46 protein-coding genes and 1 pseudogene are annotated in these 57,671 nt (G+C 53.2%); 39 read left to right on the forward strand and 8 right to left on the reverse strand.

The window, feature by feature from the left end:
* On the forward strand, positions 1-282 hold a 282-nt coding region (locus C3432_RS25440), incomplete at its 5' end, for an integrase core domain-containing protein (protein ID WP_146050974.1).
* Between the two features lie 329 nt (positions 283-611).
* Here C3432_RS25440 and C3432_RS25445 read toward each other — a convergent pair.
* From C3432_RS25445 to repA, 7 genes and pseudogenes are all read right to left on the reverse strand, one after another.
* Positions 612-3,488 (reverse strand): RHS repeat-associated core domain-containing protein, encoded by a 2,877-nt coding sequence (locus C3432_RS25445; RefSeq protein ID WP_258041660.1) that lies wholly within the window; start codon positions 3,486-3,488, stop codon positions 612-614.
* Between the two features lie 74 nt (positions 3,489-3,562).
* On the reverse strand, positions 3,563-7,849 hold the full coding sequence (locus C3432_RS25450; RefSeq protein WP_103780157.1) for a SpvB/TcaC N-terminal domain-containing protein: 4,287 nt from the start codon (positions 7,847-7,849) through the stop codon (positions 3,563-3,565).
* 51 nt (positions 7,850-7,900) lie between these two features.
* A complete protein-coding gene (locus C3432_RS25455) occupies positions 7,901-15,490 on the reverse strand; it encodes a Tc toxin subunit A-related protein (protein WP_103780159.1) in 7,590 nt (2,529 codons plus the stop codon).
* A gap of 373 nt (positions 15,491-15,863) precedes the next feature.
* Entirely contained in the window at positions 15,864-16,289 is a 426-nt protein-coding gene (locus C3432_RS25460) for a lysozyme (RefSeq protein ID WP_103780161.1), read from the reverse strand.
* A gap of 252 nt (positions 16,290-16,541) precedes the next feature.
* Positions 16,542-16,856 (reverse strand): phage holin family protein, encoded by a 315-nt coding sequence (locus C3432_RS25465; RefSeq protein ID WP_103780163.1) that lies wholly within the window; start codon positions 16,854-16,856, stop codon positions 16,542-16,544.
* A 1,134-nt stretch (positions 16,857-17,990) separates the two neighbouring features.
* Positions 17,991-18,298 (reverse strand): annotated as a pseudogene (locus C3432_RS28170) (ATP-binding cassette domain-containing protein); the annotation flags it as partial.
* Positions 18,299-19,122: 824 nt separating this feature from the next.
* On the reverse strand, positions 19,123-19,992 hold the full coding sequence (repA, locus tag C3432_RS25490; RefSeq protein WP_103780169.1) for an incFII family plasmid replication initiator RepA: 870 nt from the start codon (positions 19,990-19,992) through the stop codon (positions 19,123-19,125).
* 934 nt (positions 19,993-20,926) lie between these two features.
* Here repA and C3432_RS25495 point away from each other — a divergent pair.
* The 31 genes from C3432_RS25495 to C3432_RS25650 all read left to right on the forward strand — a co-directional run bounded on the left by C3432_RS25495 (position 20,927) and on the right by C3432_RS25650 (position 47,751).
* Complete coding sequence (locus tag C3432_RS25495) at positions 20,927-21,472, forward strand: transcription termination/antitermination NusG family protein (RefSeq protein WP_103780171.1); 546 nt, start codon at positions 20,927-20,929, stop codon at positions 21,470-21,472.
* Positions 21,473-21,653: 181 nt separating this feature from the next.
* Entirely contained in the window at positions 21,654-22,310 is a 657-nt protein-coding gene (locus tag C3432_RS25500) for a hypothetical protein (RefSeq protein ID WP_258041661.1), read from the forward strand.
* Positions 22,311-22,377: 67 nt separating this feature from the next.
* Positions 22,378-22,587 carry a TraR/DksA C4-type zinc finger protein gene (locus C3432_RS25505; RefSeq protein WP_103780175.1) on the forward strand — a complete coding sequence of 70 codons (210 nt, stop codon included), beginning with the start codon at positions 22,378-22,380 and terminating at the stop codon, positions 22,585-22,587.
* Between the two features lie 11 nt (positions 22,588-22,598).
* Positions 22,599-22,793: a hypothetical protein gene (locus C3432_RS25510; RefSeq protein WP_103780177.1), complete on the forward strand. Its 195-nt coding sequence runs from the start codon at positions 22,599-22,601 to the stop codon at positions 22,791-22,793.
* Positions 22,794-22,918: 125 nt separating this feature from the next.
* Positions 22,919-23,296: a hypothetical protein gene (locus C3432_RS25515; RefSeq protein ID WP_146050975.1), complete on the forward strand. Its 378-nt coding sequence runs from the start codon at positions 22,919-22,921 to the stop codon at positions 23,294-23,296.
* Positions 23,297-23,373: 77 nt separating this feature from the next.
* Complete coding sequence (locus C3432_RS25520; protein WP_103780181.1) at positions 23,374-24,342, forward strand: toxin co-regulated pilus biosynthesis Q family protein; 969 nt, start codon at positions 23,374-23,376, stop codon at positions 24,340-24,342.
* Entirely contained in the window at positions 24,342-24,773 is a 432-nt protein-coding gene (gene pilM, locus C3432_RS25525; RefSeq protein ID WP_103780183.1) for a type IV pilus biogenesis protein PilM, read from the forward strand. Before C3432_RS25520 ends, pilM begins: the two co-directional genes overlap by 1 nt.
* 14 nt (positions 24,774-24,787) lie before the next feature.
* A complete protein-coding gene (gene pilN, locus C3432_RS25530; RefSeq protein ID WP_103780185.1) occupies positions 24,788-26,416 on the forward strand; it encodes a PilN family type IVB pilus formation outer membrane protein in 1,629 nt (542 codons plus the stop codon).
* Between the two features lie 4 nt (positions 26,417-26,420).
* The gene (gene pilO2, locus C3432_RS25535; protein WP_103780187.1) at positions 26,421-27,704 is read left to right on the forward strand and encodes a type 4b pilus protein PilO2; all 1,284 of its coding nucleotides are present in this window, start codon (positions 26,421-26,423) and stop codon (positions 27,702-27,704) included.
* Positions 27,691-28,227 (forward strand): type IV pilus biogenesis protein PilP, encoded by a 537-nt coding sequence (gene pilP / locus C3432_RS25540; protein ID WP_103780189.1) that lies wholly within the window; start codon positions 27,691-27,693, stop codon positions 28,225-28,227. The genes pilO2 and pilP overlap by 14 nt, the downstream gene beginning before the upstream one ends.
* A gap of 2 nt (positions 28,228-28,229) precedes the next feature.
* On the forward strand, positions 28,230-29,726 hold the full coding sequence (locus C3432_RS25545) for a GspE/PulE family protein (RefSeq protein WP_103780191.1): 1,497 nt from the start codon (positions 28,230-28,232) through the stop codon (positions 29,724-29,726).
* A complete protein-coding gene (locus C3432_RS25550; RefSeq protein ID WP_181012979.1) occupies positions 29,719-30,834 on the forward strand; it encodes a type II secretion system F family protein in 1,116 nt (371 codons plus the stop codon). The genes C3432_RS25545 and C3432_RS25550 overlap by 8 nt, the downstream gene beginning before the upstream one ends.
* A gap of 26 nt (positions 30,835-30,860) precedes the next feature.
* On the forward strand, positions 30,861-31,454 hold the full coding sequence (locus C3432_RS25555) for a type 4 pilus major pilin (RefSeq protein WP_103780194.1): 594 nt from the start codon (positions 30,861-30,863) through the stop codon (positions 31,452-31,454).
* Positions 31,455-31,467: 13 nt separating this feature from the next.
* The gene (locus C3432_RS25560; RefSeq protein ID WP_023208005.1) at positions 31,468-31,938 is read left to right on the forward strand and encodes a lytic transglycosylase domain-containing protein; all 471 of its coding nucleotides are present in this window, start codon (positions 31,468-31,470) and stop codon (positions 31,936-31,938) included.
* Positions 31,938-32,549 carry a prepilin peptidase gene (locus tag C3432_RS25565; RefSeq protein WP_103780196.1) on the forward strand — a complete coding sequence of 204 codons (612 nt, stop codon included), beginning with the start codon at positions 31,938-31,940 and terminating at the stop codon, positions 32,547-32,549. Before C3432_RS25560 ends, C3432_RS25565 begins: the two co-directional genes overlap by 1 nt.
* 98 nt (positions 32,550-32,647) lie before the next feature.
* Positions 32,648-33,946, forward strand: coding sequence for a shufflon system plasmid conjugative transfer pilus tip adhesin PilV (pilV, locus tag C3432_RS25570; RefSeq protein WP_103780198.1), 1,299 nt, complete (start codon positions 32,648-32,650; stop codon positions 33,944-33,946).
* Between the two features lie 410 nt (positions 33,947-34,356).
* The gene (locus C3432_RS25580; RefSeq protein WP_103780202.1) at positions 34,357-35,511 is read left to right on the forward strand and encodes a site-specific integrase; all 1,155 of its coding nucleotides are present in this window, start codon (positions 34,357-34,359) and stop codon (positions 35,509-35,511) included.
* 124 nt (positions 35,512-35,635) lie between these two features.
* Positions 35,636-36,091 (forward strand): DotD/TraH family lipoprotein, encoded by a 456-nt coding sequence (locus C3432_RS25585; protein WP_103780204.1) that lies wholly within the window; start codon positions 35,636-35,638, stop codon positions 36,089-36,091.
* Positions 36,088-36,909: a type IV secretory system conjugative DNA transfer family protein gene (locus C3432_RS25590; RefSeq protein ID WP_103780206.1), complete on the forward strand. Its 822-nt coding sequence runs from the start codon at positions 36,088-36,090 to the stop codon at positions 36,907-36,909. The genes C3432_RS25585 and C3432_RS25590 overlap by 4 nt, the downstream gene beginning before the upstream one ends.
* Positions 36,906-38,075, forward strand: a complete 1,170-nt coding sequence (traJ, locus tag C3432_RS25595) for a plasmid transfer ATPase TraJ (RefSeq protein ID WP_103780208.1) — start codon at positions 36,906-36,908, stop codon at positions 38,073-38,075. Before C3432_RS25590 ends, traJ begins: the two co-directional genes overlap by 4 nt.
* A complete protein-coding gene (gene icmT / locus C3432_RS25600) occupies positions 38,065-38,331 on the forward strand; it encodes an IcmT/TraK family protein (RefSeq protein ID WP_001627958.1) in 267 nt (88 codons plus the stop codon). The genes traJ and icmT overlap by 11 nt, the downstream gene beginning before the upstream one ends.
* An 11-nt stretch (positions 38,332-38,342) precedes the next feature.
* Positions 38,343-41,771 carry a DUF5710 domain-containing protein gene (locus C3432_RS25605; protein WP_103780210.1) on the forward strand — a complete coding sequence of 1,143 codons (3,429 nt, stop codon included), beginning with the start codon at positions 38,343-38,345 and terminating at the stop codon, positions 41,769-41,771.
* A gap of 15 nt (positions 41,772-41,786) precedes the next feature.
* Positions 41,787-42,257: a hypothetical protein gene (locus C3432_RS25610; protein WP_103780212.1), complete on the forward strand. Its 471-nt coding sequence runs from the start codon at positions 41,787-41,789 to the stop codon at positions 42,255-42,257.
* 62 nt (positions 42,258-42,319) lie between these two features.
* A complete protein-coding gene (locus tag C3432_RS25615; RefSeq protein ID WP_103780440.1) occupies positions 42,320-42,997 on the forward strand; it encodes a DotI/IcmL/TraM family protein in 678 nt (225 codons plus the stop codon).
* Positions 42,994-43,962 carry a DotH/IcmK family type IV secretion protein gene (locus C3432_RS25620; RefSeq protein ID WP_103780214.1) on the forward strand — a complete coding sequence of 323 codons (969 nt, stop codon included), beginning with the start codon at positions 42,994-42,996 and terminating at the stop codon, positions 43,960-43,962. The genes C3432_RS25615 and C3432_RS25620 overlap by 4 nt, the downstream gene beginning before the upstream one ends.
* Positions 43,962-45,164 (forward strand): conjugal transfer protein TraO, encoded by a 1,203-nt coding sequence (gene traO / locus C3432_RS25625; RefSeq protein WP_103780216.1) that lies wholly within the window; start codon positions 43,962-43,964, stop codon positions 45,162-45,164. Before C3432_RS25620 ends, traO begins: the two co-directional genes overlap by 1 nt.
* On the forward strand, positions 45,161-45,916 hold the full coding sequence (traP, locus tag C3432_RS25630; protein ID WP_103780218.1) for a conjugal transfer protein TraP: 756 nt from the start codon (positions 45,161-45,163) through the stop codon (positions 45,914-45,916). Before traO ends, traP begins: the two co-directional genes overlap by 4 nt.
* Positions 45,917-45,925: 9 nt before the next feature.
* Positions 45,926-46,456 carry a conjugal transfer protein TraQ gene (gene traQ / locus C3432_RS25635; RefSeq protein ID WP_000348307.1) on the forward strand — a complete coding sequence of 177 codons (531 nt, stop codon included), beginning with the start codon at positions 45,926-45,928 and terminating at the stop codon, positions 46,454-46,456.
* 15 nt (positions 46,457-46,471) lie between these two features.
* Positions 46,472-46,870, forward strand: coding sequence for a DUF6750 family protein (locus tag C3432_RS25640; protein WP_103780220.1), 399 nt, complete (start codon positions 46,472-46,474; stop codon positions 46,868-46,870).
* Between the two features lie 57 nt (positions 46,871-46,927).
* A complete protein-coding gene (locus C3432_RS25645) occupies positions 46,928-47,380 on the forward strand; it encodes a hypothetical protein (protein ID WP_103780222.1) in 453 nt (150 codons plus the stop codon).
* 104 nt (positions 47,381-47,484) lie between these two features.
* The gene (locus tag C3432_RS25650) at positions 47,485-47,751 is read left to right on the forward strand and encodes a hypothetical protein (RefSeq protein ID WP_103780224.1); all 267 of its coding nucleotides are present in this window, start codon (positions 47,485-47,487) and stop codon (positions 47,749-47,751) included.
* A gap of 15 nt (positions 47,752-47,766) precedes the next feature.
* Here the strand turns inward: C3432_RS25650 and C3432_RS25655 are convergent, their stop codons facing one another.
* Complete coding sequence (locus tag C3432_RS25655; RefSeq protein WP_181012980.1) at positions 47,767-48,351, reverse strand: YkgJ family cysteine cluster protein; 585 nt, start codon at positions 48,349-48,351, stop codon at positions 47,767-47,769.
* Positions 48,352-48,674: 323 nt separating this feature from the next.
* On the opposite strand from C3432_RS25655, the gene C3432_RS25660 reads away from it, so the two are divergent.
* From C3432_RS25660 to dqlB, 7 genes are all read left to right on the forward strand, one after another.
* Positions 48,675-49,283 (forward strand): hypothetical protein, encoded by a 609-nt coding sequence (locus C3432_RS25660; protein WP_103780228.1) that lies wholly within the window; start codon positions 48,675-48,677, stop codon positions 49,281-49,283.
* Positions 49,280-52,342 carry a conjugal transfer protein gene (locus C3432_RS25665; protein WP_103780230.1) on the forward strand — a complete coding sequence of 1,021 codons (3,063 nt, stop codon included), beginning with the start codon at positions 49,280-49,282 and terminating at the stop codon, positions 52,340-52,342. Before C3432_RS25660 ends, C3432_RS25665 begins: the two co-directional genes overlap by 4 nt.
* An 18-nt stretch (positions 52,343-52,360) precedes the next feature.
* Positions 52,361-53,581, forward strand: coding sequence for a conjugal transfer protein TraW (gene traW / locus C3432_RS25670; RefSeq protein ID WP_103780232.1), 1,221 nt, complete (start codon positions 52,361-52,363; stop codon positions 53,579-53,581).
* Positions 53,578-54,096: a conjugal transfer protein TraX gene (traX, locus tag C3432_RS25675; protein ID WP_103780234.1), complete on the forward strand. Its 519-nt coding sequence runs from the start codon at positions 53,578-53,580 to the stop codon at positions 54,094-54,096. The genes traW and traX overlap by 4 nt, the downstream gene beginning before the upstream one ends.
* A gap of 51 nt (positions 54,097-54,147) precedes the next feature.
* Positions 54,148-56,298: a DotA/TraY family protein gene (locus C3432_RS25680; RefSeq protein ID WP_103780236.1), complete on the forward strand. Its 2,151-nt coding sequence runs from the start codon at positions 54,148-54,150 to the stop codon at positions 56,296-56,298.
* Positions 56,295-56,858: a hypothetical protein gene (locus tag C3432_RS25685; RefSeq protein WP_103780238.1), complete on the forward strand. Its 564-nt coding sequence runs from the start codon at positions 56,295-56,297 to the stop codon at positions 56,856-56,858. Before C3432_RS25680 ends, C3432_RS25685 begins: the two co-directional genes overlap by 4 nt.
* Before the next feature lie 551 nt (positions 56,859-57,409).
* Positions 57,410-57,505, forward strand: a complete 96-nt coding sequence (gene dqlB, locus C3432_RS28260; protein WP_000247681.1) for a DinQ-like type I toxin DqlB — start codon at positions 57,410-57,412, stop codon at positions 57,503-57,505.
* Positions 57,506-57,671 lie beyond the last annotated feature (166 nt).

A 57,671-nucleotide genomic window follows, 5' to 3' on the forward strand; every position in this document is an offset into this window, starting at 1 on the left:
GCACTGGCTGAATGGGCAGAGAAACATGCAGTAAAACTGGAATTTATCCAGCCAGGTAAGCCGACGCAGAACGCTTTCATTGAGCGCTTTAACCGGACATACCGTACAGAAATACTCGATTTTTATCTGTTCAGAACGCTGAATGAAGTGCGGGAAATCACGGAGAAATGGTTGTCAGAATATAACTGTGAACGCCCGCATGAATCACTGAACAATATGACACCGGAGGAATACCGACAGCCCCATTATTTGGCCGGGATCTCAAAAAATGCATGGAACTAAAACGGGTCTATTTACAGGAGCAGCCTAAAGTCTCAAAAATCTTGACATTACAGTACGATAAGAATCTTTATTTGCTTGAATATAATGAAGAAAACCGGCGTTATCAGGGGAAATACAACGAAGGCAGTCCCGAATCGGGACTGCCTGTTTCCGGTTAGTCAGACAGCGTGTCGCTCTCGTCTTCACTCACGTTTTTCCAACTGTTAAGAAAAACCCTCATGGGTTTATCTTTAACGCCCTCCGGAGCAGCCACTTTTGAGCAAAACTATTATCCAGGGTAAGGTTTTTATCTTAAAGGTTATATTTTTAAGACATAAAATTATAGTAGTTTAACTAAAAGCATTGACCCTTGTCAGACTTCTTTTAATCTTGACGCCTTCTGCTGGTTTGGTTGTTGTAAAGAGCCCCTCCTTGGCAAAGAATGATATTTTTCCGCTGCTTTTACCTTTAGTTAACTTTTCATTTTTTAGATTGATTGTTTCGTAATCTTTTTTTCCGTAAAATAATGTCTGACCAAGATATCCATATACACTGCCTTCTGCTCTTCCTTTTTGTAAATTCATTAATTCACGCTCTAATGAACCTGCAAGAGAATTTTTAAAGTCGCCTCTGCTTTCCAGAACTAAACTCAGTCTATCTTGGGGGGTTTTAACCTTTTTTCCGATGACAATACCATCACTTTTTCCTTCGGAACTATGGCAGGTACTGACTTTTATTATAGCTCCCTCAGGTAAGTTGAATTTATTCACCAACGTCCGAGCCACACTACTTGCACTGAAACTATAATCTTCTCCTTCTACAAAATCCGAATGGAAATTACTATCAGCAGGTAAACCATGTGCATTTATTATCAAATGATCATCACTGCCCATGCTGCTTAAATCATTTGTAGTGTTCTGCAATAACCTTTCCTTAATGTCTCTATGTTTCTTTAGAATATTACGTCCTTTTATTGTGTTAAAGAATTCATCTACACTTGACGAAAAGCTCATATAGGTAGAGATAGAAGGTTCATTGTCTGTTACTGTGATAAGATCACTTTTTCCTTTTTTTTCTCTGTAAATGTTAGCATTTACTAGCCTTGATATTCTATTCGGGTGATTGTGAGGGAAATAAACAAATCTTTTCCCTGATGCCAGACCAGAATTATCGAATAACGTAACAGGATTATTTTTCACCATGCTGAACAGATTAACCCCGTCCACAGTTCCAGCTGGGTCTGCACTTAGCCAGCGACCCGCCCACGGCTGGTAGTACCGGTAACCGTAATAATACAGCCCCGTCGCGTCACGCTCCTTGCCCGAGTAGCGGACGGTTTTGTAGTCCGCCTCCGCCGCGCTGCGTGCACCCCACACCGCCGTGCCGCCGTACGGATAGTATTCCTCCATGCTAATAACGTTACCAGCGCCGTCCAGCTCCAGCTGGCTGCTGCCCGTCAGGTTGTCGTAGCTGTAACGTACCTGGTCATTGCTGATATTTTCCGGTCTTCCGCTTTCCCAGTGCAATACCCGCACCTGTGCCCAGCCAGCTTCACCCACGGTAATCACCTGCAGGCTCTCCGTTTCCGTATTGCCGGTCTTTGTTGTACGCAGTTCCAGTCCCGGCAGATACAGCACCCGCTGCGTCTGCGTGCTGCTGCCTGTTTTCTGCACGCTGACCTTCAGGACGCGCTGACTATCTGCGTCATAGCGGTAGCTCTCCCTGTCATCTGTAATGCCATCTCGCACCACCGGTGTCACCTTCAGTAGCTCGTTGCGCGGGGTCCAGATCAGGTTCTGTCCCGGCTGCAGCTGTTTCTGCTGGCCGCCAGCTGTGAACAGCGCGTCCACGTCCGACTGATTTTCCGTAAGTGTGCTCAGTACGCCGCGGTTACTGCGGTCGCTGATGGTTATGTCAGTAGTATAATTATTGCCTGTGGCAGGTGAGCTGTGTCGTACCTGCATCAGGTTGCCGGCGCTGTCGTAAGTGTAAGTGCGGGTGTAGCTGGTATATGCAGTGCTGTCGGTGGGGAGAGGAACGGTGGTGGCCGGTAAGCTGCTGCCATGCTGACCGGCGTTTGCCATCTCGCGTCCGGTGGCGCTGAGCAGCTGGTACAGGCTGTCATAGATATATGTGTTTTCGGGCACCACTTTCTGGTTGCGCCAGAAGCGGGTCTCTTCTGCGTCATTGCTGATTTTCAGCACGTTGCCCACCGGGTCGTACTCATAGCGAAGGTCCTGCAGGACCTTTGCTCCGGAAGCGTGTCCGGCCAGGCGCTCCGTTTTAATCCCGACCAGACGCTGCGTCTCCGGCTCGTACGTGTATGTGGTCACCACACCGTTACCGTGCGCCTCACGCAGCTTTTGCCCGCCGGCCGAGTACGTTATGGAAGCCACGATAACCTGCTCCGTACCACCCTTCAGGGTCAGCCAGCTGCCCGACAGCTGTCCCGCCACGTCATACGCCACCCGCTGCTGGTTCCCTTTGGCATCGGTGGTGGACAGCACTGCCCCGGTGGCGTCGGTGGTGGACAGGGTGCTGTATGTTCCGGCGCTGAGCAGGTTATTCCAGGCGGACGCATTCTCACCCTGCCAGTCGGCCACGACATCAGGGTTGTCCGCGTCCTTCAGCAGACGGCGGGTGACGGACAGCGGGACGCCGGTCAGGGCCACACTGTCGGTCTGCACCAGCCCGGCAGTATCGTAATGGCTGATGCACTGGCCAACAAGGTTAAGCGCCTTCTCCTCTGCAGAGTTGCCAGCCCATACGAAACGCTCCGTTATACGGACATCTTTGCCGGCAACCTGTTCGGTCACGCTCACCGGACGGCCCGGCAGACTGGCGTCCTCATACTGCCAGGTTCGGGTTACCGCCTGGCTTCGGTACTCAGACCCGTCGTCGGTGGTGCTGATATTGCTGACCGCGATGAAGGGTCGGCCTGCGGCATCGTTCAGAGCCACAGTGATGCCGTTATCCACACCGTGCGAGCGCAGAACGTTGCCGGTCAGGTCCGTAATATACGTGAAGTTCGCTAGTCCGGCGTCGTGCAGGCGCTGGTCGGCGCTGCACGTCAGAAAACCGCTGGCATCATACCGGTGGCGGGTGATGAGCTCACTGGTAACGTCCGGGGTATCCGGATGGCGGTGGTACGCGATATCGCGCACGGTCAGACCGCGGTTGTCGAGGACCGCGACCGAAGGGGTCTGGCTGAACAGAGCTGTGCTCATGAGGGAATTATCTCCGTGCTTTATACAGTGAAAAGACCGGCAGCCTGGCTGCCGGTGCAGGTTTGTCGTTGCGATCAGCGTGTTTCTTCAGCGGTGTCGTTCTCGTCCTCGCTTACCACAAACCACGGGGTGTAAAGGTTGCGGCGAAGCCCGCCCTTCGCTGTCTGCACCTGATACTCGCGGCCGACCGGATCGTAAAAGTGGATGTCGGCATACAGATCCCGACGGGCGCAGTCGTCGCTGACGTATTTCCAGCTGTTCAGGAAATACGGTTGGTACGAGCGGACTGGCTGTCCTTTATTGTCGTACTCCGCCCGCCCGGTGACTGCCCAGCGCGATGTTGTGGTCACCGTGGCGGGAGTGCTGTCCGATCCGGCGACCAGGGAGCCATTATCAGCCCGCTGCCACGCCTCTCCGTCAGCCTGGCGGACTGCCGCCTGCAGTAACCGGCCAAAACCGTCGCTGAACGTCACCTGCTGCCGGATTTGCTGCGCACTGTCGCTGTCGTAGCGGTCCGTGATCAGCGTTATCACGTGCGGCGGCAGTTTTTCCGCGTTATCACGTGTCCAGCTGTCAGGCACATACACCAGACACTGTGCCAGAGGAAGCGGTGCAGCAAGCGCCAGCGCAGCGTCAGCATCTTCAGGAATGTCCACTGCTGCATCACTGTAGCCTGTTGCCACACCACGTTCCGTGCCGCTGAAGCGCAGTGAGGTGACCCGTCCCAGCGCATCCATTGTAACCGCCTGCACGTTACCGTTCGCATCGGTCACACTCTTCGGGGTCAGAAAACGCCAGTCATACTGCGCGGTGGTGGTTAGTCCGGCTGAATTTTCCAGCGTTGTTATCACGCTGTCATACGCATCGCGGGTAACCTGTACGGCTCCGGTGAGCAGGTTTTGCCGGAACGACACCGGGAGCCAGAAGTGCTCAGCCGTGGCATACGAGGCATATCCCTGCCGGACCGTCCACAGGGTACGGTCTGACTCGCCCGTCCGGGGGAAAAGGTATCCGGACTTACAGTATCCTGCGGACATCAGCACGTCTTCAGGAAGATTATCTGACAGCGCATTCCTGGTATCCTCATCAAGCACCGCGGTTTCGCTAAAGGCCTGCAGGGGCGGAAAAGCCGGTGCCCCTTCCGCCACGTCGCCCTGCGCGTCCAGATACCGGATTTGCTGCTGTCCGACGAAAGTAAATTCTTTCCCGTCCCCGACGGGACTGTCACTGCCCAGCAGGGATTCCAGCGTCAGGCCTCCGGCCGGTAAGTCACTTTCCGTAAGGGTAATGACATCGCTGCGTGAGGCATCGGCCAGCCCCGGCAGCCAGACGCCCGCAGCCATATCCTTCAGGGTATGCCATCGGGTCTGCTGTAGCGTCAGGCGCAGGCTCAACTGCTGTTCATCAAAGCTGGCAGCAAACAGTCCGTCAGGCAGCATGTCGGGGTAAGGGCTGGCGAACTGGCGGCGGCGTGGGTAGCTGATGCTTACCTGCCGCAATGGCTGGCCGTACTCATCACGGGACAACAGTACCTGTTGGCTGCACTGCGGATCACTGTTGACCCGTTCGTAAAGGTACGTCCGGTTTTCCACAACGGACGGCCAGACGACCGGATATGCGCCAGCCTCCACAACCAGCCGCACCTGTGGACGGTTTTCCGTGACGGTGTAAGGCACCCCTGCCTGGCTGCTTTCATCTGCACCATATAACTCAGTGCGCAGCAGCAGGCCTTTCAGTCCCCGGTTCAGCCAGAATGTGGTGGTGTCATCCGGGGTGCATACCTTCTCGTCATCACCACAGCCCGTGGTGAAGCGTGAGGAGAAGCCGGTAAAGGCGACTGTGTCCCCTGTCCAGTACCCGTCCGGCAGCAGCGCATCGACCGCTGGCACCCCTGTCGCGTACCAGCTGCGGCTGACTGCAGGAAAACAGATGTCCCCTGACGCCCCCTGACCGGCCACGGTTTCAGCGTCACTCACCTCCACTAAACCAAATCCGCGGAATTCCCGCTCCCGCCCATCCCAGGCGCCGTGCCGGTAGCATGTGGTACTGACCAGCCGGTTGCCCGTGATTTCATCCGTCACTTCCGTACGCGAAAGTATGTGCAGCGCAAACGGCAGCCAGCTGATCGGGACGGATTTACCTGCCGCCTCTGCTTCTGCCTTCTCATCCAGCCAGAACTGCGCTGAACTGCGGTAAGACAGAGCATAGTTTGCCCCCATGCCGTTGTTCATCCCGCTCAGCAGCCATGACTTATCCCTGGACAGGTGACAGACCCAGCTGCGCGGTACCGGATGCGGTACCGTCAGCACCAGGCTGGCCACGCCCAGCCCCTGAATATCCGCCAGCTGCAGGCTGCAGGTGTGGTCATAGCGCACGCCGTCCGGCAGGTTCACGCTGAACGGTTCGGCAAAACAATTACCGCTCTGGTTGATATACACCTCCAGCCGGTCACTCTGCGCATAAATCAGGTCAGTGGTGCCGGATCCATCAAGGTCTGCCAGATACAGCTGCTCAGGGTTAAACGTGGCGACCGGCTGGCTGAAACCCGGAAGGCTCACCGGCAGACCAAAGCGACCATGGCCCAGATTCGGCCAGTAGCGTACCCCTGTTGCCCGTACTTCCACCAGATGTTGCTGGCCACTACCGGCCATATCGCTGAAGGCGACCAAAATCCGTGCGTCCGTGCCCGGCACGGGGAGCGTAATGCCCGCCGACTGCAGGGTATTCTGCGCCTTCATCCAGCCATCACCGAGACCGGCGTAAAAGCGCACGCTTTTCGGTCCGATAAGCGTCAGGTCTGCCAGGCCTGAACCGGTGATATCGACCAGCAGCGCGCGCGGACTGGCGAATTCCACCGGCAGGGCGGAAAGCGGGGTGAAAGGGCGCAACCCCCGCCCCGGGGCGTGCTCATAACAGCCTGATGCGCCCGGCGCGGCGACTATCCACTCCAGATAACCATCGCCGTTCAGGTCGGCCAGAATACCGCCTTCCCTCAGGGCGGGAATGGAGGACAGGGGCGTCGCTTTTTTCCAGGTCACCGCATCGGGGGCATCCCCCGCCTGTCTTACCGGCGCCCGGTACCACCATGCACCACCGTCCTGATACAGGATACCGGCAATGCCATCCCCGTTAAGGTCAACCAGCTGGTACGGCTGAAGCAGGTTCATTTTTACCAGGTCATCCCTCTGCTGCCAGTCAGCGGCACTGGTTCTTGGTGGCGTGAAGTTCTGCCAGCCAAACGTCAGCGGTGGCAGGCTGCATACCTTACCATCCGGCTCATACGCCACCTGTTGCACCCTTTTCAGGGTGGTGACAGACGGCGTTTCGTTATATTCCAGCCGCAGACATGACACGAGTTGCGGAGAGTCATTCTCTCTTTCCTCTCCTGACAGTGCGGTGATACGGTGAAACATCAGTAACTGACGGCAGAGGCGCCGCGTGCGCACCTCAAATCCATACTCATAGCCGGAAAAGCAGTCCTGCCGGCATAACCAGCTCCCGCTGCCGGGTGTCAGCCATTGCGGTGCGCTGGCCACGACATTACCGCGCTCACCGTAATCCATCACCAGGATGAACAGCCAGTCCGTGTCTTCCGGCTCATCTGTAAGGCCGGGAAGCGTCCGGCTGGCTTTTTTGTTACCGTACCAGGCTGCTACGGGATAGCGTTGTGCTGTGGCATCCGGGTGAGCCGTTTTTTCTGTTGTGTCACAGTCTGTTTCATCCTCAGCACGATACTGCCAGTAAATCTGCTCGCCGGTCGGTGACACCGACGATTCAGTCAGCCAGACGGCCGTCTGTGACGCATCGGCTGGATTAACAATACGTGCCTGCGGGTTACGGCCCAGCAGCTGTACCTGACCATCCGACTCATATATCACCCAGAAGTCCGTCCCCGCCCCCCCTTCAGGCACCCAGTGTTCCGTCCGGCTGAAGGTGGTTTCCGTCCTTGAGCGGTAAGCGTTTACGGTAAAACGTTCTGTCAGATTCACACCCAGCAGCGTGGTGGCCATGCGGGTTTCCGGCTTGCCGCTGGCGGTCAGCACCGGAGCCAGCACCTCACCGTCCGGGCCGGTATATTCATCAGTGCCGTCATACGACGGTACGCCTCTGACCGTTCGCCGGCGAATGGCGGGCAGGTTCACCCCCCACCCCATTCCGAACGTCCCGTTGCCGCTGCGGCTGTGATAGCCAAGCGCCAGCGAGGGCGCATACCCTCTTCCAGTGCTGATCGGCAGCGGGATGCTCAGCGTAGCGGCTCCGTCCGGACCAGCGGCGGCAATATCGCCTTTCAGGCCGTTGATGGCCCCCCCGCCTGAGGGCAGTGAGGGAGGGGTCAGACGCAGCTGTTCTGTATTTTGCATATTAAAAATCTCCACACAGGCTCCCGCGCGAGAGCCTGGTATCAGTGATAATCAGCTGAGGGTATTGATAATGGTGTAGCGGATATGCAGGATGACGTCCGTCAGGCTCAGCAACAGGTCCTTCTGGCTGCTGTTTGCCTGAGGGAAACTCAGCGTCAGCGTACCGGAATCATCGACCGGTATTCCCTCAAACGGCAGCCAGCGGCTGTCATTGAAGTCCAGCTGGAACTGGCCGCTGTCGTTCATGCCGTGAGACACCGCCGTCGCCGTACAACCGCGGGGTAATGACACGCCGCCGCCGTAGCTGAGGACGGCCCGTACATCCTGATACGGCCCGACCAGCGCTGGCAGGGTGACGCTGATTTGCTTAATACGACGAATGTTACCCAGCGAAGACGGATAGTCATCACTAATTTTCAGGTCTTCAAGTTTCAGGGTAGCCTGAAGCTGTTTTTCTGTATCATCAAAGACAAGCCCGTTACTGTCCATACCGGCACTGCCCTTACCGTCGTTAACCAGTTTGACTATCTCGTCTGCCAGCCTAAAGGGGTCAGAGGAAAGTCCGGTGTAAACCTCCGACAGACAAACCGTACGTGTCACCTCTTTCTCTCGCTGGTCTTTCTCCAGATAATTTTGTTCCATCTGCGCCAGGTTCAGCATCAGTGTTTCGCCCGCCATCAGGCCGGCATAGGTACCCTGCCAGGTTCCGGGACGGATGAATGAAACCTCATTGCCCTGCGCCCACTGGTACGCTTTCTGCGCCATCAGGCAACGGGAGACGGTCAGGTCATAGAACTGGTAATAGATAGCTGTCAGTTTTCCGCGCAGCCAGTTGTACAGCGCCTTGCTGGTGAACTTGTTCTGCAGGAAGGTCATCTGGGCCTGCGTCTGGGATTGTTGGGTCTCCAGGTAAGTTTTTTGCAATACCGCGCCCTGACGGCGCACCGCCAGCGCGTCAAGCTGAGCATTGATTTGATTGACATCCGACTGCGCCGCGTTGCGCTGGATTTCCCATTCCTGGCGGCGTCTGCGGTATATCTCAGACTGGCTGAGACGCTCAGCGGCGGTACGGGATACGCCTGCAGCAATCTCAATACCATTACCAATTGCGCGGGAAATGCTGCCATAGCGTGAGCCACCAAACGCAAAACCGTAGATATTGGGCGCTGTATCCAGTCCGGCCGCAACGGTATAAGCTATGGAGGCAGTGCTTGACAGTACTGAGGCAGCAAGCGCCAGGTCCATCGCCTGTTTTTCGCCGGTGTTAACATCCTCATCATACAGCGTGGTATAACTCTCAAGACGTGACTGCGCGCCGCTGAGGCTCGCTTCGAGTGCGACCCTGTCCGCATCAATCTCGCTGATAGTGCTGTTCTGCAGGGCAATACTCTGGCGTACCAGCTCGGAGCCCTGAGTCTGCAACAACTCTGACAGGGCCTCTGCATCCTGGCGTTCACTGATACTGAGCAGCGTGCTGCCGAACTGCGTCAGTTGCCCCACCATGTTTCGTGCGCTTTCCAGCATCACCGGGAAGCGATAGGTTGGCATGATGGCCGCTGGCAGGTCACTGCCGCCCTGAGAGCCGATAACTGCCGCGCTGAGCAGCGCCGCTGGGTCGGCCGGTGTGGCATACACGGACAGTGACAGCGGACTGCCGTCAATGGAGAGATTATGACGCAGGTTGTACAGGCGCTGCGCCAGCGTCTGCCAGTAGCCAGCCAGCTTCTCGTTCTGCTGCGGCAGGAACAGGCCAGTCAGGGAGTTGGCGGTACGCAGCTCTCCGGAGGCAATTTGCTGTCGCACCGCCAGAAGGGACTGGTGGGTCCGGGTCTGTGTGGTTTTGTCAGCAGCCCAGGTCAGACGCGGGGAGCTCCAGCCCGCACTTTCTGTCAGGTAAGGCTCATCACCCAGAGCGTCCAGCGCCTGAATGTACCACATCTTGGCTTCGTTCAGCGTGTCGCGCTCAAGCTGGCGATAGGCAGTGTCACCGCGGGCAATCAGCAGATCCAGATAAGACATGAAGGTGGCGACCTTGTAGTGCAGAGGGTCAGCCTGAGCGACTGCATCCGGGTCAACAGAATCCAGCGGGTCGTTATTCCAGGTGGTATCTTCCTCCAGCGGACGAACGTTCCACATCCAGGTGGCGGGCTGGCCATGCACCAGATAACCGTCCGGGCTCCAGATGTATTTAAGCCACTGTGAGGCCTCAGTAAATTTACTTTCACTCAGCAGGCGTCTGAAGACCATCATCGGTACATAGTAAAACATCTCCCAGAAATAGAGGGCATTGGCGCCATTAAAATCCATAGGCTCGCTGTTCATTACCCGGCTTGACAGACCCGGTGTACGATCTGAATTGTCTTTATCAGCGGTAAAAGCTTTATTTGGGTCACTATATTTAAAGGACTGCATTTTTTTATAAGTAGAGGTGTATTCTGCATGAGAATATTCAACGCCAATATAGAATGTACTTTTTTCATTACCAGTCTTATCCGGATTGTAGGGAACAAATACCCTGACCCTGGTAGACTCTTGTGAAGAGATAGTGCCAGATGCAAACTCCATTTTGCTGCGGGTCTTATCTTCAGTATCCCCGCCTACATCATTATCCCAGCCTACTAAATAAAGCCTGTAAGAACCATCACCATGCGTGTCCTTATTGTAACGTTCGAATGTCACCTCAACATAACTGCCATCGCCCAGTTTCGGTTCTTCCAGCAGCTGAGTCTCCATTGACAGCACGGCATTTAGGCCTTTATTTGCCCTGGCGACAAGCTGTTTTGCAAACAGTGTATTTACCCTGACACGATAAAAACCATACTGCAGGTATTGTGCGCCATCAGTGGTTTTATTCAGCGAGATAACCGGCATTGAGCTTTCATCTGTCCGGGTCAGGGTTAACGTGAATACCTCTTTCCCCAGAGAGCGACCGTCGCCGGCGGGGGCAGTGGCACTCATGACAAAGGTAAGCTCAGCGGTATTATTGTTGAACGCCGAGAAAGGGACTAAGACGGCTTTATTATTGAAATTAAATAACGATTCCACCAAAGAGTATTTTGAATAACCATCTGCGGTAAAGCTTCCATCTGCAATCCCACTAACAGAAAGTTTTACGTCCTCTTTGTTAATCTTTGTCTCTATTTTTCTAAAGTCGCCGAACATCAATTCGTTTGGCGTTGATGACTCTTTTCCTTGTGGTGACATAAAAGCGTAAATATAGTTTTTCGGAGTTATACCATAAAAAGTATTTGTCCATAGCTTATTGTTATTACTGGACATGATAAGATTATCAAGTCTGGCCTTTTCTGAGGTATTTAGATAGCTGTCTGAGGAATAACTAAACAAACGAATTCTGTCGGTGTATACAGGCGGAATGCTATCCAGAACCAAAACAGTGGGGAAATTATTATTTCTAAAGATATACTCAAAATCCCTGCCACTTCTGATAGCGACATCGCTTCGTTTTTTTGTCCCCGGCAGATAAAATGTATCACCTATTCTGCCTGTACTATGCATCATGTCAACCTGCGTACGGGAACGAGAGCCCGTGTAACCATTATAAATCACGCGGGCAACGGAATTAAATGTCAGCTCAACGCAGTCGTCCGACACGGTAGCAGAGGTGCCTTTTACGCTACCGGAAAACAACATGGTATAGTAGCCATCACCCCATTCGTAGCCAGTTCTTCTCGCATTTGATATGCCTACTTGTGTGTTTCCTCCGGTATAGGGCGTGTTCAGCCTGACTGCAGAGGTGGTGTCCAGCTGCAGATAAATATAGCCCGTCATTTTGGCGGCAGAGTCGGCCGGGATATTTTCAACCTTACCGTCCTGATACAGGCACAGCCCGGCGATGTTGACCGGTAACGCCGAATAACTGTCCGCTTTTTTATAGAAGTAGAAGTAGAGTTTTTCCTGCTCTGCATTCTTTGCACAGTACATACCAGTATCATCAATATTTACCCCACTGAGAGGTAAGATTCCGTCTTCAAGCGGAACGGATACAGGCGCGCTCCAGGTGCCATCATGCAGGATATGTGCATATTTCAGCAGATATTCAGTGATCTTATCTGTATCACTTCCGCCCGTAGCGGCTGTCTCCCGGCTTTCCACCCAGGCCAGATAAAGTCGCGACTGAAATATCACCGGACGTACCAGATTTTTCACGGGATTCAGGGCCGCGGTGACTTTTTTCCACTCACTCCAGGCGTTGGCGGGAAGTTTGCCGTCAGACATTTTTCCGATATCGGCCGAACGCCAGTAATAATCACCGATATCAGACTTCCCGACCAGCCAGGTCGTTCCGTACTGGTCGCTGGCGCCGTCATGATAGCCGCTGATGATATCCAGATTGGCGATTTCTTCAAAGCGAGTCATGTAGGTTTTAAATGCATTTTCTACGGTATTGCTGGTCAGCTGGCTCTGGCTGAGCGTCTGCAGCATCTCGTCCATCATGCCGGTCTGCCCGATACGCAGCGTCGGGTCAATGTAGTTTTCCGGGTAGTAAACCAGCTGGGATACACCCGCCCAGGTACTGTAGCGCTTGTTGTAGGTGTCCCAGTCGGTGCTGAAGAATTTTTTCGACTTAATTGCGTAATCCACACCTTCTTCCTGACCGCTCAGCGCCCGGTTGACGTACAGCTGCACGCTGGCGATGGCTTCCGCAATCCGGGTGGTTTTTATCTGCGCCGACACCTGGTTGTCAATCAGCAGCCAGCTGTACAGCTGGTCACGGTTGGTCACCCATGATGGTGCGATATTTTTGATAACGTACACACTGGCGGCCGCACCGAGCGCTTCGTCCAGCATGTGGCTCAGCCGTGCGGTTTGCTGCGGATTCAGTCCGGCCTGAAGGACGCTGCCGGCGGTAACCCAGTCAGCATACTTAGAATCTGGTCTGAGGTTCACCAGCATTGCCACATCTGCCGGTGTGATGCCGAAGATTGTCGCAACATCCAGCCACTGCAGCGCCCCCGTCAACCCTGGCCAGTTGTAAAAATAGGCATACGATGAGCACCGGGCCAGAGCTTGGGTGAGCGCCTGTTCATCCAGGCCGAGTACCTCTGCCACCGTTTTTACGGACAGGTTGTTTTTTTTGGACCCACTTTTGCCGCTGAGCGAAGTAAGAATTTCAGCGGCACGAGAGCCGCAACGTGATAGCAACGCGTGTAACTGTGTCAGTTTATTTAACGTGTCAATATCATGGTTGAGCACAGAAGCCTTTAAGGTGATAACTGCAGGATGTGTTACCACCCATGACAGCTCTGCCGAACTAAGGTGGGTATTGCGTGTAATCAGCGCCAGCTGTCCCATCACCTGGCAATATGAGACCAGCGCGGAAGTTTCATTGTTCGTCCGGTCATCACTGATTGCCAGCATCAGAAATTCAGATACCGTCAACCCCTGCGGCTTCAGCTGATTCATCCACTGAAGAATGGCTGCGGCCGTTTCGGCTGAGTCAAGCTGGGTGGAAGCGGCAATAAAAGGAGCAGATGTGCTTATCGCGATAGCTTCCTCTGCATTACTGAAGTCCTGACCGGCAAGGCCGTTTTTCAGCGTGGTAATCAGGTTTTCAATGTCCGGTGACAGCGTGGTACTGTATCGGTCCGTCAGCATAAGATACAGGTCGCTTACCGTCCAGTTCATCTCTTCCAGCCAGCGAGTGTACCGGTCAGTAAAGCCGACCAGTGTTGCCAGCTTCTCGCCAGACAGGCTGCCAATGGATGTTGAAGCATACGGTGAAACGGCCAGCAGTGCGGCCAGTTCCGTTACGCTCAGGTTGTGGACATCGGCCAACAGGCTGACACGGTACAGGGCAGACAAATTTTCAATTGTACATGTAAAATCCGGTGGAGTAGCGCTGCCCGACGCCAGCATCCAGAGCGTGTACAGCTCTGAATCATTAACACTTAAGGCGCGCTTTATTACACCTGTGCGGAAGGTATCGGAGGCCCCGGACGGCGCCAGCTTGATGGCGGTGCTGTCGGCAGAAAATTCGGTGTTGTTCAGCATAGGCGTGTTAAACAAACGGGTGTAGGCACTGCTTTGATTATCATGCGTCACCTGCCCGATAGCTGAGCCGGCGAGCACCAGTGCTGTGGACACATCGATACCGTAGTGCCGCATATAATGATTCACCCAGAACAGCTGGCTGAGAACATCAGACGTAATCTCAAGATTACTGTTGCTGCTCTCGATAATATTGCGGATATCAGACGGAGCCATACCAGTGGCCTTATAAAGGCGAATAAGCTTGTTTAGCTTCAGCAGGAATGTGCTGTAAGAAAAGTTATTTTTCTGGAAATGAACGGTTGCGTAGAAAAACCCCCCCCCAGTGCCCGCATTGGGACCGTATCGGGTTACGCCAATAACGATCCCTTCAGACAGTTCCGAACTGTCAAGCGTAATGTTAACAGTAGCAGGAATGTTATGGCCGGGGATGCGCCCATCCTTAAGCAGGTTAGAACTTCCAGAACCTGTGGTTCCAATGTTGATCGAACAATTATCACCTGCATTTCCACCAGTTACAGTAAACCGGAGCTGGTAATTATCACCTGACATCGGTATCAGTTCGATATAACCAAACTGGCCATAATTACTACCGGGCGTACGCATCATCAGTACAGCATTCAGGTGTCCCTCGGTCTCTACAAGTGAAAGAAGCTGGTCATCGTGGTAATACTGAACGCCATCGGTCATACTGTTCGTTGCCGTAACCAACCCCAACAGTGCGATCATTTCCTCATAGGTGAGGCCGTACCAGCTGGCGAGATAAGCGACATTCTGGAACGCCGCGGTATCGGTATCCCCAAAATTTTTCGTTATCAGGTCACCTGCATTGTCTTCAGAAATTTCCTCAGTCAGGATTTCCCGCAGTTCGGGGGAAATGTTCGCCTTAATACTTAGCAGTGATACGGTATCTATTACCCCTGCAACGGCGGGATTATTGAGAAACGCCGCAAACTCTGGATCCTGCAGAATGATGCTCTGGCGAACAGCCTCATAATGGTGATTGTATGGTGTGGCTCCGGTCTGTCTGTACGCGGCGAGCATCTCCATAACGCTGTCATAGTTTTTACCTTCCAGTGTCTGAATGCTATTCAACAGCAGCTCGTTCGACAGAGACAGGGTGGACAGCTCATCATCCATGTTGGTCTGGGACAGGGGCAGAGACGCCAGGTCCGGACGACGGGTCTCCAGGTGATATGGTGATGTATTTTCGTGCAGGTTCCTCGCCTCCCGGTACAGCTCGGTCAGATACGCTGCTGGTGAGAACATCGATGCCACAGAACCGGATTTTACGAAGTGCCTGGTGCGCTCAGGAAACAGTTCATCATAACCGCGCTGCATGGATGACTGGCGGATACCCAGCCGTACGGCATTCGCCAGCTGTGGGTTCGCCCGGGTCAGAATGCGGGACTCCGCCATTTTGTTTTCTTTCAGTTCTTTCTGTGCCTGCTGATAGAGAAAGTTCTTTTCTCCCCAGGAAAGCACATCACCGGCCAGCGCTTTTACTTCAGCAAACGAGCGGGCCATGATGTCCGCCAGGGTAATCTTTTCATTTGAGAAAGATTTCTCTAGGCTGTTTTTTGAACCACGGCTGGCGTTCAGTTTGTCAAGTATTTCATCTGTAAGATACATGGGGATCCTTATTAATTAATAACAGGAGACAAAAATGCGCACAAATGTATTTTTGTTCGCGATTCATGAAGGCTGGAATAGATTGTTTTACGCCAGTCTTGACTGAGGAAAGTGTCATAATAAACACCATTAATCATCAAATATTAAAAATACCTGATGTATTAAAGTTATGTTAAATATCTGGTAATACGTGCAAGCTGTGATAAAGGTAGTTAGTTATCACACCCACGATCTATTTTACGAAAAAATAATATTCATCACATCAAACAACTTTAAATAAAAGAAGTAAATTTTCAGGTAAAAGAGAAGAAGAAATCGTACTCAATAATGCACTTGCACCTTAATTATTCACCTTGCCATAAAATGAAAAGCTTCATTTTAGAAAGAGTTCACTCTCAGCCTCTCTTCTGCGCACCAAGCCAGGTTGAGGTTTGCCGCCAACATTTACCCACCGTCCAAACTCGCTTGCCGCGCCGTTATAATCACCGGCATTAAGTTTTTTCAGTAGCGTGGAAGTACTAAAATTCCCGCCCCCCAGGTTGAAAACAAAGGAGACTAAGGCATCAAACTGATTTTGCGTCAGTGGAACGTGCACATAATGCTTTACCGCTCTTTCACTCTCCTCAACATCTTTACGTAATAAGGTTATGGCCTGCTCTCTGGTGATAACGTCATTGGGTAAGACACTGGCAGTATGCCCATAGCCAATAGTCCATATATTCGCTGGGCATTTATAGGCCTGTAGCCTTAACCCTTCAAAATGTTTAATTATATTAAGGCCATTGACATCTGTTTTCATTTTACCTCCCCCAACCAGCAATAGTATCTGCTAACAAATGTAAAATTTGAAATGGCAACACTAAAATATCCTCAGAAATTTGCCGCACTATTTCATAACAACAAATGTTTAACCTTAATGATACATGGTTCTCCTCTATATTATAGAAATGGTTATATTTTTACTTATTATCAATATGGGTGATGTTATGCTGTACAAAAAATTTGTACTGGGTAACTTGTCGTGATATTGGAAAATAAAATTATGTTATTTTTATAATTTTTGAGAAAATCGCTTCCATAACAGATCAAGCAAATGACTGCCAAATGCTCCGCCTAACCCTGAGAGGATCAGAGTCTTAAACTCGGTGTAACCTTGTTCATAGCCATAGACACCCGCTAAAAATCCTGTAAAACCGGAGATCACGACCTGACTGAAAACCTCATAAAAGCAAAATTTTTTTCCTGAGGCTTTTTGTTCTATTAGATACCGAACAATCCCCCCCCAGGCAGAAAACACCCCCACAATCAGCCATGAGAAGACTATATCGCCATTAGGCAGTGGTTTGGGTAGCGTAAAAATCATCATTACACTCCAATTATATTTAATGTTAAAATATTTCGTAAATCGGACCGTAATAATGGACTCATACCTATGCTATATATTTTTACTTTGGCATACAGAACTGCCTAATATATCGTTAAAGATACATCAATTTTTGCTGGTACCGGATGATGCCTTCCCGGAGAAAGAATACGCTGTCCAGTATATGAAGATAATTCGATAGAGCCATCATGGCCAAGGCTGCTGGTTAAAGAGGATAAGGTCCGATCTGAACAGGTAATTTGACCAGAGAATAGCATCCTGCGGTGATCACCGGCAAAGAGTCGCATTCTGTTGTTCAGCCTCATATAGTTTCTCCGTATAGTGCTCATCTAGTTCATCAAGCCTGCTCTTCTGGCTCTGTAGGATTTTAAGTTGAACTTCATATTGCCTGACCGACGTACTTGCTTCATCTGCTTTTATCTGCCATTTCATGGACTGCTGATAGAAATATCGACTTCACAAAGTGAGAATAGCTATAACGATAGCCATACACCCAAAGCTCGCCACGCGCATTTATATCTAATCTCCTTTATATTCCATCCCATTCATCATGACTGTGAGCAAGCGACTCAGGCCATGCATAACCTAATAGAAATATTGTAACTCAAGCAATAAATCATCTTAAAAAAGTATTTTAGAGCTTTCATCAAAATCAGATGAAATTTTATTTCATGTATAACGATATTAATAGAAAGCCTTAAATGAAGCATGGCAACTATTAATCAACATCTTGGCTAAAGACTGTTTTCAGGTGTGCTTTCTAACTTGTCTAAATAGACTATAAAAAAAAAAGAAGGAAGAGAAATCGTTAGTAACGATCATTTCCTCTCATCATGATAGCTCATACCTATCAAACCACAAATAACGATCGAGGGAATCACTCAACAAGGGGGATTATCATTATTGTTATTAATAAATTTATCAGGTGCGCCGTAAAATCCGGGCCGAACCTTCCGGCTAAAAGCCCACTTGAATCGAAGCATGAGCTGCAAAAACAACTGTTCCGCACAATAGCCCAGCCAAACCGATTGATTTATATTAAAATTAGATACTTGCCTGAAAGGATGAATCGTCCGAAGAGAGTAGAGTCCGCGTACAGACCTGATCAAGTAGCGCTTACTGATGGCTGATAATCAGCATACCCAATGGTCGACGCTGACATTCTTCAAGCAGCAGCGCCCAGATATCTCTTTGAATGGAAGAGTCGAGCTGGGCAGTAATTTCGTCAGCAATAAGAAAACGCGTGCGCGAAGTAAAGCGATTCGCGCCAGTTCACCACCAGAAAGCTGTCCGGGATGGCGAGTTAACCACTCAGGGTTGATATGAAGACGGGTAAGCATTTCCGCAGCAGGTTGCCAGACATCATGAACCGCATTGCCAGTGCTGCGTTGGGGATTAAAGGTTAATTCCGGATGCTGTGGCACTGTAGCCCGGCATAGCCGGTTGATCAATAGAAGATCGCTATTAACCCCCCTTCTTCCTGTAAAGCCATAACCCGCTATCAGATGGCTCTGGAGCCGATGTGCGCGGTCGGAGTGGTCACAACAAGGCGTAGCCGCAGTTGTGGCGTATCTCCGCGTTAGGGTCCCGTCAGGGGCGCTTACGAGCGTGTACTCAAATCTTACAGCAACACTACTGACAGCAATGAAGAACCATAGTTACAACATCCAGTATTAAAAGCGATGTTGTTCCCGGCCTTTGGCCGGGGCGGCGGCGCTTTTCAGTGCCGGGAGGGGCTGGGTGGTTGGGTGGGCACCGGTTTTTGGATAAATAAATTGAATGTTGTAACTAGTATTGCTGTTTTTTTGCCCGCCACGTAGAGGCGGGAGCTACCTTTGGTTTTTCCGAACCGGCGCGGACGTGAGTCCGCTGCAAGGGCGGGCATTCTGAGGAGCCTGTCCACAGGGCAGGCGATGAACAGGTTATATTTTTATAAGAGATAAAGATTATGTTTTTAAAAGAAGTACAGATCAGGGTTTTAAAGGAAACCACGCACTTTGAAATCAGGTCGCCTGGCGCTTTGTCAGCATCTCGGTTGTAAGTTTATGGAAAGGTCCCTTGCAGTTATTTGTGAGTAACTAAATTCAGCGACCGGAAATGGCTCCGGCGACAACATTTCTGTCCTTTCTGTCGGCAGGATGCGAGAAATTTTTGCGTGGGGAACGACTATTCTGCACAGAAAACAGGCAGTGGCTGGCAACAGACGTGCGGAATCCTCCGACTGACGCCGGATTTATAATCTGGTGGGTTATATGGGGACGGTGGCCAGTCGCGTGTAGTTGTTGCCCCGCGACATCAGCATGCGTTCTTTCACGCGCCGCTGCAACTCACGCTTCATGGCATCAAGACCGCCGGTAAAGCGTCCGCTGGCGTATTCCCGCGTCAGCTGCTGTTTCACCAGTGTCTCTATGTCCTTGCGGGTTCTGTCCGCATCACGCCGGGCACGGGCGCGCTTCAGTCCGTGCAGTTTACGTTCAGACTGGTAGCTGCGGAACCGTTCGCGCACAAACCGCCAGGCTTTCGCTATCAGTTCATCCATCTCCAGCGGCTTCAGATTCTGCTTCTGACGCAGCTTATTTTCCCATTCGACGCGGCTACGGCGTGCGGCAACCACAGCCACGTCCGAGACGTCGAGTGCGGAAAACAGCGCCAGCGTGAAAGTAATGTCGGTCGGAATATTACAGCCAATCTGCGGGTCATATTCTGTCTGGTAGGTAATCAGCCCCAGCTCCGCCATAAACTTCAGCGCCCGTGTGGCACGGGTGATGGACAGATTGCCGCTTTTTGATTCTGTGGCCAGACCGCACTCGATGGCCAGATTGGTGATGGAGCGCTGCACACGGTTGGCAAGAGGGTCATAGTGGAAGCACAACCCCTGCAGCAGCGCATCAATGGCACGACGACGCAGTACCGGCGGCATGCGATGACGCTTCCCCAGCGACCGCATGAAGGCCACATGAACGGAAAAATCAAAACGGGACGTGAAGCCTTCGGCTTTCGCCATCAGCTTAAGACAGAACTTCAGCGTATCCTTTCCTTCACGCGGGGTGAATTCCGGACTGGGATTTCTGACCTGCTTATAGTGGAGGTCTTTTTTATCAGCCACACCCACCGACACTTATGGCGGTCTTTGGGTATTGTTTTATGAAATGCATGCGTTATAATCTCTCGCAGGCCACCGCCTGCTTTTGGACCCCCTGATATCTGTATCTTCCGCCAAGTTGAACCAGATTTCGGGGGGTTTTTGCATTCAAGGCCCTGTGTTCCGGAGCCTCTTCCCTTGAGCATTTCAGGATATGCCCTATCCCTTCACGAAGCCCGGCCGATAGCCGTTCTCCGTATTTGTCCGTTTTTGCGCTTAATAATCAACTGACATCGTAAATTGAGCGCAAGGTGCGTAAATCTTACCGTTTTTTTCCAGGCTTGCAACTAAAGGATCTTCAGGCCTCTGCATGGATCGCCTTTTTCATTTATGTAAAATCATGCCGGTTCCTGCACGCAAGGCATATCCCCCTTTCAGATTTCCTCCTTCGTTTGCACAATTAACCATATAATTAACATGTGTGATTATTAACAATTAATATTTATCGAATCAGAACAATTAGTTACGCGTGCTATCGGGTGAAATATGTGACCGAAATCAAACTTCTGATACTTAACGCACGCAGAACATTTATCCGATATAGGTCTAACTTCCGATCAAAAAGATCATGTTTACTTAATTTTCTGGTCGAACGATCTAATAAGATGATCTACATCAGAATATTATGCTACTAAACACACTCATTAATAATATTTAAGATCGACATTTCTTGTTTTATTAGATCTTCCGATCGTTTTTAATAAATATAGTAGTGAAAAACACTATTCAAATAAGAATACTCCGCCTTGTTCTTTTTTGTGTGTTTGATGCTGCTTAGACAAGAATGTATTGAGTGATAGCGCTGGTAAGGATTTCAGCTCACCCCTTTGATTCCGGCGTTATCGTTTAGCACCTTCGCCTCCTGATTTACAGAATGATTCCCCCGGGGATCGGTTCGTGCGGAGCCTTCATGAATATTGAACAATTAGAGCATTATCAATGGTTTTTAGCTCAATACATCACTGGAGGACGCCACAGAGAACAGCTGTTTGACTGGCTGACAGAGCAACACATCATACCGTGGACACCACTGACCATATCCCTGGTCAGACGTAGCGATAAGCAGCGCGGTTTTCGCAAGCGGATAAACCCGGTTTTCCCCGGTTACTTTTTTCTTAAGGCAAATTTTGAAATTCACAACATCGCCAGTATTCGTTGCCACAGCGCGTTTTGTGACTTTGTCCATGTCGGGAGAGCCATCGCTCCGGTACGACCGGGGATTGTAGAGGCGTTGATGAAAACCTGGCCAGACCCGACACTAAACAGTGCCGCACGTACTGAACTGGAAGCCGCGTCCGGCCTGTGCCTGAGCCAAAAACAATATGATTATTTGCTGAAACTCGATATGACGACGCACTCTGTATCGCGTATCACCATGTTGTACGATTTGGTGTTTAACACTGCGGATACCGTTTTTTCTGACCTTCAGTCACCAGAGAACTCTGGAGCCATGTAGCAGGTTCCTGTTGCCCCTCGTGCAGGGGCATTTTTTTCGTTTCCGGACTGATGCCTGACCGGCACCCTTCATGAACATCCCTGTTCTTCTGCCGCGTACTGTCATTCTCCAGCCCTGTTCCAGACAGCGGGTAAACAGGCATCAGTCCAGAACCGTTTCCTCTGTAAATCTGGTATCGCTTATGCCCCAACAAGAAAACCCTGTTTCGCATCTACTGTGGTGCATGTTACTGGCCCTGCGTTGCGCCCATAACGACACGCCCTTCACGTCCGAATCTGCAAGGAGAAAATTTCTGTCACAGTGGCTGACAGGTGCGCGTAAAGTACCGGCCTTTTCAGGTCTGGCCCGGGAGTTCACCTCCCTTCGCGAACTGCTTGGCAAAGATAAAAAACAACCAATCGACGGAATTTTAACGGCGCTCTGGCAACAGTCAGTCCTGAGCGAACAGTGTGATTTTATCCGGCTGCGGGAGGCTAAAAATGCACTACATGGTAGCAGCTGGCGCAGCTGTCTGTGCCGTTTCCCTGAACAAACCGTACCGGAAATCTTCACCAGGATGAAAACCCGGCAGAATCACTATATTCAGCTGACTCGAACGGAAGATACTTTTTTATCGACCGGCCAGATGAATGCCCCGCTGACCTTCCAGCTCGTGCTGAACAGACCATCCCATCAGTTCGAAGAGATTTTTCATCTGCATGGTTTTTCGGTGAAACCGGGGACTGAAATTCAGACGGGGCATTCCACGCTACGTACGGTATATATCGGTATGCCATCACTGTCCGAAAACGTCTGGGGCGCAACCCCGGACGACCTGTGGACACCACTGTACCACTGACAAACTTTTCCCCCGCACTTAGCCCACTCCCTGTCTTTCTGCACGTTTCATTCTGATGGAGAACGCCATGCCGGATATTTGTGATCATGCCAACGAAGAAATGGAATTTCTGAACCAGATTAAGTTCTCGCGTACACCTCCCCCAGTGCAGCCGTCAGCAACACATTGCTGTGACTGTGGAAACCCTATACCCAAACTTCGCCGTGAGGCGCTACCGGGCGTCAGGCGATGTGTGGATTGCCAGGCCCTCCTGGAACATTTCATCCCACTAACATAAGGAATTAAAAAATGCAGCGTTGTTTCTCGCTCAAAAAGGAGCATGCACAGACCCTGGAATTTCAGGCTATTCGTTCAACCAACGACTGTAACACCCCGGTCAGTGCCCGTCAGGTACTGAGTGCCCTGGTGGAGCTATTGCCCTCGCTCGACAAGACACAGCTCAATGACACCATCACAAGGCTGAATCAGAGGAAAAGCTCATGACTTCACTGATACCTGCTTCATCATGGTGCCGCTCCGCGCTGGTCATTCTCTCGCTATTTATGCTGACATCCTGCACAACCGCTCAACAGCGTCCACTTTCCGGTGCTGACAAGCCAGTCTGTGATATGCAAAAAGGTTTATGCGCATTTTCCTGGAAAATCTTTTTGGTCAGTGAACCTGAAATGCAGGGAACAGACGGTCAACTCTTTGCTTCCGGCCGCAGCGTCTATCCCGTAAACAAATTCACGGATATTCCCTTTGAGATAAACCACGGTGATCAGAATAAGTTTGCGGTGGTTTTTAACACAGGCACTTCAGGCACGTCGACGTTCTCATTTGTCACCCTGTCTGGCGTAATACACAGGGGTAAATCCAGAATCGTCACATTCTCGCAAAAAATCAGCATACGTCCAGGAAGAACCGGGAAAGTTCGCATCCCTGTCGGCGATGAAACCTTCATCATCGCTGTTACTGCCCCCACGTTCACTGACCACTCGCTGTAATCCCCGCCGCAGACCGCATCACACTCTCTTTCAGACCCGCGTGATGTCGTTTCAGCGCATCACACTATGGAGCCCCTATGAAACAACACACTGTACCCGCTTTAGGGCTGTTGCTCAGTGGCTGCGCGGTGCAGGGTAATTCCCAGCCGGATGTGCCTGCCGATAATGTTGTCGACCAGATGATTGCGGTCAATACGCAGAATGTCAGTTTCGTTCAGCAACAACTGATCGCGGCACTGACACCCGTGTTACCCGCACCATCCCGCCCGGCCCCGTTGGTGTCATCCCCAAAAGCCATACCCCCGGTCCCTGCCCGGAAAACCGCTGCCATCCCGCCAGCAGCCCCCTCCGCTCGCTGGCCGGCGCTCACCATGACTGGCCTGCGTCCAGCCATGCCGGCACTGGCCGTGTCCGGGAAAGCACCCACCCTGCGTCAGGCACTGGCGAAGATTGTCCCTGCCGGCTGGACCATCCACTACGACATGGGGCTGAAGCCGGAGGTGAAACGCCCGCTGACCTGGCAGGGGAACGACCAGTGGCCCTACGTGCTTAACCGGTTGCTGACGCAGGAAAAAATGCGCGCCGAAATCAACTGGACGACACAAAAAGTCTCTGTATCGCAGGCCGGTACATCGGGCGTTCCTGCTGTATCCCCTCCGGCAGCGAAAGTGAAAACCACACCGGGTAAAAATCCCTTCACCGGGAGCGGGGTCAAAACCAGCACGGCTCCTGTGGCAATTAAAGTCAGTGTGGTTAAACCTCCGGCAGTCAGAGCGGTTATCTGGCAGGCCAGCGTGGGCTCCACCCTCAAGGATACGTTACTGGAGTGGACGACCCGGGAGAATTGTACGCCAGGCGGCACCTGGAAGCTGGCATGGAATACCACCGTGAATTACCGCATTGATGCCCCACTGGCGTTCAGTGGTTCATTCCGTAGCGCGATTAACGACCTGTTTATTCTGTACGGCACCGCATCCACCCCGCTTTATGCCGCGACACAGTCGGCACAGTGTGTGCTGCTGGTTGATGATAAGGAGCCGCGCTGATGCCCCTGATATTTTATTTGCTGGGGATATTTGCTGTGGTGATTTATGGCGGTCAGCCGACGCCGTCAGGTCTGGCGAAAGCAGAGCAGAATATCCAGAACCAGCTGCCCCAGCAGGCACGACAGACGATTGCCTACGTCACTGCCCTCAATGACTGGCGGTATGACCACCCCATGCAGAACGGCACCATCACAGCCAGCCAGCTGGGTATCCCGTTTTCCATCCATCTAAAAAATCAGGTTGTCAGCAACCGTCTGTGGGTATGGCAACCGGCAAAACCGGGCCTGTTCAGCGCCCTGCTTGCCGAAAGCGGGCACTCCGCCCTGACGGGGCAGGTTCGGGGCCGCCGTCTGTTTGATGCCACCAACACCGATATGCAGGTCACCGTGCCCGACACCATTCCGGACGGCAGCCTGGTCTGCCTCAATTAAACAAGAGAACTCCAATGATGAGAAAAACGTTTTCTGCGTTGGCGATGTTGTGCCTGGTATTGTTATCCGGCTGCAGCACGCTGGACCGCATTGACGCCGTGGGTAAACAGGCCCGTGACGATGAGAAGACCACCAGTCAGCATCTGCAGAAGATGAAAAGTGGTGAAGTCGTTCGTGAACTCCCCAGCCAGTGGATAAACCCCATCCCACTCAATGCCAGAGGCAATGACCGGGAACGCCTCCCGTCCTGTCTGGTACAGATTAACCGTCCCGGTGTGATATCCGTCAATGACATCAGTGCGCACATCACCCGGACCTGCCATATTTCGGTGGTATTTACCCCGGACGCGAGGCAGGTCACACAGGCCACTGGGCCGACAGAACAGATTAAAGGCCCCCTTCCCACGCCGGACGCTAACGGCATGCTGCCGCTGGCACAGATGGGTAATACTGTTGCGGCACCCACCCCACGCACCGGCAGCGGAGCCACCCTGCGAGGCGTGTACTGGAAGGGGACACTCGACGGTTTTCTGGACTATGTCACGGCACGCCTCGGTTTATCCTGGCGTTATGAAGAAGGCCGGATAGTCATTTTCTATCTGGATACCCGCAATTTCCCTGTGCTGTTCATGGACTCACAGGCGGGATTCACGTCGAAAACCGTCAGCGGCACCACATCCTCAACGGGCAGCAGCGGCGGCGGTAGCAGCGGCGGCATAAGCGGGGACAATAATACCTCGCAGTCCACCGACATGGCCATCAAGTCCAATCTGTACGGGGATGTCTCCGCGACCGTGAAGGCGATGCTCACACCGGGTGTGGGGCGCATGAACCTGTCTGCCGGCGTACTGACCGTCACCGACACCTCCCGCGTGCTCTCACAGATAGGACGGTACATTGACGACCGCAATCGTGAGTTAAATCGCCAGGTCGTCCTTAACGTTCAGATTTACAGCGTGGAGAACAGACGCGCAGACCAGCTCGGTATCGACTGGGATGCGGTATTAAACCTCAGCAGCGTGAAGGCCACCTTCACCAACACGTTTACCAGCGCCAACGACGCGATTGCCAGCGGCGGCGCGATGATCGTCGACGGCAAAGGGGCCGGGACAAAAGCGCTGGTCAAGGCGTTATCCGAACAGGGTAATGTCAGCGTGGCCACGCAGTCCTCGAGTCTCACCACCAATCTGAGTGCCGTGCCGATTCAGGTTGCCCTGCAGCAGGACTATATCTCTGACGTTACCAGTGAACAGACCGCTAACGTCGGCAGCAGCATATCTTCAACACGCTCCACCATCACGACCGGCTTCAACATGACGGTCCTGCCGTACCTGATGCCGGCCAGCAGCAGTATGCAGTTGCAGTTCAGCGTCAACATGTCTGACGACCCGACCATGCGTACCGTTCCCCAGGGCGAAAAAAGCTCCGTGGAACTGATGAAAACCCGTCTGAAGACCTTCACGCAGCGCGTCAATATGAAGTCCGGGCAGACGCTGATTTTAAGCGGGTATGAGCAGCTCAATAACACCGCTGATCACCAGGGGGTAGGTTCATCCCGCTTCTTTGGTCTGGGCGGTGGCGCAAGCGGGTCGCAGAACCGTACGCAACTGGTCATGTTCGTTACACCGATAATCCTGGGATAACCTCATGGAAAGACTTCATAACATCCACGTTGTTGACCATGAAAAAGTGCACTATGTCGCCGGGCTGAACTGGCAGGTTATTGAAACTCAGCCAGCCAGACGTTCCCGAAAACAGGCAAAGGCTGAAGGGGCCGAACATTACCTGGTGTGGCGCCAGCCGGATACGGTGTTGCTGGGGATGACAGTACTGTCGGCGTTTCAGGAAACACGGGATCACCAGCCTTACCGTTCACTGGCATTGCATATTCTGCCCCTGTTGCCGAAGGACGGATATGCCGTTATTCCACTGTCGGAAACGTCCCTTTGGTTCGTGGCCACCCTCGGCGGCCAGCTCTCTCCCCTCAGTGATATGGTGGGGTCCGCCGAACAGATAAAAAAAGCCATTGATGTCTTTGTCACGATGAATCCCCTGCCCGCTGCGGGCTGGCAGGTCATCGCGCCTGACGGCTTCGTGCAGGAAGAGACACAGCCACCACCGGCACTCACGGACTGGATGCTCCGGAATAAAACGCGTAAGACACCACGGCTGTTACCGACGAATGTGAAAGCCGCGGCGGGGTTATGGATTGTGCTTCTGGTGCTTCTCCTTGCCGGGCATTTTGGCTGGCAGTATCTGCAGGAGCGCAGGGAAAATGCAGAAATTGCAGATGCACAGGCCGCTCTGGCGGCAAAGCGCGCTGCGGCTAAAAGCGGCAACCTGCCCCGGCCGTGGGCCAGCCAGGCGCGGTTTAACACCGTTTTGCGTACCTGCCATAACCACTGGAAAACGTTGCCCCTCTCCATTGCCGGCTGGACGTTCGCCCAGGCGCAGTGTTCACCCGCAGGCAGCCTGACGGTGAATTATGCGCTCCCGGAAGGTGGCACGGTGGCGGATTTCGCCAGCCGTCTGCCTTACTGGTATCCGGGCATACCGGCGGGTTTTAACATTCCAGGCGCGGCCAACATGGCCAATTTCACGCTGACGTTTGCATCTCCCGCCAGCACTGGAGCCGAAACGCTTCCGGATAATGCGACACAGACACAACGATTCACCAGCTTTGCTCAGCGCCTGAACGCCGCGCTGCAGCTTATCAGACAGGACAATGCGCTGCGTGATGATGCCGGAAATATCATTCCCGTACCGTGGATCACTTACGCCTTTACCTTTGTGACCGACATACCTCCTGACCGCCTGTTTCTGGCCCAGCACTTTGATGACACCGGGCTGCGCCTGGAACAGGTTTCGCTCACACAACGCGACGGTCAACTGACCTATACCCTGGAGGGTTATCTCTATGCTGCGAACTAGCCTGATTGCTTCGCTTTTTTTATTTCCTGTGCTGGTCCATGCGGAGTCTCTTTTCCCGGGTCCGGAAAGCGCCGAAATGGTGCCTCCCCCGTCAGATGAGGTGACGGTATCTGCCCCGCCAACAGGCAAAAATGTCATCCATATGGAGGATATACAGGCGCAAACCATGTTGTACAAAGCCCAGCTGCTGCGTGATAAGGCGCTGACAGAACTCCAGAAACTCAGCAGTGGCGGTGACAGCCCGTCAATGACCAGCTCTCCCCTGCCGTATGACACCTCAGCCACGCAATCCGCACCGACAGCATCTGCACGGGACGAACCGCCTCCGCAGGTGATTCAGATAACGGGGGAAGGTAAAACGCTCTCCGCGCTGATACGTCTGAGTGGCGGCAATCAACTCATGGTGCAGGCCGGCAACACCATTCCTGGTGTAAATCTGACGGTGGAAAAAATCACCTTCGACGCGGTCACCGTCAGCAGGCCGGGTAAACAGCCGTGGCTACTGGCTTTCGCAGAGGATTAACTATGAAAGAAACGGCTAACCGTTATCTGTTTCAGACTGCCGATAAACTCTATGTGTCGACAGACCATGTTGCCTTACCGGAGGTACAAAGCGAGGTGGCGCGTATACTGCGCGACGTCTCCCTGACGCTTGAAACCTGCTCCTTACAACAACTCAGAGAGTATCAGCAGGGGCAGCACCCCGATATGACATTGGGAAAACATGCCGGCAACAACTCTCAGGAACAAAACCGTGTGCTGGGGTATTTCCGTGAAGCGTTGAAACAACATTCCTCGGATATACACTTTCGCATCGGTGAAAAGGGACTCACCCGCATCCTGTATCGTATTCACGGCGAACTTAGTGAAACCGGACATCTTGAAACGGCCGAAGGATACAAATTGGCCAGAACCATCATCCATTCGATGTGCGACGATGCAGAACCGAGTTTTCATGAAAACCGACCTCAAAGTGCACGTCTACGTAAAGAGTTTCTGCGTCAGGTGGGACTGTTTGGGGCGCGCTATGAGCACTATCCCACAGAGTTTGGCCTGTTAGTGGTGATGCGCCTTATTTCCGATGACGGTGACAATCCGTCCACGCTATCGGCGCTGGGTTTTCTTCCGGAACAAACTGAGCTGTTTGAACAGATGCTGATGACGCCCGAAGGTATGATGTTGATTTCCGGCCCCACCGGGTCAGGAAAATCCACCACACTGCGTACGCTGTGCCGGATGTATATAGATGGGACCAACGGTACCAGGCATCTTCTGACATTTGAAGATCCGGTTGAAGGCGGGATAGTCGATGCGGTTCAGTGTGGTATCAAAGCAGACCGCAGTAACCCGGAGGCAGTGAGCCAGGCGTGGAGCAGCGCCTTATCCAGCGGTATGCGACTTGATCCGGATGCCATTCTGGTCGGCGAGCAGCGGGACCGTAATTCCGCAATGGCCAGCATTATCGCCGCCCTCACTGGTCATATTGTCCTGAGTACGGTACATACCCCGGATGCCATTCGTATTCTCGACCGACTGATTGAAACCTTCAACATCAGCGCCTCACTGGTCATTGACCCGCAGGTCATGATTGGTCTGGTGTCCCAGCGGCTGATACAGCAACTCTGCCCTCACTGCAAACTGAACTATGCAGAGCGATGCGGGGCGCAGTCGCTGCAACCGCTGACCGCACTGCAAAAGAACCTGCTGGCTGAACACACAGACACGCAGCGTATCGCTTTCCGTCATCCGGATGGCTGCACTCATTGCAAGAAAGGTTTCACTGGGAGACAGGTCATCGCCGAGGTTATCCGTCCCAACGCCATGTTTATGGATATGAACAAGCGCCACGGTAAGCTGCAGACCCGCAGTTACTGGGTGCATTACATGCAGGGCATTACCCGTCGCGCCCATTTACAGTCCTATCTTGACGCCGGCACGGTTGATCCATTGCACGCGAACTTCATCTGTCCACTGGATGAGGACAATCGTCTTCTACTCCCAAAAGAGGCCGTTCATGTTTGATATCAGTTCGGTTCTGGCCCCACTGAGAAACCTGCTTGCGCCCTTCAGTATCGGGTGGGTGCGGGTCGAAGTGTGGCTGGGGCGTAAAACGTTTAATGCCGGCGACCGTTTGATGATTTATGAGGACCTGGCCTTTTTGGTGGACAACAACGTTAAACTGGAGGATGCCGTTAAAGGTATGATGGAGAACCGGCGGGAAGGCACATTACGCCCCCGGGCCAGCGTGTACTGCCTGCAGGAAGTGGCGCAGGCGCTGAAAAAGGGTAAAACCCTTGATGTGGGACTTCGACGTTGGATACCCCGCAATGAAGCGGCCATCATTCAGTCCGGAGTAAAGGAGAAGCGACTGGCTGACTCACTCAGACGTGCCATTTACCTGGTTCTGGCTGTGCGCGATATCCGTTCCACCCTGCTGGAGCGCCTCATCCAGCCGCTGGTCCTGTTTTTCAGCCTGGTGGCTCTGGCCTGCATGATGTCCTGGAATTTTCTTCCCCAGCTGGAAACACTGAAACCCCGCGAACAATGGCAGGGAAGTCTAGTGTGGATGGCTGTGATTTCCGACGCCTTTGGTCAGCACCTGATTTTATGGATTATCGGCACGCTGTTTATCTTTGCGTGGGTTTACTGGTCCTTCGGTAACCTGACCAGCCGGGCACGTCTGTTCATGGATGCCCTTCCCCCCTGGTCAATCTACCGGGAAGTTCAGGGTGCCACATTCCTGCTCAACTTCGCCGCCCTCTCCCGCGCGCAGGTCAGAAACGAAGATGCGCTGAGTCTGTTGAGTCTGCATGGTTCTCCCTGGTTACGTCAGCGACTCAATGCAGCTCACCGTCTGATGAACAGTGGGTGTTCCCTGGGGCAGTCGTTAGCTGACAGCGGTTACCGGTTTCCATCCAGAGATGCCATCAACCGGCTGAAGCTCCTGACGCAGGGGGATGGCGGGGAAACCATTATCGACAGCTTTGCCCGTAACCAGCTCGAACGCACGCTGGCCGGGATTAAGAGTCTTGCGGGCTGGTTAAATCTGCTGATTTACGCCCTGTCAGGGCTGTATATGGCGCTCGTCGCCTTTTCCACTCAAAACCTCAGCGCTGTTACCGGCGCATAGTTTATCCCCATCAAAAGGAAACCTTTATGGACAACAACATGTTATCCCGACGCCCCACGTCCGTTCACCGTGGAGAAGCTAACCTGCTGGCGCTGGTTCTCGTCATTGGTATCGTGGCCATCATGGTCGTGGGTGTGATGTCATTTGCCTCCAATATTTCTGACTCCAACAGCATACAGGCTGAGTACAGCAACGGCAGCTCAATCATCACCAACGCCCGTGCCAGACTGAAAACAGACGGAATTTATGATTTCAGTGGTGCTGCTGACATGACAGGCACGTTCATTCAGTTAGGTGGTGCACCGAAAGGAATGATTGTGGGTAATAAATCTTCAGGTTCAGCCACACTGAAAAACCAGTTTGGCGGCTCAGTGACCCTCGCGCCGGCAACCAGCAATGGTGCGGCTAAAGCGGCGTTTACACTGACTTATAACACCTACCCTTTTGAAGCCTGCACACAGCTGGCGACCCAGATGAGCGGCGCACCCGGTGTGGTGACCACCGCCATTAACGGCACGTCCAACAGTGGCGTGGTGTCTGCCGCCAACGCCGGGAACCAGTGCGTGGCTGACAGCGGCAGTACGGGGACAAACACGCTGGCGTTCACCACCAACAGCTAAGACGGGAGGAGGCATGGCTGTCTTACGCAACGCGTTTCTCCTGCTTGCACTGAGTCTGGGCCTGACGGCTCAGGCTCATGCCTGGTGTTTTGCCGAAGCGGGACAGCGCTACCACATTGATCCCCTTCTGCTGAAGGCGATCGCCATCAAAGAGACGAACCTCAACCCGAAGGCTATTGGTAAAAACCGGGACAAAAAAGGGAACGTCACCAGTCGCGACTACGGCCTGATGCAGATTAATGACGACAATGTCAGACGGCTTATCAGCATGGGCGTCATCAGCAGCCATCAGGATTTACTGTCCAACACCTGCCTGAACATTCAGGCAGGTGCCTGGGTGCTGGCACGGCATTTTCAGGTCTGTGGTATCACCTGGGATTGTCTTGGCTCCTATAACGCAGGATTCAGGGACAAAAATGCGCCCATCCGGCAGCGATATGCCCGGGATATTTACAGCATTTACCAGCGCTTAAGGGGGAGCTGATGAGCCTCCAGGTCGGTATTCTCACGTTCTCGTTGCTGTGCTTATGTCTTTTTTTGCAACTTCGGCAGGTCAATGTATTTCTGCGTGAACACAACGCCCCGGCGTTACCTACCCGGTTGTCCGACACAGTGTCACTGCTGTTTCTGCTGCTCGGGATGTTTCTTGTTTATCAGGGCAATATGCCCGCCCTGCTTATGTTCACCGCCCTGCTGCCGCTGCTGTGGCTGGATGCCTGGCAGCACTGGCTGCCACTTCGTTTTACCAACGCATTCTGGTGTGCCGGCCTCCTGGTCCGGCTGCTGCCCGACGGGCAGTTTCTGTCGCTACAGCAGGCGATGTTCAACAGCACAGTGATGTTCTGTTTGATGTGGAGTGTGTGGTGGGGCGTAAAAAGACTCTGCCTACGCGAAGCGCTGGGAAGGGGGGATGTTCACCTTATCGCAGGGTTGTTTGCCTGGCTGCCGGCGACCACCGCGCTCTACAGTTGCGGTTTCGCATTTTTAATGATGCTCATGGCTGTTATCAGAAAACCCCAGCCGCTGGCGCCCTGGTTATGTCTGTCCTTACTGGCAGGTCAGTTGACCGGGGACGTCCCTCTTCTCCGGAGTTAATACCCGACAGCGTTTCCCGGCGCTGACATGTGAAAAAAGTTGCCTGATGACCGGGCAAAGGATTAATACGCTGCGAATAATTTCAGCAGGAGGAATCGATGAATAAAATCAACCAGGGTAACGCACAACTGATGTCTCTGGTGCTGGTACTGGGTCTTGCCATGATGGCAGCGCCAAGAGGAATCGAAATGATGGCCCGGCAACAGTCAGAGCGGGTCTGGGATGTGACGGCCAGCCAGTTCAATACCGTGCAGATGGCCGCCCGGCAGTACATCAGTGACAACATCGACACACTGGCCACGCAGGTAAAACCCGGGCATCCGGTGTATGTCTCGGTAAACACCCTCAAGACGACCGGACACCTTCCTGCTGGTTTTGGCGCAAATGATCACAACCAGAGCTACCTCATTGCGGTGGTCAGTAACCCCAAAATGAGCAGCCAGCTGCAGGCGTTTGTCATGACCACGGGTGGACAACCCTGGGATTTTGGCGCACTTCGCCATATATCGAGCAACATATCGGGGCTGGGAGGCTATGTCTGGCCGGACAATCAGGCTGTTGGTGCTGGCGGTGGCTGGCAAATGAAACTGGCAGACTACGGTCTGAGCAGTAAACAGGGGTCACTGGTGACCTTTATTCCTTCCGACCAACTGGGAACCAGTGGTCAGGGGAACGATCGCCTGTATCGATACGCTGTAAACGGTCATCCGGACTTCAACCGTATGCATACCGCTATTGATATGAACGAGAATAATCTTGATAACGCCGGCGATATTAAAGGCAAACAAGCCATTATCAGCGGTGGAATTAGCGGCCAGAGCGTAACAATCAGCGGTGAAATTAAAGGTCAGCAAGCCACGATAAGTGGCGATATTAAAAGTACGGGCGGATGGATAACCACGCAGGGTAACAAGGGCTGGATGAACGAGACCTACGGCGGTGGTTTTTATATGGCGGACAGTAGCACGCTTCGCAGTCTGAATAACAAAGGAATTTATACCGCCGGAGAGATCAGGGGGGGGCAGTTGCGTTCAGATGGTAACGTGTCTGTCGGAGGGGTACTGGAGCTTGAGAAAATCCATGTTGCCGATACGGATTGTCCTAAAGACGGGGCTGTAAGCCGCACCGCAACAGGTGCCACACTTTCGTGCCAATCCGGTCGGTGGCGGGAAATTGGTTTTTCACCAACCGTAACCGTCTTTAAAGGCGTGTGGAACAAGGATCTCAACCTGGGAAAACAGAAGTTTTGTTCAATTAGCCGGGTTACTGGAACAGATACCACTTCGCCCGATAAATTACGCTGTCATGTGGCCATGAACGTGGCTACGGGCGATTGGACCCTGACTCTAAATAGAGGTATTGGTTTTAACTATTGTGATGCTGTGTGTTTCAAATAATTCTTTGTTGATTCCAGAATGAAAGCTGGCTATTGGCAGCTAACGACATAACTACATTGCCCATTCAAATCAGCGCGATTAGTTCCGGCGTGGAAGTTGTACTCATCATAATATCCGCATTTAACTATGCGATTTATATCAACATATGCTACTGAGCCTGCATAATAATTAGGCTTCCAGCCATGAGGGTTTTGTGCGTTGCTGACGCTCCACGTACATTGATTTTGATTAAATCCAGGCGGTAAAGGTATTTGCTGACCGTTGGCGATTAAACCGGTTTTCACAGTACTCCCCGCAATGACTTTCCACCGACCGGATTGGCACGTATGTATCTGTATATATTGAGTTCATCTCGAATAATCGTTTACGGTTGAGAACTTTCTTAAAAATCGATTATCAAGGAACCCGTCATGTCCCGGCCATTGCGTATTAAAAAAATGTCTCTGTATAACGCGCTCTCCAGATATTACGCCACCACATCCGTGCATAAACGGGGGCATCAACAGGAGTTTTACCGCGTATGCGTCATACAGCGTCACCCTGTGGCCCAGAAAATGATGGACGAAATTACCACGGTGGATATTGCCTCCTATCGTGATTTCCGGCTTTCGCAGATCAATGTCCGTACCGGGCGAAACATTTCGGGCAATACGGTTCGACTGGAACTGGCCCTGCTTTCATCACTCTATAACCTGGCCCGGGTGGAATGGGGAACCTGCAGAACAAACCCGGTTGAACTGGTGCGCAAACCTAAAGTCGCAGGAGGGCGTGACCGGCGACTGACATCGCAGGAAGAGCGCCGGTTATCCCGCTATTTTCGGGAACAAAACCCGGCGCTATACACCATCTTCCATCTGGCTATTGAAACCGCCATGCGACAGGGCGAAATATTATCCCTGCGCTGGGAGCATATCGATATCCAGCACGGTGTTGCACATTTGCCACAGACGAAAAACGGCAGCACACGTGATGTCCCCCTGTCGCGTAAGGCACGCCGTTTGCTCCAGGATCTGGACATGGCCATGACCGGGCCGGTCTTTAATTACACTTCTGCCGGTGTGAAAAGTGCCTGGCGGACAGCACTTCAGCGACTCAATATTCAGAACCTGCATTTTCACGATCTGCGCCATGAAGCTATCAGCAGGTTATTTGAACTGGGCACGCTGAACGTGATGGAAGTGTCGGCCATTTCCGGTCACCGATCACTGAATATGCTCAAGCGATATACCCATCTCAGGGCATACCAGCTCGTCAGTAAACTCGATGCACGACGTCGGCAGACACAAAAAATAGCGCCCTATTTTGTGCCCTATCCGGCCTGCATTGAACCTGTCGATGATGAGGGGAAGACCGTTTTTCAGATCCGCCTGCACGACTTCGATAATCTTGCAGTATCGGGTCATTCACGTGAGAGTGCTATGGAGGCGGCATCCGTCGCGTTACTCCGGGTTCTGGCGCTTGCCGCTCAGCGCGGTGAACGCGTGCCGCAGCCCGGAGAACTGCCTGACGGTATGGCTGAAAGAGTGATGATCAACCCGCTTATCAGCGCCACCGTCCACGCGTAACACATTTGAAAACAGGGAAAAGCCACCCGGCTCTTTCCCTGACTGAAGAAGGATGCTCCCCGTCATCCTTTTTCTCATTCCGAAACTCCCCCTTCCATCCTTAAAACCTGACTGAGACTAACTTATGAAATTACCAACCCTCATCGGGGTCCTGGTGCCATTCCTGCTGTCTGGTTGCCATCAGGCCCCTGCATCCACATCGACGTCGACATCATCCAGGTTGTCTCCATCTGCGGCACAGATCGCGTTTAAACAGGAACAACAGCGCCTTGCACTGACGCTGACCGAAGATGGATGGTTATTACCCGGCCGCATAACATCCAACTCACAACGGGTTTCGGTGGACTGGGACGGGGATGCGATTGAACTGCTCTCAAAACTGGCGAATCAGCGGGGGATCACCCTGCGTTATTCCGGTGTCCGTCTGCCACTGCCCGTCACCATTCACGAACGTGACGTGACTTTTGAAACCCTGTTGCGCCTTATCCGCACGCAAATCAGCTGGCGCGCGACAGTGACACAGCAACCTGACGCACTTGAAGTCGGTTTCATGCCACCACTCAAAGGGAAAATGTCATGACAACACGCCCCCTTTACGCTCAGGGCCTCATCGTCCTTGCTCTTTTTACCCCGCTGTCCGGGGTAATGGCCGCCACCCCGACCGTCAGTCCTGCCCCGCCGCCTCCTTCAATGTCGGCCTATCTCAGTCCTGAAGCAGACGACCACAACGGGGTTAACGATACGGTGTATCAGATGCTGACTGAGGCCGGCAAAACTGAAGGATTTCGCGGGGGAAAAGCGCAACGGGCATGGGAACTTCGCCAGTCTCTGGAGCAGCGCGCCCGTCAGCTCGACAACACGTATCTTTTTTCACCGCTGATCAACCGTCAGGGCTGGCTGCCCCCTGTCATTGCAGAGGCGACATCGCTGGCCACCATCACCGATAAACAAATGCGTACGGCAAACCACGTTTACAACATCCTGGTGCCCGAGCGTTTTGTCAGTAATCCACCCGGCTGGCGTCAGTATCTTTTCGCCGGATTATCCGTCCAGTCCGCCCCTTCAGACACGGTTATTCCGCGTAACCGGGCAGAGCGCACGGTCTGGCAGAACGCCATTAAAAAAGGCTGGCAGGAAGGCCGCCAGAGCGCGGATGACACGCTGGCGGCCAACTTCAACAGGCTTACCCGCGATTACACCGGGATGATGCGCTATTCACTGCTTGTGAAACAAAAAATGATCACCCCGCCCGTTATTGCCGAACAACAGCAGAGCGTCAGCGGCAGCCGTGAGGAGCTGATGCTCGGTGATAAGGTTCGCGACCTGAAGCAGCGCGCCGGTTTTGATCTGGACAAGAAGAAATGGGAGCCGCTGATTCAGACAAGGGCAACGCAATGACAACCCTGGATAAATTTGATTTCTCAGCAGGTCTGACGCCCGATGTATTCCGCGCATTCTTTGTCCACTGTTACCGGCATGGCGTGTCAGACATTCATTTACAGTCCGGCGGTCCGCTGGTACTTGGCCACCACGGCCGAAAGATTCGGGCCTCGGCGTTCACGCTGGACCATTCGACACTGCTCCTGCTTATCGACTCTCTCTTCACCCCGCTCGTCAAGGCCCGTATTCAGGCCGGGAAAGGTGATGATGCCGCGTTACAACTCGAGGGTGACAGTCAGCAGCGCTACGGCCTTGAAAGAGGAGAACGCATCCGTTTTCGCGCCAACTTCACCCAGGCCACAATCCGGGGCCTCAATACCGCTATTGCCGTTACCCTGCGCGTCATTAACAACCAAATCCCGGCGCTGAACAGCCTCGGGCTTCCCGATCCGCTGTATCAGACGCTGGCGCATCTCCCGGTTGAAGGTATCGGCCTCATCGTGGGACCCACCGGCTCGGGAAAAACCACGTTACTGACGTCGGTATACCAGCATCACGGTGAAACGACCCCTGACTGCAAGGTCACCACCTATGAAGATCCGATTGAAGGCTTGCTCGGGGGGCCGAACTGGTTGCTGCAGCCGCAGCAGTGTGAAATCGGCCGCGACGTTCCGACCTATGCCGAAGGCCTGCGCCTGTCGATGCGTCAGGCGCCGACGATTATCGGGATTGGTGAGGTGCGCGACAGTGAGACCGTCGAAGGCGTGGTAAGTGCGGCACTGTCCGGCCACCTGTGTCTGGGAACAGAACATGCATTTTCTGCCGGGCACGCTTTTGCCCGAAGCATTCGTATGTTGCCGGCAGAAAACCGCGAACCGCTGGCCCATGACATGCTGGAACTGATGCGTTTTATCGTCATGCAACGCCTGGTCCCCACCACGGATGGCAGACGCTGCGCCATCCAGGAATATGTGCTGTTCGATGATGAGTTTCGTGAGTCATTGCGCCGGCATGAATACACGCAGTGGGCCACGGTGCTCAACAAAGACCTTGCCGCACAGGAAGCCCGTATCAGCGACCAGGTATGGAAAAAGTACCAGGAAAACCGCGTATCCGAAGAGACAGTGCGCAGCTATCTCGGTAACAGTGAATTTATTAAGCGGAGTCAACATCATGTCCGGTGATTATCACCCGGGGCGGGATGCCTCCCCCCCGGTTAACATTTTTGGCATTCCGGCGCTGGCATGGCTCATTTTCGCGATCTGGTTTAAGTGGCCATCCACGAACATGTTTCTGTTCTGCATCGGACTCATCCTCTTTTATGCCGTTCTGGCGCACTTTGGCTTCACCGTCACGGTACTCAGCCAGCGCATCTTCCACCTTCTTCGCGGTCGTCGCCTGACAGGCAGGCCCTGGTGGTACCGAAAATTCTTTGAGTAAAGGAGACAGCGATGGAGACGACGCAAACCCGTACCTATCTGGCAGTACCCCATGACGAGAAGGATGAAGCCCGTAAGGCCGCAGGAAAACTCGAAAATAACAAATCCGCACTCCGTTTTGATGATGAACGCAAGGTCTGGTATGCCCTTCCCGGTGCCGACATGGAAGCGCTCAAACGGTGGAAACCTGACCCGCTGCTGACCGGCGTATCAGCCGGTGATGCGCTGACGCAGTTTACTGACTTCCTTCATGCTAACGGCGCCGATGTACCTGATAAGGTCATCATGGACGGTACCCGCCAGCGTATTCGTATGAGGGATGACAAGCCCGGTAAAAAATCCTGTACCTATGTGGGGCACCTGGATGGCCTGCCCAACGGCTGGTTCAACGACTTCCGGGATGGCGGTAAGGATGAACTGAGTACCTGGTACTTCAGCGGTGAAGAAGGCGACCCTGTCGCTTCGCTGCATATGAAAGCCGTGACGGCCCAGAGTCAGTGGGACCGCGCCGAAGCAAAGCGGGTATTACAGGACAAGAAGGCAGGCAATGTCCGGTATGTCCACGGGAAATTTGGCCAGGCCGGGCATCAGCACCCCTATCTGGTGAAAAAAGGCGTTCAGGCAGCCAGAGGCGTACACATTGACAACAAACAGAGATTGCTTATCCCCCTGCAGAACGCTGACGGTGTCATGCGCTCGATGCAGACCATCGATCCCGAAGGGAACAAGCGCCTGACCAAAGACGCAGAAAAGAGTGGCAATTTTTTCGTTGTCGGCGGCACGCTGAAAAACGGCAGACCCATCGTGTGTGCCGAAGGGTACGCCACGGCCGCCAGCGGAGCGATGGCGCTACGCATGCCGGTCGTCATGGCCATTGACTCCGGTAACCTGGTCAAAGTGGCCGAGCGCCTGCATCAGAAATACCCCGACAGCCCGATGCTGTTTCTGGGGGACGATGACCCGCCCAAACCCCACAGACCGGGTAATCCCGGCAAAGAAGCCGCAGAGAAAGCGGCCCGACTGACGGGCGGAATTGCCGTACTACCGTCGCTCACCCCGGACGAAAAAGCACAGGGGCTGACGGATTTTAACGACCTGCACCAGTCCCGGGGACTGGCGGCATTAACCGAAGAACTGGCCCCCCTGCGTCAGAAATTGTTATCCGCTCCCACGCCTGACGCCTCCCCCGAATTACAACCGACTGAGACTGTTATCATGAATGAACCGGATAATGTGAATAGTGAACCTGCAGGTCAGGCTGAAGCCGAAAGCCAGATGGCAGCCTATGAGGACTGGATGGCATCCGGACAGGATGCCATACCTGAGACCGTCCAGCCTGAACCGGTCCCTGCTGCTCCTGTCGCGCCTGTAGCTGCTGTAGCTGAGACTGCCGCGTCGAAAACGCTGTCACCGGACAGCGCTGACGGAGCCGGCACAGCGACTACGGTGAATAAAGCCCGCCGGACTAAAAAAACGGTGCCTGCCGAAGCAAAAGAGAAAGGCAGAGCAAAAACGGCAACGGCCCCCAAAAAACCCCGGCAGAAGAAAGTCACCACAGACGATAAACCGGAAAAACCACAACAGGCTGCACCCGCTGCGGCTGAGAGCCAGAGCGCCACGCGGGCGGACCCGACGCCGTCACTGTCATCGCTGTTAAAACAGGAATCGCCCCCGGCATCGCCTAAACCCGCCCTCGAAGACGAGGAGGTTCAGCCAGTCATTCCACCCGTGAACGAAGCCACGCCGCCATTACGCAATGCCTCCCCCTCCGGGACAGAAGAGAATGATTCTCCGGACAATGACATCCCGATAAGTGAAGCCATGCCAGAGCCTGACGGTATCCGCTTTGAAAGAAGTCTGCAGGCACGCGAGCGGATTGATTTAGTTGCTCTGGAAGGCGCGTTGCTGCACAGGCCGGGTAGCGAACGCGGCACCCAGCACTACTTACTCGACGGTGATCGCGCTTTTACCCGTTATATGCAGCAGGGTCGCATCATTATGGCCACGCCGCAGGCCAGTCAGAATGACCGCATGATCCTCGGCGCACTCCTGGTGGCAAAGCAGGACATGGTTCTGCAGGGTAATATCGAACTGACCGGCAGTCCGGCGTTTATACAACGGGCAATCAACCTGATAGCGGAGTACGACCTGCCTCTGAAGCTCACAAATCCGGAGCAAATAAAAATGCTCGAGGAAGCGCGTGAGAAATTGCTGGCCGAACCTGGTCTGCCGGATGAACCCACGCCCCTGGGCAGTGAGGCTTCCGAAATTCTGGTGCATCCGGTCGGGAACAACACGTCAGCCCCCCGGCCTTCAGCGGCGGAAGCGACGCAGGCAGCCAGTACTCAGCAGGTGTCCTCCAAAACGCTCCCGCCAGATATTCTGCCGCAAAAAGCCCCTGCGCCCGTCCCCATGAACGCCAGCCATGATGAGGCATCTGCAGGACTGACGGGGACACTGCTGGAACACGGTCCCGCGCCATATAACTTCCAGAAGGACGAAAGCCACAGTTATTATGCCCGGCTGCGTACTGCCGAGGGAGAACGCATCGTCTGGGGGATAGCACTCCGCGCCGCCATTGCCGATGCAGGCCTGGAAAACAACGATCTGGTCAAGCTGCAGATGACGGGCAAAGAAACCGTCACCGTGGATGTTAAACAGAAAGGTCCGGGCGGAAAACCGATAGTTGATGAGAAAGGCCATGCCGTCTACCGCAAAGAGGAGCGGGAACGGAATAAATGGACCGCCAGACAGGCCATTGACCCCACCGTCGTCAATGCCGACACCCGGTCGATGACCCCGCCTGGCGAACTACTCGCGTATTCACTCAAGGACTGGAACGCCCTCCAGGCCGGGGTGGAAGAACTGGCGAAGAAGGCCGGGGTGTCGTTGCCTGACTGGCCCGGACTGCCCGATGCGTTGTGGACGGAACCGGCAGGCAAAGGTGTACCCAGCCCCGACCGACAGCCTGACAACCCCACGCTCCCTGCCCCGTCCCGCGATGCCGGGAAGGCGCTTTTCCAGGCGATGGATGCAGAGCAACAGCTCAAACTGTTGCTGGTCAAAGCCCACGGCGACTATGTCCAGGGCGTTGTACTTCATGACGATGTGTACAAGCCGGTACTCGGGAGACTGTGTAAAAACGCCCGGGGCGCGCCTCACATGACGCTCAACGAAATCACGCCTGACGGACTTAAACCCCTGGGCTACGGCAACCCAATTAACAACGACACGGGCAGCTTTAACGACTATGTCTTCCGCCTGAATAATGAACCCCAGCGTTTATATGCACAGGGCCTTGAGCCGGAAAAGCGTACGGCGGCACTACAGCAGCAGCTGGGATTTGACAGTGCACCGGTGGCACCTGACCAGCTGGTAGTCCGCCATGAGCCGGAATCAACCCACCGACACACCCCCAGCATGCCACGTCCTGGTCGTTAACGGAGGTCAGAACACATGAAAAAGATATCGCTCACATTTCTGTTGTTGTACGCCTCGATGTCAGGCCCTGCAGCAAATGCAGCCAGCTGTGTCGCTGCCACGGCTGCGCTTGCCGGCGCACAGGCCGGTTATGAGCAGAACCGGAAAGCCGCAGAGTCATGGTCACAGCGGGAAAAGCAGGCCAGTAACGGATTTCAGCAATGTCTCGGGGACATCAGTACCAGCATTACGGTGCCGACATTCCCGGACTTCAGCCAGATATTTGACCAGATAAAGGACAAAATCTGTTCTGCTGCCCGGGATAAAGTCTCCTCCCTGTTACCCGGGAATATCGATCCGTGGGGTGACCTGGGCGGAGGTTACATTCCGACGACCGACGTTCCTGTCGGAACCCGGAGTACAACAAGTGCGGTCCCCCGGCTGACTTCACCGGCTCCCTCTTCCGGCACCCCGTCAGCCAGCTCCGCTTACCCCTTCTCGCTGTAATTTCTCCTGCTCTCTGTTGCCCGTCCGGCTCTCCGGCCGGGCGGCAACCTATGGATATTTTTATGAAGAAGAAACCTGTCCCCCCTCCGGCGACGGATGAAAGCCCATACGAAAATGCAATGGCACAGCATCAGCATGCCCAGCTGAATGTGAGTTTTACACGTAAAAGCCTGCAGACCAACGTATGGCAGTCCGTTGCGATTGTCCTCCTGGTGTGCAGCACCATTCTGTTCGCCTGGAAAGCCGCCAATCCGCCACAAAGCGTTATTGCCAGTGACAACGGTCGCATCATTCCGATACCCACCATCAACGACCCCGTTTACAGCGACGCGGACATCATCGACTACGGCGCCAGGCATATCCGGGAAGACTTCACACTCGATTTTGTTCACTACCGTGAACAAATCAATGCCCGTCGGGATGGTTTTTCCACAGAAGGTTTTACCAGCTATTACAACGCGCTGGTCAATTCAAACATACTGCCCAATATCCGGGATAAAAAAATGAACCTGTCGTCACTGACCTCCACCGGTGTGGTGAACAGCAAAGGCGTGCTCGATAACGGCGCTTATGCCTGGCGATTGCAATACCCCGTCACCTTCCGGCTCACCGGACAAACATCATCACTGCCACCCCAAAACTTCACTCTCATCATGCTTGTTACCCGCGCCGATCCCCGACTCAAAAAAGACGGGCTGGAAGTCATACAGGTGATTACCCGGGAGGCCGCAGAGCAATGAAAAAGACACTGATATTCATCACCGCACTGGTCAGTTGCACCGCCGTGATGGCGGCGGAGACGCCACAACCACAATGGCAACCGGCACAGTCATTATCCACCACCCCCACCACGGCGCTGCCGCCTGCACCTGTGACAGTGGCTCAGCCGGCAGTCACTTCACCGGCTCCGGTACCGCCGGATGCAGCCCTGCAGTATGCGGAGAATGTGACGGCCCCCCTGTCTCCGGAGGCGATAAAACAGCTCCGTTCCGGACTGGATGGCGTTCAGCGCAGCTCGGGAACCGCACCGGTCACCGCCGCGCCACGGATACGCTCTCTCACGGTGAAGCTCGAACCCGGATCATCCCTGCCGATGGTACAGGTTTTACCTAACTTCCCCGGCGTGGTGAATTTCACCGACCAGACCGGCGCGCCGTGGCCGATAGCGGCCCCGCCAGTGAACGGTAATCCTGCGGGCTTCCAGGTGAACTACCTGCCCGACACGCCCTCGATGTCCATTCAGGCCCGCCGGGCCTACGACACAGGCAGCGTGACGGTGTACCTGAAAGGCCTGGCAGTGCCCGTCGTCGTCAGTATGACCAGCGGTGAACCCGGTAATCCGGAGGCATCGCAGCCCACGGACAGTCGGGTCGATTTACGTATCCCGCAGCGGGGTCCTGCCGCCCTTCCCGCCTCTGCGCCCCGGCAGAAAGTCGGGCTGTATGACAATACCCTGCAGGCATTTCTGGACGGTGTTCCCCCGAAAGAAGCACAGCGTATCAAAACACAGGGCGGTGTTCCGGATGTCCAGGCCTGGCAGCTTGGCGATGATATTTATCTGCGTTCCCGCGCTGACTTACGCGATGCGTTCGACAGCACACTCTCGTCTGCTGACGGTACACACGTCTGGAAAATGCCGGTGACGCCTTATGTCACCTTCTCGGTGCTGGGACATAACGTCCCACTGACTCTGGAGTTGCAATAATGTCGATAGAACAGGATGCGGCCAGTGACGGCAGAAAAACGCTGGCGCTGATTAGCGTCGCCATCATCATTGTTGCCGCCGTAGGGTATCTGGGCTGGGGATGGCTGCAGCAGTCCGCCATCCCCGAATCGCAGTACAACCTGAATCGCGTGGCCAACAATGCGCCGGTCTCCGCGCAGGAGAGCCAGCAGTACCGTGAATTACTCAGGCTGGCCAACCAGCAGGGCGCACAGGAGGCTGAAAACGATGGCAACAGTTTCGTGGCCTCGCTCAGCGAAAGTTCTCAGCATGACGACGTGCCCGTTGTTCCCCGCGTTCAGGCCACGCCGGTAGCCCTGGATACGCGTAACGGAACTTCTCCCCAGGATACAGGACAACAGGGCGGGCTGAATGATGAGCAAAAACAGCAGATCACTAATCTGCTCACGCAGCTGAATGCGCGCTGGCAGACCAGCGACATGCAGCTGGCCTCCGCCTTTGGCAGTGAGGGACAGGACGGAGCCTCGCCTTTCAGCCAGTGGGCTCAGAGCGTACCGGGTCTGGCATCACCCCCTCCCCAACCGGCGGCACAGACCACTGCAGGCGGATCAACGTCGGGCACAACCTCACGCATCAACATACCGGGATTAAGCCGCTATCCGGGCACGATCGACACCGCCATTGATTCTGATAACCCGGAGTCAAAAGTGCTGGCCATCATCCCGGCCGGTAAGCTGGCAGGCGCCACGCTGGCGGCACCCAATGTCCAGCTTGCCGGCGATGGCGTCATTGTGAATTTCAAAACGCTCGCGTTCAACGGCATGACCTGCACCATCGATGCGTATGCGCAGGATGATGAAACCCAGCGTTCATCCATCGCCAGCAGCGTCAATCACCGGTATGTCACCCGCATCATTTTGCCCGCACTCGCCAACGGCCTGGGCAAAGTGGGCCAGCTGTACGAGGACAGCAACACGCAGATCCTGACCACCAACAGCGGGACCGTCACAGGACGAACCGGCTCCCCGGACAGCAAAGCCGTCGCCGGCGTCATCGCGGGCGGTATCGGGCAACAGACCGCGCAGGTGATGACGCAGGATGCGTCCCGGCTGCCGGTCACACAGGCCAACGTTGACCGCCGTCAGGTGGTCTCCATTCTGTTTATGAAACCCGTCACTGACAAAGACTGCACCCCCACGCCCGCAGGAGAAAATGCGAAATGAAACCACACTTTGACCCTGAGCTCGACGCCCCCGTTCCCCTGGATGACGAGGCGTTACAGGCCGATGAACCCATAACGCCCTCTGCCAGGCCTGCAAAGCGCCCGTTATGGGATCAGCCTAAAGTCCAGATCGCCGCGCTGGCGGTTTTTGCCGTTCTCGGGCTGACCTGGAAAATGTCCGGCAGCAGTACCCCCCCGACCGCCCAGCCACAGTTCACGGCAATGGAGCCGGTAAGTACGCCCGCGCCGGTGACGGTGGATTCGCCCGTCCGGGATGAATCCTTACCGGCGCAACAGCCGGATGTGCCGGTGACCGAAGACATCCCGCCAGCGGCAGCGCCGCATTCAGAGACGGATTCTCTCGCCGGGGAAGTGTCCCGGGCACTGAACTCACAGCAGGTCTACAGCGAGAAAACCCGGGAAGGGCTGACCGCCGTTGCCCGGCGTCTGGATAATCTGGAGCGACAGGTCGCTGAACTGAAGCAACAACGTCAGGCCCCTCCGGCAGCGGTCAGACAGGCCACGGTAGCCACCACAGTCTCCCCTGCCCCGAAATCCTCGCGAACATCGTCCTCCCGGGCCTGGTCCGGTAACGGAGCAAAGGTGAACAGCCTCTATCCGGGGCTGGCCTGGGTGACCTGGCAGGGAAGCAGCTGGGCGCTGCGGCCCGGAGACCGATTTGCGGGGGCGACGGTGTTACGCATCGATGAGAGTAAACGGGAAGTGGTGACGTCATCGGGGGTCATCCGTTAAGGAGCCGATATGGACTTTGTCCAGATGCTGGCGAATGCGACCAACAACCTGTCAGCCATCACAACGCAACTGGTTCTGGCCATCGCCGGCGTGGGGGGCATTGCCCTCATTATTTTGTATCTGTCCGGGCAGGCAGGCCGGACGCGCCGGGGTCAGCGGACGGACTCCGGTGGTACCTTTCTGGCTGTTCTGCTGCTGACCTGCTGCATTATCAGCCTCGAAAGCGTCGTGAATGCCGGTTCAAACCAGTTTGCACTCGGGGCCGTCACCTTCGATGCCATCTCTTACGTTCCCGAAGCCCGTTATGGCCCGGCCGCCGTGGCGGTGAATGCCGGTCTGACGGCCCTGCAGTCGATCGGGTGGATATTTGCGCTCAACGGACTGTTACGCCTGCGACGCTCCCAGAAAGATGGCCACACCGGCTTAACTCGCGGGGATGACATCTCTTCAGGTATTAAACGCTTTATCTGCGGTGTGCTTCTTGTCTGCAATCCTTCGGTGCTCAGCGCCCTACAAAACACAATCAACATTCACTGGTAACAACTAAGGAATATTATGGAAATCCTGAAAAATATGATACTGCGGACTGCAGTAGAACTCTCCCTGCGCGTCTGGCAGGTGCGCCGTCGTACATCGCTGTGGCTGAGTGGACTGGTATTGAGCGCGCTGGCCAGTCAGCCTGCACATGCCGCGGGTGATGACCTCGGCGGTATGGTAAAAAGCGGACTTAGCTTTTTCACCGATATCAAGGAGCCGCTCCTGGATGCCGCGCCGGTAATTGGTCTGATATTTATTATTCTGGCATTGCTGATGATGCGCTGGAAAAAGAATAACCCCAATATCAAACCGTGGGAGATTGCCGTTATGTTTGGGGTTGGCCTGTTTTTACTGGCACTGAGTCAAATCGCCAGCCGTGGTCAGAAACAGCTGGGTTTAAACCCGGTCGGATTCTGATAACGCGTGATCCCCGGTTCTGCCGGGGAGTTTCACTGGCGTCCCAAAGGTATAATAATGATTAACTTCTTAAGAAAAACGTCTTTATGGATAAATAAAGCAACAGGAAACACTACCTTTCAATTTATACTCATCTTTATTGCCGGAATAATCGCAGGGTATCAGGCGGGAGAACAAACTAAATTTTACAATCTGTCGAAAGATCCGCAAGCATCGCTTGTGGAATTGATATACAAGAAATGTGGAGGTAATACAATTGTAGTGAAAGACATCAGAGGCCCGTGGACGACGGAGCAAATGACATGCTGGAGTGAGGAACTTACTCATGCCAGTGATAACACATTCAAAACTGAGATGTATTTTAAAATCAGTAAATTTATCCATGAATGCAACCTCAAAAAAGAAGACCGAAAAAAATGTCTGGACAACATTTCATCTGAATATCAAAGGCGACTGGATAAATATCGAGAACTTAAAACCCTGATGAGTGAATCATCCCGATATAATTAACCGGGAGTAACAGTGTACACTACAGCAACAAAGATTTTAAAGAGCATAATTAAACAATACTCCCTGTGGAGCAATCAACACCCCTGTTTAATAAAGGTGTATTTATGATAACAGAAGGTATCATTCTAAAAACTGAAATACTTAGTGAATATATCTATACTTTAAAACTAATCTGGCTCTTAACTGAAAATAACTTATTGAGTAACCAGATGAAAGAAGGTTACACAAAGGAACAGTTAATTGATGAACTGAAAGAAGCTGTAAAAAAAACAACGCTATCAGAACTCTTATCAGACACTGGCCACTATGAACTTGCTGAATCCATCTTTTTCATTATTGAGCAAAGAGTCAATGAATGCAGCAAGTTGTAAATCAAACAACACTTTTCAAAACCACTCTCTTATATCTGCGACCCTTTTATTACTCAGAGTTAAAAGAAGATTCTGTATTTGTTCCCACTTTGAATTTGAATTCACTGTCGTAATAAGATGGTCCACTTCAACATTCTTGCAATACTTATAGTGATCTAAAGAATAGAAACATCTACAGGCAAGAGGCCTTACAGAATAGATTGTACACCTTGCATTATCTACATCAAGAAAAGGACAGTAAGAATTCTTATAGCTTACCCTTTTGATGGCATTGTAATCATTAATAACTTTACCAGCTTCATAAGAAATTAACTCTGCTTCCATCAATGTTACATCCACTGGGATTTTACAGCAATATGCACAGCCATTTTGACAAACAGAAAATTTACTAACATTCATCTCATCGCCAATTTCATCTGCCGCTTTTAACAAGTTATAGGTACGCACCAAAAGGTCACTCTCTGTTAGCCCTTTAATTAAATATGATTTCAATTTTTCAGGTTTAAATTCTCCATTTACCGGCAATCGTCGGCCAGCACGCTTTGGATTATAATTTTTAAGACGCTTTTTTATTTCAGCATCATCATTACACACTTTCATTCCAACTCCTTTTTTGAACATCGTATAACAATATATATCTACAGGGTAACACAGACCTCATTTACTATTTACGTTATATTGCGGCCTTCCCGCATAAGGTGTCTTCATGCCTGAGTCAGACCTCAAACATACCATTGCCGATAACACCCCAGAAACAGCTAACGCAGAGCGGAACGCCTGTGTGCAGTCACTCGGGTGTGAATGCGAATATTACGCCCTTCCTTGCGAATTACCTCATTCAAAGCCGGCTCCGTTTTATCTATCAGAGCGCCCTCACCAGGGACATTCGCTTTTTTATGGTCCTTCGTCCAGGAGATGTTGTGATGCCTGAATTAGACCTCAAACAGACCATTGCCGGTGAAACCCCGGAAACAGACAGCGCAGAGCGTAACGCCCATGCTCAGTCACTCGGCTGCGAATGCGAATACTGTGGTTATCCTTCCGGCCACAATACAGCGATACACCGTGACGGAAATCCACTCAATCGCGATGACAGCAACCTGACGGTCGTCGATCCCTTCTGCCGCGCATGGCGGGAACTCAACACGCTCAATGCCGATAATGCGGTGATGGCGTTGCTTCCCGGCATTTCATCAGTGGATATCAGTCATTTGCAACGCACTATCCACATTGCTCTCCATTGTGACGATGCGGCCACACGGGCAGATGCCCGCCAGTTACTGGACTGGCTCACCGAACATAACGCACTCGCCGAAAAGCGTTTCGACACGTCACATCCGGACGCGTTTGCGCAGGCGCTGCACCGGACAGCCCCCTCGCAACGTCATGAAACCCGGGTGGCATGGCGTCATATCGCACCGGTACTCAACCCGGCCCGTCTGCCTGACCCCACAGAGTTAACCCCACTGGAGTCCACAACGGACTGGTGGCCAATGATGTACCAACATTACCGCACGCAGGGTGGCGCATGATCATCGATAAAATTGAAGACGCATTTGCGTGGCTTTCACGCTACACGCTGGGAGAAAACTTCGCAGACTACTGCGATTTGCGCACGGTCATTGGCTTAACCGCCGATGACAAAATCCGCCATCCGTCGATGGACGCCCCGTATATTCAGGTCACCAAAAATAATGACTATGTCAGTTGCCTGGAAATTAAAGGGGCATTTCGTGAGTTCAGTTTCGAAGAGGTTGCTGAAGGACTGCCACCGAAGTCCGGCACCTTTCAGTTCTTCTACACGAATCTGGCCGACAAGCTCACCGGCGATTTTAAAGAACTGGGCCATAAACTCAGCATTGTCTTTGAGCACGACCCCGATCGCGGCCAGGAGGAAATGACAGAACTGATGAAGCCAGTGCGTCGTGGATGGAAGCAGCTTCATCTCGACATGGATGATCTGGCTCTGGAGCGTATCGAAAAAATGACGCCCTGGCTGGCGAGAGAGCGGGTTTTTCTCGTTATTTACACCGCCATTGGCGCCCTGCCCGCAGATGAACTGAAAAGCGAGATCCGCCGTCAGAATGCTGTCGGTGAACTCCCGGAATCCCGTTTATCACAAAACCCACTTTATGCCGAATTTGAAGGCCTGAAGCTTCGCCATGACGCGTTTATGGATAAGCTCATCTTTGACATGAACGCCGGGAACAATGGTGTCTCTGTGCGTCTGATGGATGCGCATGAAACGGGACGCGTGATCCGCGACGAGATTGAAAAAAGCAGCACGTCGCCGTCCTGGCAACCGCTTCTTCCCGGCGACAGGGTGATGCCTCACGGCCGCCTGCGGGGGGACGGGAAAGATATCAGCGCCTGTCTGGCACCGCATCTCAACTATCAGTATTGCGACACGCAAATCGACACCGACGGACCTTTCGTGGAGGTGGACGATTTTTGCCACGGCCAGCTGGCCATGACGTTGTTTCCGCAGCGTCCTCAGACATTCCCGGAGCTGTTTGCCAACGTCCCCCGGCAGATCCCGTGGCGCGTACGTTTTGACCTGATGCCGGGCGGGGCCTCGCAGCTGGGATACAAAAATTTCCTGCTGACCTTTCTGGCCATCATTCCGGCGCTACGCCAGCAGTATGAATCGGTGCAGTGGTTACTGAAGCGCGACAAGAAAGATCCGGTAGTCAGCCTGAGCGTCACTGCGAGCACATGGCACCGGGACAAAAAAACCATGAAACGTAACCTCACGTTACTGAAAAAATCACTTCAGGGCTGGGGTATCTGTAATGTCACCGGCACTTTCGGCGATCCGGTCCGGGCATGGGTGTCAACGCTGCCGGCCGCCTCCAGCTACAGCGGCCCGAATCTGATGTTCTCCCCGCTGACTGATGCCCTGCGTTTGCTTCCCCTGCAGCAGCCGTGCAGCCCCTGGTCGGAAGGAAATGTGATTTACCTGACCCCCGGCCGAAAACCGTTTGTCATCAGGCTGGCCAGTGCCCTGCAGGAGAAACACACGGAACTGGTGATGGGGCCTCCCGGTTCAGGTAAATCAGTTCTCTGTAACAGCAGTCATATCTCTTTCCTGACCAACACCAATACCGACCTGCCCTTTATGTTGCTCATCGATAAAGGGTATACCGCGCAGGGATTCCACGACATCGTCTATGACGCGCTGCCGGACGATGCCAAACACAAAATCGTCAGTATCGTGCTGAAAAATACGGCAGAGCACTGTCGTAACCCGATGGATATTCAGTTGGGACTTAAAGCCCCGTTGAGTACCGAACGGGATTATATTCTCACTCTGCTCAAAAGCCTGTGTGCAGATCCTGCGACAGGTCTGCCCCCGGACCCGACCAGCTGTGCCGATATTCTGGGGAGGATCGTCGACAGTGCATTCAAAGAAAAAGGCGAAATTAACCCCTCACGCTATGGTGTCGGGCTGGTTCCTGAAGTGGATCGTGCCCTGGAGGAAAGCGGCATACTGCATGACCATTCTCCGGAATGGTGGGCGTCTGCCACATGGTATGAAGTCCGCGACATGCTTATTGACAAAGGCTATGTCTCTGAAGCCTCACGAGCCCAGGGACAGGCAGTCCCGCTGATTAACGACCTGCAAAATGAGCTCAACCGCAAGGAACTGGCGGACGCATTCGAGGGGGTGACACGGCCAGGGACCCAGGAATCGTTACTGCAGTATGTTTCCCGTTGTCTGGCCAAAGCACTGACCGATTATCCGGTACTGTCAGGCAGGACACGGCTTGTGTTCAGTCCGGAAACGCGGATCGTGATTATCGATGTTAACAACGTCGCAGGAAAAACCACCCCGGAAGGCAAACTGAAGACCGGCATCATGTACCAGTTTGCGCGCCAGATTGGCGGCGGGAATGATTTTTACCTCCCGCAGATTCAGGATGAACTCTACGCCAGCCTGGACCCGCGTTACATCCCTCTGCACAGGAAACGTATTGAGCAGCTTGATCAGGAAACCAAGCTGATCTTTATCGATGAGATGCACAACATCAAAGGGGTGCCGGCATTATGGGATGCGTTGCAGACCGAAGACCGTGAGCAGCGTAAGTTCGGCATACGTACAGTCTTTGCCTCGCAGTATGTGGACGACTATCCCCCTGACCTGCTTGAAAGTGCCAACTCCATCTATCTGATGCGCGTCCGTGAAAAAGATTTCGAGCTGCTCAGTAAGTCCTGTCAGATCCCGGAGATAACCCTCCGGCGTCTGTTGATGACACCACCTGGTGCTGCCCCCGATGGTTCAGGTACCACCTTCCTGGGAATATTCAAAACCTCACGCGGCAACGTGGCACAATTACTGAAGCATGCCGTGGGGCCACGGGAACTGTGGGCGCTGAACTCCACGCCGCAAAACCGTGCCCTGAGAAATCGGCTCACAGCCAGTCTCGGGTCGCGTACTGCCCGCGAGCTGCTGGCGTCAAAATTCCCGCACGGCAGCGCCGTGGCGCAAATCGATTATATGAAAGCAAAAGCGGGTAACGATGATGGAACCAGCACGGTAAACCGCCTGGCCGATCAACTCCTCAACGAATACGGCTACCTGCAAGGGTAAATTCACAGAGAGCTAAACATGGATAACTATATTCGCCGGTGTTCCCGGCCCGCTGTCTTTACGGTGTCCCTTATTTCATTGCTTATGACCTCACCGGCACTGGCCCTGACGGTCAACGTCAACAGCAGTATCCCGGTGACAACGCAGATTGTCCCTCAGCTCAGTACGGCCAACGGCACACTGACAGAAATTGCCACCACACAGCATCAGGTGGGGGCGGCCATCAATGCCAGCGCCAACAAGATTTCATCCTCAATTGAGCAGGCAGAACAGTCCAGGGCCACACAGGACAGTTTTGCGCGTCAGTCTGAACGGCTGGAGCAGTCGCGCCGCAGTTTTGCCGTGCCCGAAACCATCTGCACAGAGTCAACATCAGGCTCGGCTGCGCGGGTCAGCAGCCAGGCGCGCGCCACGCAGAGCAGCTATTCCAGAGGCGGTGGCGTCAGTAACAAAACCATCAAGCGCGCACTGACCGACGCCACCCCGGCGCCGGAGCAGGTTCAGTACCAGAGTGCCGCCATCCACGGGCAGTGGTGTGATGAAACCGATTATGCCGCGTATGGCGGTACCGACCTGTGCCCATCTGTATCGCAGTATCCGGGCGGTGACAAGCAACTGGCCTCCCTGCTCGACGGGGCCGGTAAACCGGGCAAAACGCCTGACCTGACGTTCACGCAGACGCAGATTGATGCCGCCGTCGCTTACACCCTCAATACCACAGCGCCCGCAGCGGGTCGCCAGCTGGGGAAAGGTGAAGTTAAAACCGCTTCGGGCAAACAGTATGCCGGCATGATGACACAGTACGAGGGCCTCATGGATGCGGCCCGGGAGCCACAGATGGCCATGATTGCAGCCAGTACCCCCAACAAGGCCACAAGGGATGCCCTGAAAGATGCGCTCAAGGTGCCGTCAGCACAAAGCTATTTCGACGACACTGCATCAGAGCAGGCACGCTCATCCGGAGAGTTATCCCAGCGGGAGTTTGAGTCGTTTGAGGTGGGCAGGCGCTATGCAAACACTGCCTACTTATCTGACCTGCAGCAGATGGAAGGTGACAACCTCATCCGGGAAAAAATCCGCGTGCAGAACCTGGGGAACTGGCTGGCGCTGGCCTCAAAGCGTGAGCTGGAAAAGAACAATATTCTCACCGGGCAGGTGCTTGCCCTGCTGGCCACGGAGCATTACCGGCCGCAGCTGGCTGCCAAAATGGAGCAGGTGAAAGCGGGGAACGCCAGATGAAAATGAAAACCGGGCTTTACTGGCTGGCCAATATCTTCCTCCCGCTTTCCGACATGCGGTATACCAAAAACAAAATCATTCCGTCCTTTGCTAAACAGCTGCAGCGTATGCGGGTGGCCAAAAAGCTGATGGAACGACGTCGCCGGCAGCCCGGATTAACGTGGGAGGAAGCGGTAGCGGCAAGCGGTATGGACACGGACAATATCGCGCACCGCCAGCTGCGACGTAAGCGGCAGTATCTGGCAATGGCTGGCATCCCCATCCTGCTGGCAGCCGGCCTGCTTCTGGCGGTTCTGGCCAGCGGAATATACGTCGCGCCCCTGCTCATTCGCGTAGGTGTCATGATAGTCGTTCTGCTGGGACTCGGGAGCATTCCGCTGTTGCAGGCGATCATCTGCACCTGGCGGTTGTGGCAGTTACGCGAGCACCGGGTCAGCGTGGAGGAAAAAGGCACATTCACTGATTTTCGCCGTGAAACCCACTGGATACGCATGACTCTGCTCCCCTGGCGTTAACGCCACTCTCATCCATCCTGCATCAACGGTCATTCAGGCCGGGGTAAATTTATGAAATGGTTACGAATCCTCTATGCCAGTATTCTGGTTAATTTGCTGTGGGCGTCATCTGCATTCGCTGATACCACAGTGAGTTTTGACAGCATTGAAATGGCAGCCAAACGCTCAACTGACCTGTCACGTCAGCTTCTGGTGATGATTTTCGGTGACGTTGTCACTAACCCGTTATCCACCAATGCGACAATGGTCGGCCAGCTGTTCTTCATCTTTAACGGAATTGTCTTTGCCCTCGCGGTCATCTGGTTTCTGCTTATAAGCCTCAAACACATCACCAAAGCCGGACATACGGGGAAAGTGTTTGGCAGCGGAGCCACGCCAATGGCAGTGGTGACCACCGTCGCGGGATTCCTGTTCCTGGTGCCGACCGCCTCCGGCTGGTCGCTCGCCCAGCTGGTCTTTCTGTGGGCGGTGTCCGTGATGGGTATCGGCAGCGCCAACCTGATGACCGACAAAATTGCGGACCTGATGAAACAGGGTTACTCACTGGTGATGCAGCCGGTGGCGCCACAGACCGTCAGTTCTGCGCGCGCCATCTATGGGATGAATCTGTGCATGTACGCCACGAACGCGGAACTCAGCGGTATGTACAGCCAGTACGGGAAGAGTGATACGCCCCTGATGGCCATCAAAAAAACAACGGATGGCTTTGAAATCACGAACGGGAGCGCCAGTTGCGGGTCTGCGCGACTGCCGGCATCAAGCAAGAACAGCCTGACCGGATGGCTGTTTGCGCCGGATGTAAACACGGATGCCATCGAATCAGCGCAGCGTAATGCCATGAACCAGATGCAGAATACGCTGAGTCAGAATGCCTCGGCGTTTGTTTCTGCCCTGCAGAACAAACAGAAGAACGGGAGTGGCACCCTTCCGGATGCGGAAACGGCTATTCAACAGGCCGCCCGGACCTATGAAGACTCGATCAATGCAGTCGTCAACGCACAGGGGAACGGCGATGAGCTGGCCACCGCAATGACAACAGAACTCAAGCGAAGTGGCTGGCTCTCTCTGGGGGCGTGGTATCAGACATTCGCGACAGCTAACCAGAAAGTCAACGATGCGGTAGCACTCAAACCAGTGGTCAGCGGTCAGTCATCTATGGGCGATATTGGCGTCAGCGATACGTTAAATAACGTCATGACGGCTTATCAGGCACAGCTTCAGAACTCACCATATACACCACCTTTAGGAACTCAAACTGCGAAAAAAACGCAAGAAGCGGCAGATTCCGTGGATACAAGCGCGATATTTGTCGGAATTTTTGGCTCCCCAATGCAACAATTTACTAATGCAGTAGCTACCTATGATATAGGTAATAACCAAGTTAACAGTAATCAGATGAATCCATTATTAAAAATGAAAGCAATAGGAGATTACACGTTAGGAGGAGCAGAAATAAGTTTTGGCCTTTTCACTGCAGCTAAAGTAGCGGCTCAAGTATCAACACAAGGTTTTTGGGGGAAAGTTATCGCCGCTTTATCAGGGAATGCGACCGAGGGATTTGCAGCGATTCTAGATGCTGTAAGCCCTCTTATATACTTCATCTTATTCATGTTATTTGCTATTGGATTTAGTCTTTCAATATACCTCCCTTTAATCCCTTTTATTTTTTGGTTATCAGCAGCAGCTAACTGGATTGTAAGCGTACTGGTTGGAGCGACGGGAGGTTCTTTATGGGCTGCAACACATATCGGTGCAGAGGAAGATAAGGGAAGTAGATCAGCTTATGGTTATATATTCCTTATTGATGCCCAAATACGACCCATGTTAATGGTTTTAGGTTTTGCTTTTGCCAGCCTAGTTATCGTAGCTATTGGAACATTACTGAATATGTTGTTTGGTCCTGTAATTGCAAATGTTCAGGCAAGCTCAATAACCGGCCTTGCGTCAATAGTTGGTTTGTTGATGGTATATGCCCGAACCTGTACAACAACTGTAACTCGTGTGTTTGCTTTACAAGTCACCATGCCAGACTATGTTATATCATGGTTAGGTGGGCGAGAAGCAGCAAGCATTTTAGGTGGCATGGCGGAATCAGCAAAAAGTATATTTGCTGGCTTTTCTCATGGACTTCAGCGTTCTCCGGGTGTAAAATTTAATAGTAAATTACAAGCACCAAGTAATGGTGAGGATGGTATAAAATGAAATTTCTTTTCATTAGGGATTTTTCAAGAATCTTAATTGGATTTGCAGGTTTTTTTTGTATTGGTTTTTCTCTATTACTATTCATTAGTCCCGGCTTTGGTCTATGGCAACTTTTTTTCGCAGTGACTGGTGTTTTGTTACTGGCAGGACTCCGACTTACTCTTTCCTTGAGAAGAAAGAGAAATGAAAATATTTTCGGTAAATTTAACAATGAGAACTTCTGCCCCGAAAACGAGTTCGAGATAAACAGATGGGATATGGGTCTCTATGTGGGTATCGATACGAGAACAGGAAACATATTGATGATATCATTGCCCGGAAAAATATTTAAAGGTATCACCTGTGATAAATTTATGGGTTACGAATGTAAAGGAAATGAAATAACATTCAAGTTCAACGACCTTACTTTTCCATTTTTTAAGGCATATCTCTCAAGTGAGAAAGAAAGTATGGAATATTGCCATCGACTTGATGTCTTGCTGTCAGCACAGTATCGACCCACAAAAGAATCCAATATAGATTTTGATAGTTTTGTCAAAGATAAGCTCCAGGCAGCCTGAGTAAAGCTATACCATCCCACCACAACAAGGGCACCTATCCAGGTGCTCTTTTTTCTTCCTGGTGCTAATCGACAGACTTCAGACGTAAAAAAACCGACTGGTGAAGTCGGCTTTTCTACTGCTCCGGTACTGAGTTGGTGACTCTGGCCGGAATGAGGTTCTCTACATCCAACGCCAGCACTATACCTCAAAATCCAGACGTAAAAAAACCGACTGGTGAGGTCGGCTTTTTTACTGTTCCAGCACTGAGTTGGTAACTCTGGCCGGAGAGAGACTCTCAACAACCAACACAATCATAGTAAAGCAGACTCACGATTATGTCAAAAGCCAGCTGTTCTGGTTATACTGCTCGCCGTTGGCTATGTAGGTTTCTCATTCCTGCTTTCCGCTCTGGCGGCATGGACGAATTCAAGCCCTGGCTGAGCAACAGGTGGTGCTGCGTTCAGTGCTCTGGCAGGAGTGAGACTCTCAACAACCAACATTGAGAAACCATAGTGACAGGCAGTGTATGAGTAAGCTATGGCAACTCGCTCCATTAAATGGAGAAACGGATGGTTAACCTGTTAATCATCGTTCTGAGAGCAGTAGCGGCGCTAGCTAACGCGCTGATTGCTGTTCTGGAACTGATCCGCAATTTCATCGACTGATGAACGCGGAAACGTAGCTAAGGGCGGGGAGACAACCGCTTCCCGCCCTTTAATAAATCCTAATTCGGTATGACAGGCTCTCTTTTTAGCCCAAACCAAAACCCAGACGTAAAAAAACCGACTGGTGAGGTCGGCTTTTTTACTGCTCCGGTGCTGAGTTGGTGGC

This window comes from Citrobacter amalonaticus (genome assembly GCF_002918555.1).
Classification (GTDB): Bacteria; Pseudomonadota; Gammaproteobacteria; order Enterobacterales; family Enterobacteriaceae; genus Citrobacter_C; species Citrobacter_C amalonaticus_A.

Excerpts from the sequence above, each read along its gene's own strand:
- C3432_RS25445 (WP_258041660.1), bottom strand. The coding sequence starts at position 3,488 with ATGAGCACAGCTCTGTTCAGCCAGACCCCTTCGGTCGCGGTCCTCGAC.
- dqlB (WP_000247681.1), top strand. The coding sequence starts at position 57,410 with ATGGTTAACCTGTTAATCATCGTTCTGAGAGCAGTAGCGGCGCTAGCT.
- C3432_RS25455 (WP_103780159.1), bottom strand. The coding sequence starts at position 15,490 with ATGTATCTTACAGATGAAATACTTGACAAACTGAACGCCAGCCGTGGT.
- C3432_RS25615 (WP_103780440.1), top strand. The coding sequence starts at position 42,320 with ATGAAGAAGAAACCTGTCCCCCCTCCGGCGACGGATGAAAGCCCATAC.
- C3432_RS25465 (WP_103780163.1), bottom strand. The coding sequence starts at position 16,856 with ATGATGATTTTTACGCTACCCAAACCACTGCCTAATGGCGATATAGTC.
- C3432_RS25665 (WP_103780230.1), top strand. The coding sequence starts at position 49,280 with ATGATCATCGATAAAATTGAAGACGCATTTGCGTGGCTTTCACGCTAC.
- C3432_RS25610 (WP_103780212.1), top strand. The coding sequence starts at position 41,787 with ATGAAAAAGATATCGCTCACATTTCTGTTGTTGTACGCCTCGATGTCA.
- C3432_RS25515 (WP_146050975.1), top strand. The coding sequence starts at position 22,919 with ATGCAAAAAGGTTTATGCGCATTTTCCTGGAAAATCTTTTTGGTCAGT.
- C3432_RS25550 (WP_181012979.1), top strand. The coding sequence starts at position 29,719 with ATGTTTGATATCAGTTCGGTTCTGGCCCCACTGAGAAACCTGCTTGCG.
- traO (WP_103780216.1), top strand. The coding sequence starts at position 43,962 with ATGTCGATAGAACAGGATGCGGCCAGTGACGGCAGAAAAACGCTGGCG.
- traW (WP_103780232.1), top strand. The coding sequence starts at position 52,361 with ATGGATAACTATATTCGCCGGTGTTCCCGGCCCGCTGTCTTTACGGTG.
- C3432_RS25495 (WP_103780171.1), top strand. The coding sequence starts at position 20,927 with ATGAATATTGAACAATTAGAGCATTATCAATGGTTTTTAGCTCAATAC.
- C3432_RS25460 (WP_103780161.1), bottom strand. The coding sequence starts at position 16,289 with ATGAAAACAGATGTCAATGGCCTTAATATAATTAAACATTTTGAAGGG.
- C3432_RS25680 (WP_103780236.1), top strand. The coding sequence starts at position 54,148 with ATGAAATGGTTACGAATCCTCTATGCCAGTATTCTGGTTAATTTGCTG.
- traP (WP_103780218.1), top strand. The coding sequence starts at position 45,161 with ATGAAACCACACTTTGACCCTGAGCTCGACGCCCCCGTTCCCCTGGAT.
- pilN (WP_103780185.1), top strand. The coding sequence starts at position 24,788 with ATGATGAGAAAAACGTTTTCTGCGTTGGCGATGTTGTGCCTGGTATTG.
- C3432_RS25560 (WP_023208005.1), top strand. The coding sequence starts at position 31,468 with ATGGCTGTCTTACGCAACGCGTTTCTCCTGCTTGCACTGAGTCTGGGC.
- icmT (WP_001627958.1), top strand. The coding sequence starts at position 38,065 with ATGTCCGGTGATTATCACCCGGGGCGGGATGCCTCCCCCCCGGTTAAC.
- pilO2 (WP_103780187.1), top strand. The coding sequence starts at position 26,421 with ATGGAAAGACTTCATAACATCCACGTTGTTGACCATGAAAAAGTGCAC.
- pilP (WP_103780189.1), top strand. The coding sequence starts at position 27,691 with ATGCTGCGAACTAGCCTGATTGCTTCGCTTTTTTTATTTCCTGTGCTG.
- C3432_RS25545 (WP_103780191.1), top strand. The coding sequence starts at position 28,230 with ATGAAAGAAACGGCTAACCGTTATCTGTTTCAGACTGCCGATAAACTC.
- C3432_RS25520 (WP_103780181.1), top strand. The coding sequence starts at position 23,374 with ATGAAACAACACACTGTACCCGCTTTAGGGCTGTTGCTCAGTGGCTGC.
- C3432_RS25655 (WP_181012980.1), bottom strand. The coding sequence starts at position 48,351 with ATGAAAGTGTGTAATGATGATGCTGAAATAAAAAAGCGTCTTAAAAAT.
- C3432_RS25500 (WP_258041661.1), top strand. The coding sequence starts at position 21,654 with ATGCCCCAACAAGAAAACCCTGTTTCGCATCTACTGTGGTGCATGTTA.
- C3432_RS25590 (WP_103780206.1), top strand. The coding sequence starts at position 36,088 with ATGACAACACGCCCCCTTTACGCTCAGGGCCTCATCGTCCTTGCTCTT.
- C3432_RS25650 (WP_103780224.1), top strand. The coding sequence starts at position 47,485 with ATGATAACAGAAGGTATCATTCTAAAAACTGAAATACTTAGTGAATAT.
- C3432_RS25510 (WP_103780177.1), top strand. The coding sequence starts at position 22,599 with ATGCAGCGTTGTTTCTCGCTCAAAAAGGAGCATGCACAGACCCTGGAA.
- C3432_RS25605 (WP_103780210.1), top strand. The coding sequence starts at position 38,343 with ATGGAGACGACGCAAACCCGTACCTATCTGGCAGTACCCCATGACGAG.
- traQ (WP_000348307.1), top strand. The coding sequence starts at position 45,926 with ATGGACTTTGTCCAGATGCTGGCGAATGCGACCAACAACCTGTCAGCC.
- C3432_RS25685 (WP_103780238.1), top strand. The coding sequence starts at position 56,295 with ATGAAATTTCTTTTCATTAGGGATTTTTCAAGAATCTTAATTGGATTT.
- C3432_RS25585 (WP_103780204.1), top strand. The coding sequence starts at position 35,636 with ATGAAATTACCAACCCTCATCGGGGTCCTGGTGCCATTCCTGCTGTCT.
- C3432_RS25640 (WP_103780220.1), top strand. The coding sequence starts at position 46,472 with ATGGAAATCCTGAAAAATATGATACTGCGGACTGCAGTAGAACTCTCC.
- C3432_RS25620 (WP_103780214.1), top strand. The coding sequence starts at position 42,994 with ATGAAAAAGACACTGATATTCATCACCGCACTGGTCAGTTGCACCGCC.
- C3432_RS25505 (WP_103780175.1), top strand. The coding sequence starts at position 22,378 with ATGCCGGATATTTGTGATCATGCCAACGAAGAAATGGAATTTCTGAAC.
- traX (WP_103780234.1), top strand. The coding sequence starts at position 53,578 with ATGAAAATGAAAACCGGGCTTTACTGGCTGGCCAATATCTTCCTCCCG.
- C3432_RS25580 (WP_103780202.1), top strand. The coding sequence starts at position 34,357 with ATGTCCCGGCCATTGCGTATTAAAAAAATGTCTCTGTATAACGCGCTC.
- C3432_RS25660 (WP_103780228.1), top strand. The coding sequence starts at position 48,675 with ATGCCTGAATTAGACCTCAAACAGACCATTGCCGGTGAAACCCCGGAA.
- traJ (WP_103780208.1), top strand. The coding sequence starts at position 36,906 with ATGACAACCCTGGATAAATTTGATTTCTCAGCAGGTCTGACGCCCGAT.
- C3432_RS25565 (WP_103780196.1), top strand. The coding sequence starts at position 31,938 with ATGAGCCTCCAGGTCGGTATTCTCACGTTCTCGTTGCTGTGCTTATGT.
- C3432_RS25645 (WP_103780222.1), top strand. The coding sequence starts at position 46,928 with ATGATTAACTTCTTAAGAAAAACGTCTTTATGGATAAATAAAGCAACA.
- pilV (WP_103780198.1), top strand. The coding sequence starts at position 32,648 with ATGAATAAAATCAACCAGGGTAACGCACAACTGATGTCTCTGGTGCTG.
- pilM (WP_103780183.1), top strand. The coding sequence starts at position 24,342 with ATGCCCCTGATATTTTATTTGCTGGGGATATTTGCTGTGGTGATTTAT.
- C3432_RS25555 (WP_103780194.1), top strand. The coding sequence starts at position 30,861 with ATGGACAACAACATGTTATCCCGACGCCCCACGTCCGTTCACCGTGGA.
- C3432_RS25450 (WP_103780157.1), bottom strand. The coding sequence starts at position 7,849 with ATGCAAAATACAGAACAGCTGCGTCTGACCCCTCCCTCACTGCCCTCA.